43 protein-coding genes, 4 pseudogenes and 1 riboswitch (2 of these 48 cut by a window edge) are annotated in these 57,671 nt (G+C 71.5%); of the genes and pseudogenes, 18 read left to right on the top strand and 29 right to left on the bottom strand.

Going from position 1 to position 57,671, the window contains the following annotated elements; all coding sequences use genetic code 11:
• Positions 1-553, top strand: partial view of a D-arabinono-1,4-lactone oxidase gene (locus ACQEV8_RS32880; protein WP_432967426.1) — the 3' end only. Its footprint begins 767 nt before the window's first position; the window shows 553 of its 1,320 coding nt (coding positions 768-1,320); its start codon lies beyond the left edge, outside the window; its stop codon occupies positions 551-553.
• 943 nt (positions 554-1,496) lie between these two features.
• The gene (gene sepH / locus ACQEV8_RS32875; protein WP_432967423.1) at positions 1,497-2,546 is read left to right on the top strand and encodes a septation protein SepH; all 1,050 of its coding nucleotides are present in this window, start codon (positions 1,497-1,499) and stop codon (positions 2,544-2,546) included.
• Between the two features lie 79 nt (positions 2,547-2,625).
• On the opposite strand, the gene ACQEV8_RS32870 is transcribed toward sepH, so the two are convergent.
• Positions 2,626-3,477, bottom strand: a complete 852-nt coding sequence (locus ACQEV8_RS32870) for a sulfurtransferase (RefSeq protein ID WP_432967420.1) — start codon at positions 3,475-3,477, stop codon at positions 2,626-2,628.
• Positions 3,478-3,729: 252 nt separating this feature from the next.
• On the opposite strand from ACQEV8_RS32870, the gene ACQEV8_RS32865 reads away from it, so the two are divergent.
• Positions 3,730-4,527, top strand: coding sequence for a VOC family protein (locus ACQEV8_RS32865; RefSeq protein ID WP_432967417.1), 798 nt, complete (start codon positions 3,730-3,732; stop codon positions 4,525-4,527).
• 35 nt (positions 4,528-4,562) lie between these two features.
• On the opposite strand, the gene ACQEV8_RS32860 is transcribed toward ACQEV8_RS32865, so the two are convergent.
• From ACQEV8_RS32860 to ACQEV8_RS32845, 4 genes are read right to left on the bottom strand one after another with little or no spacing between them, the layout of a single operon-like run.
• Positions 4,563-5,213 carry a thymidine kinase gene (locus tag ACQEV8_RS32860; protein WP_432967414.1) on the bottom strand — a complete coding sequence of 217 codons (651 nt, stop codon included), beginning with the start codon at positions 5,211-5,213 and terminating at the stop codon, positions 4,563-4,565.
• A 44-nt stretch (positions 5,214-5,257) separates the two neighbouring features.
• Entirely contained in the window at positions 5,258-6,454 is a 1,197-nt protein-coding gene (locus ACQEV8_RS32855; protein ID WP_432967411.1) for an alkaline phosphatase family protein, read from the bottom strand.
• Entirely contained in the window at positions 6,454-7,041 is a 588-nt protein-coding gene (locus tag ACQEV8_RS32850) for a DUF5998 family protein (protein ID WP_382591913.1), read from the bottom strand. The genes ACQEV8_RS32855 and ACQEV8_RS32850 overlap by 1 nt, the downstream gene beginning before the upstream one ends.
• A gap of 51 nt (positions 7,042-7,092) precedes the next feature.
• Positions 7,093-9,915: a GNAT family N-acetyltransferase gene (locus tag ACQEV8_RS32845; RefSeq protein ID WP_432967407.1), complete on the bottom strand. Its 2,823-nt coding sequence runs from the start codon at positions 9,913-9,915 to the stop codon at positions 7,093-7,095.
• A gap of 179 nt (positions 9,916-10,094) precedes the next feature.
• Between ACQEV8_RS32845 and ACQEV8_RS32840 the strand changes: the two genes are divergently transcribed.
• The gene (locus ACQEV8_RS32840) at positions 10,095-10,376 is read left to right on the top strand and encodes an HPr family phosphocarrier protein (RefSeq protein ID WP_033308341.1); all 282 of its coding nucleotides are present in this window, start codon (positions 10,095-10,097) and stop codon (positions 10,374-10,376) included.
• 168 nt (positions 10,377-10,544) lie between these two features.
• Here the strand turns inward: ACQEV8_RS32840 and ACQEV8_RS32835 are convergent, their stop codons facing one another.
• The 4 genes and pseudogenes from ACQEV8_RS32835 to ACQEV8_RS32820 all read right to left on the bottom strand — a co-directional run bounded on the left by ACQEV8_RS32835 (position 10,545) and on the right by ACQEV8_RS32820 (position 15,354).
• Positions 10,545-11,240, bottom strand: a complete 696-nt coding sequence (locus ACQEV8_RS32835; RefSeq protein WP_432967403.1) for a GntR family transcriptional regulator — start codon at positions 11,238-11,240, stop codon at positions 10,545-10,547.
• A gap of 190 nt (positions 11,241-11,430) precedes the next feature.
• Positions 11,431-12,216, bottom strand: a complete 786-nt coding sequence (locus tag ACQEV8_RS32830) for a M23 family metallopeptidase (RefSeq protein ID WP_432967400.1) — start codon at positions 12,214-12,216, stop codon at positions 11,431-11,433.
• Positions 12,217-12,228: 12 nt separating this feature from the next.
• Positions 12,229-12,392: riboswitch (cyclic di-AMP (ydaO/yuaA leader) on the bottom strand.
• Between the two features lie 201 nt (positions 12,393-12,593).
• Positions 12,594-13,981 (bottom strand): annotated as a pseudogene (locus ACQEV8_RS32825) (M16 family metallopeptidase).
• Positions 13,978-15,354 carry a M16 family metallopeptidase gene (locus ACQEV8_RS32820; RefSeq protein WP_432973168.1) on the bottom strand — a complete coding sequence of 459 codons (1,377 nt, stop codon included), beginning with the start codon at positions 15,352-15,354 and terminating at the stop codon, positions 13,978-13,980. Before ACQEV8_RS32820 ends, ACQEV8_RS32825 begins: the two are co-directional and overlap by 4 nt.
• Before the next feature lie 311 nt (positions 15,355-15,665).
• Here ACQEV8_RS32820 and ACQEV8_RS32815 point away from each other — a divergent pair, with 311 nt between their 5' ends.
• Complete coding sequence (locus ACQEV8_RS32815; protein ID WP_432967397.1) at positions 15,666-18,122, top strand: DNA gyrase/topoisomerase IV subunit A; 2,457 nt, start codon at positions 15,666-15,668, stop codon at positions 18,120-18,122.
• A 29-nt stretch (positions 18,123-18,151) separates the two neighbouring features.
• Here the strand turns inward: ACQEV8_RS32815 and ACQEV8_RS32810 are convergent, their stop codons facing one another.
• Entirely contained in the window at positions 18,152-19,216 is a 1,065-nt protein-coding gene (locus ACQEV8_RS32810) for a CobW family GTP-binding protein (protein WP_432967394.1), read from the bottom strand.
• 322 nt (positions 19,217-19,538) lie between these two features.
• On the opposite strand from ACQEV8_RS32810, the gene ACQEV8_RS32805 reads away from it, so the two are divergent.
• A complete protein-coding gene (locus ACQEV8_RS32805; RefSeq protein ID WP_432967391.1) occupies positions 19,539-20,096 on the top strand; it encodes a DUF6082 family protein in 558 nt (185 codons plus the stop codon).
• 65 nt (positions 20,097-20,161) lie between these two features.
• Here ACQEV8_RS32805 and ACQEV8_RS32800 read toward each other — a convergent pair whose 3' ends face one another.
• Positions 20,162-20,401: a hypothetical protein gene (locus tag ACQEV8_RS32800; protein WP_031105624.1), complete on the bottom strand. Its 240-nt coding sequence runs from the start codon at positions 20,399-20,401 to the stop codon at positions 20,162-20,164.
• Between the two features lie 278 nt (positions 20,402-20,679).
• Complete coding sequence (locus ACQEV8_RS32795; RefSeq protein ID WP_432967387.1) at positions 20,680-21,843, bottom strand: citrate synthase/methylcitrate synthase; 1,164 nt, start codon at positions 21,841-21,843, stop codon at positions 20,680-20,682.
• A 110-nt stretch (positions 21,844-21,953) separates the two neighbouring features.
• Here ACQEV8_RS32795 and ACQEV8_RS32790 point away from each other — a divergent pair, with 110 nt between their 5' ends.
• From ACQEV8_RS32790 to ACQEV8_RS32775, 4 genes are all read left to right on the top strand, one after another.
• Positions 21,954-23,210: a citrate synthase gene (locus ACQEV8_RS32790; protein ID WP_432967384.1), complete on the top strand. Its 1,257-nt coding sequence runs from the start codon at positions 21,954-21,956 to the stop codon at positions 23,208-23,210.
• Positions 23,211-23,263: 53 nt separating this feature from the next.
• Entirely contained in the window at positions 23,264-24,208 is a 945-nt protein-coding gene (locus ACQEV8_RS32785) for a sucrase ferredoxin (RefSeq protein ID WP_432967381.1), read from the top strand.
• Positions 24,209-24,347: 139 nt separating this feature from the next.
• Entirely contained in the window at positions 24,348-26,018 is a 1,671-nt protein-coding gene (locus ACQEV8_RS32780; protein WP_432967378.1) for a sensor histidine kinase, read from the top strand.
• The gene (locus ACQEV8_RS32775) at positions 26,018-26,698 is read left to right on the top strand and encodes a response regulator (RefSeq protein ID WP_432967375.1); all 681 of its coding nucleotides are present in this window, start codon (positions 26,018-26,020) and stop codon (positions 26,696-26,698) included. Before ACQEV8_RS32780 ends, ACQEV8_RS32775 begins: the two co-directional genes overlap by 1 nt.
• 36 nt (positions 26,699-26,734) lie before the next feature.
• Here the strand turns inward: ACQEV8_RS32775 and ACQEV8_RS32770 are convergent, their stop codons facing one another.
• The 4 genes and pseudogenes from ACQEV8_RS32770 to ACQEV8_RS32755 all read right to left on the bottom strand — a co-directional run bounded on the left by ACQEV8_RS32770 (position 26,735) and on the right by ACQEV8_RS32755 (position 31,235).
• On the bottom strand, positions 26,735-28,327 hold the full coding sequence (locus ACQEV8_RS32770) for a solute symporter family protein (protein WP_432967372.1): 1,593 nt from the start codon (positions 28,325-28,327) through the stop codon (positions 26,735-26,737).
• Positions 28,324-28,884, bottom strand: coding sequence for a DUF485 domain-containing protein (locus ACQEV8_RS32765; RefSeq protein WP_432967369.1), 561 nt, complete (start codon positions 28,882-28,884; stop codon positions 28,324-28,326). Before ACQEV8_RS32765 ends, ACQEV8_RS32770 begins: the two co-directional genes overlap by 4 nt.
• A 69-nt stretch (positions 28,885-28,953) precedes the next feature.
• A pseudogene (locus tag ACQEV8_RS32760) lies at positions 28,954-29,043 on the bottom strand (DNA-binding response regulator); the annotation flags it as partial.
• Between the two features lie 68 nt (positions 29,044-29,111).
• Positions 29,112-31,235 (bottom strand): DNA gyrase/topoisomerase IV subunit B, encoded by a 2,124-nt coding sequence (locus ACQEV8_RS32755; protein WP_432967366.1) that lies wholly within the window; start codon positions 31,233-31,235, stop codon positions 29,112-29,114.
• 440 nt (positions 31,236-31,675) lie between these two features.
• Here ACQEV8_RS32755 and ACQEV8_RS32750 point away from each other — a divergent pair, with 440 nt between their 5' ends.
• Entirely contained in the window at positions 31,676-31,906 is a 231-nt protein-coding gene (locus ACQEV8_RS32750) for a DUF7455 domain-containing protein (RefSeq protein ID WP_215118116.1), read from the top strand.
• A gap of 133 nt (positions 31,907-32,039) precedes the next feature.
• Here ACQEV8_RS32750 and ACQEV8_RS32745 read toward each other — a convergent pair whose 3' ends face one another.
• From ACQEV8_RS32745 to ACQEV8_RS32715, 7 genes are all read right to left on the bottom strand, one after another.
• A complete protein-coding gene (locus tag ACQEV8_RS32745) occupies positions 32,040-32,876 on the bottom strand; it encodes a S1 family serine peptidase (RefSeq protein WP_432967362.1) in 837 nt (278 codons plus the stop codon).
• A 149-nt stretch (positions 32,877-33,025) separates the two neighbouring features.
• Entirely contained in the window at positions 33,026-34,567 is a 1,542-nt protein-coding gene (locus ACQEV8_RS32740) for an RNA polymerase sigma factor (protein WP_432967359.1), read from the bottom strand.
• 428 nt (positions 34,568-34,995) lie between these two features.
• A complete protein-coding gene (locus ACQEV8_RS32735) occupies positions 34,996-35,883 on the bottom strand; it encodes a FadR/GntR family transcriptional regulator (protein ID WP_432967356.1) in 888 nt (295 codons plus the stop codon).
• A gap of 161 nt (positions 35,884-36,044) precedes the next feature.
• Positions 36,045-38,456 carry an ATP-binding cassette domain-containing protein gene (locus ACQEV8_RS32730; RefSeq protein WP_432967353.1) on the bottom strand — a complete coding sequence of 804 codons (2,412 nt, stop codon included), beginning with the start codon at positions 38,454-38,456 and terminating at the stop codon, positions 36,045-36,047.
• 110 nt (positions 38,457-38,566) lie between these two features.
• Positions 38,567-39,325, bottom strand: coding sequence for an NUDIX hydrolase (locus ACQEV8_RS32725; protein ID WP_184589838.1), 759 nt, complete (start codon positions 39,323-39,325; stop codon positions 38,567-38,569).
• 131 nt (positions 39,326-39,456) lie between these two features.
• Positions 39,457-41,376: a glycogen debranching N-terminal domain-containing protein gene (locus ACQEV8_RS32720; RefSeq protein ID WP_432967349.1), complete on the bottom strand. Its 1,920-nt coding sequence runs from the start codon at positions 41,374-41,376 to the stop codon at positions 39,457-39,459.
• Positions 41,377-42,008: 632 nt separating this feature from the next.
• On the bottom strand, positions 42,009-43,685 hold the full coding sequence (locus ACQEV8_RS32715; RefSeq protein WP_432967346.1) for a DUF4192 domain-containing protein: 1,677 nt from the start codon (positions 43,683-43,685) through the stop codon (positions 42,009-42,011).
• A gap of 143 nt (positions 43,686-43,828) precedes the next feature.
• Here ACQEV8_RS32715 and ACQEV8_RS32710 point away from each other — a divergent pair.
• The 3 genes and pseudogenes from ACQEV8_RS32710 to ACQEV8_RS32700 all read left to right on the top strand — a co-directional run.
• A pseudogene (locus tag ACQEV8_RS32710) lies at positions 43,829-44,241 on the top strand (DEAD/DEAH box helicase); the annotation flags it as partial.
• Between the two features lie 278 nt (positions 44,242-44,519).
• Positions 44,520-44,829: pseudogene (locus ACQEV8_RS32705) on the top strand (alpha-L-arabinofuranosidase); the annotation flags it as partial.
• Between the two features lie 205 nt (positions 44,830-45,034).
• Positions 45,035-46,972 carry an SMI1/KNR4 family protein gene (locus tag ACQEV8_RS32700; protein WP_432967343.1) on the top strand — a complete coding sequence of 646 codons (1,938 nt, stop codon included), beginning with the start codon at positions 45,035-45,037 and terminating at the stop codon, positions 46,970-46,972.
• Between the two features lie 9 nt (positions 46,973-46,981).
• Here the strand turns inward: ACQEV8_RS32700 and ACQEV8_RS32695 are convergent, their stop codons facing one another.
• The gene (locus ACQEV8_RS32695) at positions 46,982-47,977 is read right to left on the bottom strand and encodes a LuxR C-terminal-related transcriptional regulator (protein WP_432967340.1); all 996 of its coding nucleotides are present in this window, start codon (positions 47,975-47,977) and stop codon (positions 46,982-46,984) included.
• Positions 47,978-48,181: 204 nt separating this feature from the next.
• Here ACQEV8_RS32695 and ACQEV8_RS32690 point away from each other — a divergent pair, with 204 nt between their 5' ends.
• The 3 genes from ACQEV8_RS32690 (at position 48,182) to ACQEV8_RS32680 (ending at position 49,392) form a co-directional block, all read left to right on the top strand.
• Positions 48,182-48,508, top strand: a complete 327-nt coding sequence (locus tag ACQEV8_RS32690; protein ID WP_432967337.1) for a hypothetical protein — start codon at positions 48,182-48,184, stop codon at positions 48,506-48,508.
• A gap of 166 nt (positions 48,509-48,674) precedes the next feature.
• Positions 48,675-48,848 (top strand): hypothetical protein, encoded by a 174-nt coding sequence (locus ACQEV8_RS32685; protein WP_432967334.1) that lies wholly within the window; start codon positions 48,675-48,677, stop codon positions 48,846-48,848.
• 4 nt (positions 48,849-48,852) lie between these two features.
• On the top strand, positions 48,853-49,392 hold the full coding sequence (locus ACQEV8_RS32680; RefSeq protein ID WP_432967331.1) for a response regulator transcription factor: 540 nt from the start codon (positions 48,853-48,855) through the stop codon (positions 49,390-49,392).
• A 5-nt stretch (positions 49,393-49,397) separates the two neighbouring features.
• On the opposite strand, the gene ACQEV8_RS32675 is transcribed toward ACQEV8_RS32680, so the two are convergent.
• Together ACQEV8_RS32675 and ACQEV8_RS32670 are read right to left on the bottom strand one after the other, a co-directional pair.
• On the bottom strand, positions 49,398-50,180 hold the full coding sequence (locus tag ACQEV8_RS32675) for a class I SAM-dependent methyltransferase (protein ID WP_432967328.1): 783 nt from the start codon (positions 50,178-50,180) through the stop codon (positions 49,398-49,400).
• 45 nt (positions 50,181-50,225) lie between these two features.
• Positions 50,226-51,455 carry an MFS transporter gene (locus tag ACQEV8_RS32670; protein WP_432967325.1) on the bottom strand — a complete coding sequence of 410 codons (1,230 nt, stop codon included), beginning with the start codon at positions 51,453-51,455 and terminating at the stop codon, positions 50,226-50,228.
• A 59-nt stretch (positions 51,456-51,514) separates the two neighbouring features.
• Here ACQEV8_RS32670 and ACQEV8_RS32665 point away from each other — a divergent pair, with 59 nt between their 5' ends.
• Positions 51,515-52,747, top strand: coding sequence for an ATP-grasp domain-containing protein (locus ACQEV8_RS32665; RefSeq protein WP_432967322.1), 1,233 nt, complete (start codon positions 51,515-51,517; stop codon positions 52,745-52,747).
• Positions 52,748-52,761: 14 nt separating this feature from the next.
• Here ACQEV8_RS32665 and acnA read toward each other — a convergent pair whose 3' ends face one another.
• The 3 genes in view from acnA to ACQEV8_RS32650 are tightly spaced (at most 3 nt apart) and all read right to left on the bottom strand, a layout consistent with a single transcriptional unit that may run on beyond the window.
• Positions 52,762-55,386: an aconitate hydratase AcnA gene (gene acnA / locus ACQEV8_RS32660; protein WP_432967319.1), complete on the bottom strand. Its 2,625-nt coding sequence runs from the start codon at positions 55,384-55,386 to the stop codon at positions 52,762-52,764.
• On the bottom strand, positions 55,383-56,894 hold the full coding sequence (locus ACQEV8_RS32655; RefSeq protein ID WP_432967316.1) for an amino acid adenylation domain-containing protein: 1,512 nt from the start codon (positions 56,892-56,894) through the stop codon (positions 55,383-55,385). Before ACQEV8_RS32655 ends, acnA begins: the two co-directional genes overlap by 4 nt.
• Positions 56,895-56,897: 3 nt before the next feature.
• Positions 56,898-57,671 carry the 3' end of an asparagine synthetase B family protein gene (locus tag ACQEV8_RS32650; RefSeq protein WP_432967314.1) on the bottom strand. It continues 915 nt past the right edge of the window, so the window shows 774 of its 1,689 coding nt (coding positions 916-1,689); its start codon lies beyond the right edge, outside the window — the gene reads right to left on this strand; its stop codon occupies positions 56,898-56,900.

Here is a 57,671-nt window from a genome sequence, read left to right as displayed (position 1 = left end):
CTCCAACGGCGTCTTCCAGGTGGCCAACTGGGTCGGCCGCGCGGTGCCCGCCACGATCCCCGCGATCGCACAGATCTCCAGCAAGGCCCTGTCCGCGCGGAGCTACACCGACATCCCCTACAAGGTCTTCACGTCTCCGCGCCGGGTGCGCTTCGTGGAGATGGAGTACGCCGTTCCGCGCGCGGCCGTCGCGGACGCGCTGCGTGAGCTGAAAGCCATGGTCGACCGCTCAGGCCTGAGGGTGAGCTTCCCCGTAGAGGTGCGCACCGCTCCCGCCGACGACATCACGCTGTCCACCGCCTCCGGCCGCGACACCGCGTACATCGCCGTCCACATGTTCCAGGGCACGCCCTACCAGCGGTACTTCACCGCGGCCGAGCGCGTCTTCACCGCCCACGAGGGCCGTCCGCACTGGGGCAAGGTCCACACGAGGGACGCCGAGTACTTCTCCCGGGTGTATCCGCGCTTCGGCGAGTTCACGGCGCTGCGGGACCGTCTCGACCCTGATCGGCGGTTCCAGAACGACTACTTGCGGCGGGTTCTGGGGGCGTAGGCGACGCGCTGGGGGTTGTGCTATCGGGGCCCTCACTCCCCCCGTCGCTCGGCGTGGGCGCCGGGCCGGTCGCCGTGCCGGTGTCCTCGCCAGGAGAGGGCGAGGTTCTCTCCCCACCTCGCGGTGCGCCGGTGCCGGTGGCCTCGCCCGTGCCGGACGGCCTGGGCGTCGTGGTGTCGGCACCGGGCTCGGAGCCCCCGGGATCGCCGGCGGTCCCGGAGCCCTTCGAACCCCTGCCGCCCGAACCTCCGGAGCCCGACCCGGCCTTGCCGCCACCGGAGAAGCCGTCACCGACGGTCGTGCTGCGTCCGCCGCTGAGGCTGTGGCCCGAGGCCAGCTCGTAGGTAGTGATTCCGGCCATCGTGACACCGAAGACCGCGGCCGCCGCGAGCACCGGCCGCTTCCATCCCCTGACCCGGGCGCGGCAGACGGTGCCCTCTGCGAACTCGCCGGGCTCCGGAGGAGCTTGCCCCGCGGGCCCGGCCGGCGGCCTGGCAGGCACGGTCGTTCAACTGCACAAGAAGGGGACGGGCGGCCGAAACCGATAGTTCCGTTTCTGGTGATTACGTGAACTTCCCCACGTTCAAGATCACGAATTGGGGGCATGGGGCGACCAAGTCCCCCCTCTTGTCAGAAGTTGGGCGGCGCGCCAATCCACGCACGTGGCCCAAATGGAGTACTGTGGCGAGCCCTGGGTCCGGTCTCCCACCAGGGTGTACGGGGCCTTTAAGGACCGCCGGGAGGGGGCTAGTTGCACAGGGTGACAGAGTTCGTCACTTAGCGTTGCGAATAGGTAACCGTGCCATAACGGCGATCCAGGGCCCCCGCCCGACACGCCGGGCAACTCGGCAAGGTTGTGGCAGGCTGCACCCGGGCAGGCCACACTCGACTAGCGGAAGCAGCGACGCACGTGACGTCGGCAGGCACCACCCGGGAGGTCCCCATGCCCGAACTGCGTGTCGTGGCCGTCTCGAATGACGGCACACGGCTGGTGCTGAAGGCTGCGGACAGCACGGAGTACACGCTTCCGATCGACGAACGACTGCGTGCCGCCGTGCGTGGCGACCGTCCCCGCCTCGGCCAGATCGAGATCGAGGTGGAGAGCCACCTCCGCCCCCGCGACATCCAGGCGCGTATACGAGCCGGCGCGACCGCGGAAGAGGTCGCGCAAATGGCAGGCATCCCCGTCGACCGGGTACGCCGCTTCGAGGGCCCGGTGCTCGCCGAGCGTGCGTTCATGGCCGAGCGGGCCCGCAAGACCCCGGTCCGCCGCCCCGGCGAGAACTCCGGTCCGCCACTCGGCGAGGCCGTGCAGGAGCGGCTGATGGTGCGCGGTGTCGACAAGGACACCGTCCAGTGGGACTCGTGGCGTCGTGACGACGGCACGTGGGAGGTCCTGCTGGTCTACCGCGTCGCGAGCGAGCCGCATTCGGCGAGCTGGACCTACGACCCGCCCCGGCGGCTCGTCCAGGCCGTCGACGACGAGGCGCGCATGCTCATCGGCGAGACCGACGACCTGGCCGCGCCCGAGCCCAGCTTCCCGTTCGTCCCGCGGATCGCCCGGCTCCCGCGCGACCGGCCGCTGGACCGGCCCGCCGACCGTGAGCGGCCGGCCTTGCCCGCGCAGGCGTCCGAACCGCCCGAGGAGAGCACGACCGCCACGGGCGAGCGGGACTCGCTGACCAGCCTGCTGGAGGCGGTGCCGAGCTTCCGCGGTGACCTGGTGGTGCCGGAGCGCCCGACGCCGGAGCCCGAGGACGAGGAGCCCCTCATCGTCGAGCCCGAGGAGGAGGAGCCCCCGGCCCCCGCCGCCTCGGCCGGTTCCGCCTACGCGGACGTCCTCATGCCGCGCTCCGTCGGCAGCCACCGCGACCGGCTCATCGGTTCCACCGACCGCCAGGCCGAGGCCGACGGCGTCCGCCCGGGTCGCAGAGCCGCCGTCCCGAGCTGGGACGAGATCGTGTTCGGGACGCGGCGCAAGAAGCAGGAGTAGCCAGGACACCCGGCGTTGACGCCGACCGTACGGGCATGAGGGCCGCGCCTTCCGGACGCGGCCCTCTGTGCACGCCGAGTTACTGGGGATCCGGCCCCACCGCGACCGGCCGGTCCGGGTCCGAGGACCACTCCGACCACGACCCCACGTACAGCTTTGCCGGAATGCCCGCGACCGCCAGTGCCAGGACCTCATGGGCCGCGGACACCCCCGACCCGCAGTACACGCCGACCCGCGAACCTTCGGACACCCCGAGCCCCTTGAAGCGTTCCCGCAGCTCCTGGGCGGGGAGGTAGCGCCCGTCCGCCCCCACGTTCTCGGTGGTGGGCGCCGAAACCGCGCCCGGAATGTGCCCGGCCACCGGGTCGATCGGCTCCACCTCGCCCCGGTACCGCTCCCCCGCCCGCGCGTCCAGCAGCACCCCGGACCGCGCCAACTCCGCGGCGGCGTCGGCGTCGAGCAGACCCGTCGCGCCGGGCTCGGGCACGAAGTCACCCTCCACCGGCGCGGGCACCGACTTCTCCAACGCCCCCTCCCAGGCCGGCAACCCGCCGTCGAGGACCCGCACGTCCGGGTGACCCGTCCAGCGCAGCATCCACCACGCCCGGGCGGCCGCCCAGCCTTGGCCGCCGTCGTAGACGACCACCGGCGTCCCGGACGACACGCCCGCCCGGCGCATCGCGGCGCCGAAGTGCGCGAGGCCGGGCAGCGGATGCCGGCCGCCCTCGCCCGGCGCGGAGGCCAACTCCCGGTCCAGGTCGACGAAGACGGCCCCGGGCAGGTGCCCCCTCTCGTAGTCGGCCCGGCCGTCGTACGGCGGCTCACCCGCGGCCCTGGCCGCGGTGAGCTGCCAGCGGACATCGAGCAGGACCGGCGGGGCGGCGCCCGTCAGATCGTTCGCGAGGTCGGATGCGGAGATGATGGCGTTCATGGCCCCATCCTCGCGCACGGGGGTGGCCGAGCCGTCCGTGTCCGGCTACTCTGCTCGGCCGGACCGGGACGATCACGTGACGTACAGGGACGAGCACATGCTGTACAGCTGAACGACACGTGCCGACAAGCGCGCCGCCAGGGACAGTGCCCCGCACATCGGGCATTCTCCCGGACACGGGTCGCCCCACCGGGCGGGCCCCACAAGGGCTGCGGAGAGCACGGCCACCGCGAGGCCGAGAAGAGAGTGACGATGACCGACGCACGGGATTCCACCGGCCCGAACGGCGATGCGCCCGCCCGGCACACGCCCGGCACGCCCTGCTGGGTGAGCCTGATGGTGCACGGCCTGGCCGCGACCGAGGAGTTCTACGGGGCCCTGTTCGGCTGGGAGTTCCGCCCCGGCCCCCAGCAACTCGGCCCGTATGTACGTGCGCTGCTCGACGGACGCGAGGTCGCGGGCCTCGGCCGGCTGCCACCCGACCGTCAGCTGCCCATCGCGTGGACCCCCTACTTCGCCTCCCGGAACGCGGACTTGACGGCCGCGACGGTGCGCAGCCGAGGCGGCACGATCGGCGTCGGCCCACTCGACGCCTCCGACGCCGGCCGCCTCGCGATCGGCTCCGACCCCTCGGGCGCGGTCTTCGGCATCTGGCAGGCCGCCGCGCACCTCGGCACGGCCGTCTCGGGCATCCCCGGGACGCCCGCCTGGAACGAGCTGCTGACCTTCGAGTCGGCGAGCGTCGCCAAGTTCTACCAGACGGTGTTCGGCTACGAGGAGGAGCCGGTGGTCTCCGCCGGCTTCGACTACGTGACCCTGCTCCGCGACGGCGAGCCCGTCGCCGGCATCCACGGCCTGGGCCAGGCCCTGCCCCGCGACCGGGGGCCGCACTGGGTGACGTACTTCCAGGTCGCCGACGTCGGCGACACGCTGGACCATCTCGTCCACCTGGGCGGGCACGTCCTCAGGCCGGCCCACGACACCGCACACGGCCGGGTGGCGACCGTGGCGGATCCGGAGGGGGCTCGGTTCGCGCTGCTGCAGCGGTAGTGGCAGGGCTGACTTGTTGCCGGGCGAGTGGGCGGTCAGGCCGACGACATCGGCAGCACATCCGGTGACAGGGCCGCCGCGTGGGCCGCCGCCGCGGTCATCCGACGGCGGTGGTGGCGACGGCACAGAACCTCGTACCCGACCTCGTCGGCGGAGTGGGTGACGTCGCCGACGACCACCTGGGCGCCCTCGACGACCATGGCGCCGCCTATCGTGCGGGCGTTGTGCGTGGCGCGGGCGCCGCACCAGCACAGGGCCTCGACCTGGAGCACCTCGACCCGGTCGGCCAGTTCGACCAGCCGCTGGGTGCCGGGGAACAGCTTGGAGCGGAAGTCCGTCGTGATGCCGAAGGCGTAGACGTCGAGGCCCAGGTCGTCGACCACGCGCGCGAGTTGGTCGATCTGCTCCGGCGCGAGGAACTGCGCCTCGTCGGCGATCACATAGTCCGCGCGGCCGCCCTGCGAGAGGTGGTCGACGAGGTAGGCGTACAGGTCCTGCCCGTCCCCGACCTCCACCGCGTCCGTGACGAGGCCGAGGCGCGAGGACAGCTTGCCCTCGCCGGCGCGGTCGTCGCGCGAGAAGATCATGCCCGCCAGGCCGCGCGCCGAGCGGTTGTGCTCGATCTGGAGAGCCAGGGTCGACTTCCCGCAGTCCATCGTTCCGGAGAAGAACACCAGCTCGGGCATGGGAAGGTGAGCGCCTTTCGGTGAAGCGGGGATGTGGCGGGACGTCAGGAGCGTACTTCGAGCAGGGGTACCAACTGCTCGGCAGGGGTCATCGAACCGTGGTTGCCGACCATCGCCGACTCGTTGGGCTCCCGCTCGGAGGCGATGATCAGGACATCGTCCCGGGCGGCGGCGACCACGTCGCCGATACGGCCGTACACCCGCTCGTCGATCCGCGGGCCGAACCAGCCCGCCGCGATGGCCTCGTCGCGTGAGGCGATCCAGAACTGCTCGCCGAGCACCTCGCGCCAGCAGGTCAGGACGTCGTTCGCGGCACCGGGTACCGCGTAGACGTGCCGGGCGCGGCCCTCGCCGCCGAGCAAGGCGACTCCGGCGCTCAGTTCCCAGTCCTCGTCGAAGTCGAGGCGGTGCTCCTCGTCGAAGGGCACGTCGATCATTCCGTGGTCGGCGGTGACGTAGAGGGCGCTGCGGGGCGGCAGTTGCTCCGCGAGGCGCTGGACCAGGCGGTCGGCGTACATGAGCTGGCCGCGCCAGGCGTCGGAGTCGACGCCGTAGCGGTGGCCGGCGCCGTCGACCTCGGCGAAGTACGTGTACACCAGGGAGCGGTCGCCCGCGGCCAGTTGCTCGGCCGCCAGGTCGACCCGGTCTTCGCCGGGCAACCGCCCGAGGAACCTTCCGCCGCTGAGCGCGACCTTGGTCAGCGGAGTGTTCTCGAAGGTTGGGGACGAGACCTGCGCGGCGTGCACACCCGCCTCGTGCGCCAGCTGGAACACCGTCGGGTACGGCTGCCAGGGACCGGGCGGGGCCCACGGCTGCCAGCGCAGCTGGTTCATCAGCTCGCCGGTGTCCGGATTGCGCACGGTGTAACCGGGCAGGCCGTGCGCGCCGGGCGGCAGGCCGGTGCCGACGGAGGCGAGGGAGGTCGCGGTGGTCGCCGGGTAGCCGGCGGTGAGCGGGCGCCCGGTGCCGCCGCGCGAGGTGGCGAGCAGGGATGTCATGAACGGGGCGTCCTCGGGGTGCGCCCTCAGCTGCTCCCAGCCGAGGCCGTCGATCAGGAACACGCAGTTCCGGTCGGCGGGGGTCAGCTCGGAGATCGCGGCGCTCATCCCCGGCACGCCGAGGCCGGCGGCCAGGGTGGGCAGCAGGTCGGCGAGGGAGCCGCTGCCGTACTCGGGGACCGGTGCGGAGGCGACGGCGAGCGGTTCGGGGTAGTGGTCCCAGACCGTGTCGGGCTGCGCCATCAGCGGGTGGCGTCCGCGGTCGCCTCGGAGAGGGCCTGCGCGAAGGCGAGTGCCTGGCGCACAGTCTCCGGTCCGTCCCCCGCCTCGCTGACGCGCAGGCTGAGGTCGTCCGCCGTCGAGTTGCCGGTGTAGCCGTGGTCCGCCTCGCAGTTGGGGTCGCCGCAGGCGGCCGGCTCCAGATCGATGCGGGAGACGGCGCCCCAGCCGATGGTGAGGACGACCTCGCGGGGCAGAGTGCCCGGCTTGTACGACTCCGGGTTGGCGACAACCCGGCTGACCACGATCGACGAGATGCGGCCGATCTTCACGGACTCCGTCGACGTCGTGGCGTACGGCGTCGGGGAGGTGCTGTCGGCGGCCTGCTCGTCGGTGTGGCTGACGATGAAGCGGTTGTCGGTGAGGACGAGCACCGTCACGTGCCGCCGCACCTCGTTCTGGTCGAACGTCGTTTCCTGGTGGACCAGGTACGACCGCATGGGCTCGCCGCCCACGGCGGCCTCCACCGCCTCGGCCACGAGGGCCGGGTAGTAGCCGCTGCGCTCGATCGCCGCCCGCAGCCCCTGGGTCGTCGTACTGGTCTTGGCCATGACGCCCATCCTACGGGGGCCCACTGACTGCGAGGCACCGCTCGCCCCCTGTCAGTACGCGGGGAGGGTCCGCGGGCCGAGGTCGTCACGGGCGGGCGGGGTCGCCAGGCGGACGGAGGCGCCCAGGACGCTCAGGCCGTGCGAGGCGACGACGACCGGCTCCAGGGTGACCGCGACGACCTCGGGGTGGTCGTCCACCAGCCGGGACACCCGCAGCAGCAGCTCCTCCAGGGCGCGGGTGTCGGCCGGTGCGGAGCCGCGCCAGCCGAACAGCAGGGGTGCGGTGCGGATCGACCGCACCAACGAGCCCGCCTCCCGGTCGGTGACCGGGATCAGCCGGTGCGCCGTGTCCCCGAGCAGCTGTGAGGCGGCGCCGGCCAGCCCGAAGGAGAGCACGGCTCCGGCAGCGGGATCGATGACGGCCCGCACGACGACGTCCACGCCGCGCGGCGCCATCCGCTGCACCACGGGGCGCAGCTCGTCCGGTGCGCCGAACAGCTCGGTCAACTCGGTGTACGAACGTCGCAGTTGTTCCTCGTCCGCGAGGTCGAGCCGGACGCCACCCAGGTCGGCGCGGTGCCGCAGGTGCGGGGCGGTGGCCTTGAGGGCCACGGGGTAGCCGAGGGTGCGGGCGGCCTCGGCCGCGGCGTCGGGGGTCGGGGCGGGCAGGGCGCGGTGGACGTGGACGCCGTAGTGGCCGAGCAGGTCGCAGGTCTCCTCCGTGCCGAGCGTGAGTCCCTGCCCGCGCGCGAGCAGCCCGTCGATCAGCGCGGCGGCGCCCCTCTCGTCTATGTCCTCGTACTCGGGCACCTTGCCGGGGTCGGCGGCGTCGCGTCGCCATTGCGCGTAGGTGACGGCCTGGGCGAGGGCGCGGACGGCACGCTCGGCCGCGGGGTAGGCGGGGATGAGATGGGCGCCTTCGGGGGCCTCGACGGCGGGGGGCCGCTCTTCGGTGAGCGACGGACGAGGGGTGGTTTGCGGCGGTATGCCCGACTCTGTTTGTGGTGCCGTGCTCGCCGCCGCCGAGAGGGCCTCGGCCAGGCCGCCGAGCTCCACGTGCACGACCAGGACGGGCTTGGCCGGGGCGGCGGCCGATGCCGACCTCAGGGCCTCGGCGAGGGCCGCGTCCGCTACCGAGACCTCCCCCACCGCCGGTATGGCCGTGACGACGACAGCGTCGCACCGGTCGTCGGCCAGTGCGCGCGAGAGGGCCGCGTGGAAGTCCGCCGCGGAAGCCGCCGTGGTCAGGTCCTGCGGAGGGTGCGGCCTGAGACCCTCGGCGAGGCACGCGTCGTACGTGAGCAGGCCGAGCGACTCGGAGTTGCCGAGGATCGCCACCCGGGGCCCGGCGGGCAGGGGCTGTCGGGCGAGGAGGAGGCCCGCGTCCACCAGGTCGGTGATGGTGTCGACGCGGATGACTCCGGCCTGCCGCAGCAGGGCCGAGACGGTTTCGTGCGGCAGCCGGGTCGCCCGGACTGCGTGCCCCTGGGGAGCGGCCGCGTGTCGCGCGCCCTGGACCACGACCAGGGGTTTCGCCGCTGCCGTCCGGCGGGCGAGGCGGGTGAACTTGCGGGGGTTGCCGATGGACTCCAGGTACATGAGGACGACATCGGTGTCGGGGTCCTCGTACCAGTACTGGAGCACGTCGTTGCCGGAGACGTCGGCCCGGTTGCCGGAGGAGACGAAGGTGGAGACGCCGGTCACGCCCGTGACGCCGCCGCCGCGGCGGTGCAGCCGGGACAGCAGGGCGATGCCGATCGCGCCGGACTGGGCGAACAGGCCGATCCGGCCCGGGCGGGGCGTCTCGGGGGCGAGGGAGGCGTTGAGCCGTACCCGCGGGGAGGTGTTGATGACGCCGAAGGCGTTCGGCCCGATGATCCGCATGCCGTACGTGCGTGCGTGCCGCACGAGTGCGCGCTGGTTCTCGCGCCCTTCGAGGCCGCTCTCGGCATACCCGGCGGAGACCACGACGAGCCCCTGCACGCCGTGCTCGCCGCACTCGGTGACGACTTCGGGGACGTGCTCGGCCGGTACGGCGACGACCGCGACGTCGACCGGGCCGTCGATGTCGCGCACCGATCGGAGCGCGGGCACCCCGTCGAGCTCCTTCTGATCCTCGGGGAGGGCCTTGTTCACGGCGTACAGCCGGCCGGTGAACCCGGCGTCGCGAATGTTGCCCAGAACACTGCGGCCCACGCCGCCCGGTGTGCGGCCCGCGCCGATGACGGCGACCGAGCCGGGCGCGAGCAGCCGCTGCACCGACCGGGCCTCGGCGCGGTGTTCACGCGCGTACTGCACGGCGAGGGAGCGGTCGGTGGGTTCGAGGTCGAACTCCAGACGGACCACACCGTCCTCGAAGCTGCGCTTCTGGGTGTACCCGGCGTCCGTGAACACCTTGATCATCTTGCTGTTGGCGGGCAGCACCTCGGCGGCGAAGCGGCGGATGCCGCGCTCCCTGGCGACCGCGCCGATGTGCTCCAGCAGGGCGGAGGCGACGCCCCGGCCCTGGTGGGCGTCCTGGACCAGGAAGGCCACCTCGGCCTCGTCGGCCGGTGCCGACGCGGGCGTTCCGTCGGCGCCGATCCGGTCGTAGCGTACGGTGGCGATGAACTCGCCGCCGACCGTGGCCGCGAGTCCCACCCGGTCCACAAAGTCGTGGTGCGTGAAGCGGTGGACGTCCTTGGCGGACAGGCGAGGGTACGGCGCGAAGAAGCGGTAGTACTTCGACTCGTCGGAGACCTGCTCGTAGAAGCTGACCAGGCGATCGGCGTCATCAACGGTGATGGGCCGGATGCGCGCGGTACCCCCGTCGCGCAGCACCACGTCGGCTTCCCAGTGGGCGGGATACTCGTGCCGGTCCGGCGAGGTCTGCATGGGCCCCAGAGTACGGCTAGCGTCCGACAGCGGGCGCGAGGCAGTCTGTGGAGGGCGTCAGTCGGGTCGAGGCCGCGATCCGACGGCACCCCGGGGCGGTTCATCAGGACCGCTCCGGCACAGCTTCACGTTATGGGAAACTGGTCTAGACAACCCTGAACACCGAAGGGCAGCAACACATGGCTGAGCGCCGCGTCAACGTCGGCTGGGCCGAGGGCCTCCACGCCCGCCCCGCTTCCATCTTCGTCCGAGCCGCCACGGCCGCAGGCGTCCCGGTGACGATCGCCAAGGCCGACGGCAAGCCCGTCAACGCGGCCTCCATGCTGGCCGTCCTCGGCCTGGGCGCCCAGGGCGGCGAGGAGATCGTCCTCGCCTCCGACGCCGAGGGCGCGGACGCCGCCCTGGACCGGCTGGCCAAGCTGGTCTCCGAGGGCCTGGAGGAACTGCCCGAGACCGTCTGAGTATTTCCCCGCGCCCGAACCGGCGCACACTGAAGAGCTCGTCCGAATTCCTCGGGCGAGCTCTTCGCCTTTCCGGCGCATTTCCTGTCGACGAACAGCCGGCGGACAGTCGGCGGGCAGCAGAAATAATCCCCCGCGATTTCCCGCTCTTTGTATACGGCTCCCGTGTTAATGCCGCAGGCTTGCCGTGTTTACGGCATGTTGCGAGTTCCTCACACGCTCGGCGCGCTCCCCGGCGGAGCCGAAACGCAGCCGGTGCGCGCCCGTCGCACGCTCGGTGTGCAGCGCCGTGACCGCCCGCGCGCGCTCACTGTCCCCGCGCGCCACCGCGTCCACGATCGCGCCGTGCTCGGCCCAGCACTCCACAGGTCCGGCCGGGGCCTCCACGGCGTACATCCAGGCGATCTTGTGCCGGAGCTGGGTGAGCATCGAGGTCAGCGCGGGGCTGCCCGAGGCCTGGGCCAGCGTCTCGTGGAACCAGCCGCCCAGAGAGCGCAGGTCGTCGCTGTTGCCCCGGCGGGCGCGCTCCTGGCCGAGCCTGACCAGACCGCGCAGCACCTTCAGATGGGCCTCTGTGCGGCGCTGGGCGGCGCGGGCGGCACCCAGCGGCTCCAGCAGCACGCGCATCTCCAGCAGGTCGGCGGCCTCCTGCTCGGTGGGTTCGGCGACACACGCGCCCGCGTGCCGCCGGGTGACCACGAAGCCCTCGGCCTCCAGGGTGCGCAGGGCCTCCCGGACAGGGACGCGCGAGACGCCGTAGCGGCGCGCGAGGAGCTCCTCGGTGAGCCGGCTGCCGCGCTCGTAGACACCCGCGACGATGTCGTCCCGGATGGCCGTGCACACCGAGTGCGCGGGAATACGCATACCGACCTCCGCTTAATCCCCGTGAAACGTCTACTGGTGACGCGTGTTCCGTGACTCTATTGCAATGAGCCGGAATTTCCGACGGCGAGCAGGAAATGAGGGATATTTTTTGGACAGTCGGCCGTGACGAACGCCGAAAGCCCCGGCTCGGGGAGCCGGGGCTTTCGGGAAGTACAGTCGCCTCAGATGTTCAGACGTTCACGCCGTGCGAGCGGAGGTAGGCGACGGGGTCGATGTCGGACCCGTACTCGGGGCCGGTGCGGGCCTCGAAGTGCAGATGCGGGCCGGTCACGTTGCCGGTCGCGCCGGACAGGCCGATCTGCTGGCCGGGGGTGACCTTCTGGCCCACCGACACGCTGCTGGACGACAGGTGGCCGTACTGGGTGTACGTCCCGTCGTTCATCTTGATCACGACCTGGTTGCCGTAGGAACCGCCCCAGCCGGCCTCGACGACCTCACCCATGCCGACCGAGTGGACGGCCGTGCCGCTGGCGGCGTGGAAGTCGACGCCGGTGTGACTGCCGGAGGACCAGACGGCGCCGCCGGACTTGTAGCCGGTGGAGACGTACGAGCCGGAGATCGGCGACACGAAGGTGTTGAGACGCTTGCGCTCGGCCTCGCGGGCGGCGCGTTCCTTGGCCTCGCGGGCCTTCTCGGCCGCTTCCTTGGCCTCCTTGGCCACCTCGGCGGCCCGCTCGCGGGCGGCCTCCTCGGCCTTCTTCTTGGCGGCGGCCTGTTCGGCCGCCTGCTTCTGGGCGACGGCCTGGGCGTCGATCTTCTGGGCCACGGTGTCGCCCATGGTGACGACCGGGGTGAGGCCCGTCTGCTCGGCAGCGGGCTCCGCGGCGAAGGCCGGGGCGGCCACGGTGCCGACGACACCGGTGGTGGCGAGGGCCGCGACACCCGCGGCGCGGGCCGTGCGGCGCTGGATCCGGCTGGGACGACGGTGCTTCCCGGTGGCGCGCGTGAACGCCATGTGGTGGCTGGTCCTTTCCTTCCCTCTCGCCTACCGGGTTAGCTGACGGGTTCGGAGCAGGAAGGTCTCCTACGGACCCCCTCGCGACTCGCGCGGGCGTCCGATTCACCCCAGGGACTGCGTGGGTCCCCGGCTCCCCTGGCTCGCGCCGTACGGGGACTCGGCGATGACTGTCCGGTGCCGCGGGTGCGGCGCACTGCCTGACGAACAGCCCGGACGACGCTAAGCGGCGCCACTTTCAATTCCCAAACGAATCCCGGTTTTTGTAGCGCATCCCACAGGGCAGACGGGAAACTCCCGCCCCAATTCGGGCATAAAGGAGCCCTGGTGCCTTAGAAGACAACCAGGGCCCCTACGCGCGCGCCGCTCTCCTCCCGCTACTCGGCGGCGACGACGGCGACTTCGCCGATGCCGAGGGCCTCCACGGGGCCCTTGATCTGCGCCGCGTCACCGACGAGGACGGTCACCAGACGGTCCCCGGGAAGGCGCTGACGGCCGCCGCGGTGGCCTCCACCGTGCCGGTCGCGGCGAGTTGCCGGTACAGCGCGGCCTGGAAGTCGTCGGGCAGGTGCTGCTCGACCTGGTCCGCCAGCGTGCTCGCGACGGCCGCCGCCGTCTCGTACTTCAGCGGCGCCACGCCGACCAGGTTCTGCACGGCGACGTCCCGCTCGGCGTCGGTCAGCCCCTCGGCGGCGAGGGTGCGCAGCACCGTCCAGAGGTCATCGAGCGCGGGGCCGGTGTTGGGGGTGTCCACGGAGCCGCTGATGGCGAGCATCGCGGCACCGGTCCCGTCCGGGGCGGACCTGAGGACCTGGGCGAACGCCCGCACGCCGTAGGTGTAGCCCTTCTCCTCGCGCAGGACGCGGTCCAGGCGGGAGGTGAGGGTGCCACCGAGGCAGTACGTGCCGAGCACCTGGGCGGGCCAGACGCGGTCGTGCCGGTCCGAGCCGATCCGGCCGATCAGCAGCTGCGTCTGGACGGCGCCCGGACGGTCCACGATGACGACCCGGCCCGTGTCGTCGGCGGTCACCGGCGGCACCGGCCGCGGCTCGGCCGAGGAGCCGGTCCAGGCGCCCAGCGTGTCGCCGAGCAGCGCGTCGAGGTCGATGCCGGTGAGGTCGCCGACGACCACGGCGGTGGCCGTCGCGGGGCGGACGTGCTTCTCGTAGTAGCCGCGTACGGCCGCGGAGTCGATCGCGGCGACCGTCTCCTCGGTGCCCTGCCGGGGCCGCGACATGCGCGAGCCCGCCGGGAACAGCTCCTTGGAGAGCTCCTTGGCGGCACGGCGGGCGGGGTTGGCCAGCTCGTGCGGGATCTCGTCGAGGCGGTTGTTGACCAGCCGCTCGACCTCGCTGTCCGCGAACGCGGGCGCCCTGAGGGCGTCAGCGATCAGGTGGAGTCCCTTGGCGAGCCGGGAGGCCGGCACCTCCAGGCTCAGCCGGACGCCCGGGTGGTCGGCGTGCGCGTCGAGGGTGGCGCCGGCACGCTCCAGCTCGGCGGCGAAGTCCTCGGCGGAGTGCTTGTCGGTGCCCTCGGAGAAGGCCCGGGCCATGATCGTGGCGACCCCGTCGAGGCCGGCCGGCTCGGCGTCCAGGGGGGCGTCCAGCAGCACCTCCACGGCGACGACCTGCTGGCCGGGGCGGTGGCAGCGCAGCACCGTGAGGCCGTTGTCGAGCGTGCCGCGCTCGGGGGCCGGGAAGGCCCACGGCTTGGCGTCGCCCGCCTGCGGCTGCGGGTGGAAGTCCATCGTGGCGAGCTCGGTCACTTGGCCGCCTCCTCGTTCTCGTCCGTGGCCGCGGCCGCGGTGTCCTCGATGCTGTCGGCGTCCTCGCCGGTCTCGTCGGCGACGGGCTCGTAGACGAGCACCGCGCGGTTGTCGGGCCGCAGACGGGCCTTGGCGACCTCCTTGACCTCCTCCGCCGTGACCTCCAGGACGCGCTGCACGGCGGTCAGGGCGAGCTGCGGGTCGCCGAACAGCACGGCGTACCGGCACAGTTCGTCGGCCCGTCCGGAGACCGTGCCGAGCCGGTCCAGCCACTCGCGCTCCAACTGGGCCTGGGCGCGCTCCATCTCCTCGGCCGTGGGGCCCTCCTCGGCGAACCGGGCGAGCTCCTCGTCGATGGCGGTCTCGATGACCGGCACCTCCACGTCACCGGACGTCTTCACGTCCAGCCAGCCCAGGGAGGGTGCCCCGGCGAGCCGCAGCAGGCCGAAGCCGGCGGCCACGGCCGTACGGTCCCGTCGTACGAGGCGGTTGTAGAGACGAGAGGACTCGCCGCCGCCGAGGACGGTGAGGGCCAGGTCGGCCGCGTCGCACGCGCGTGTGCCGTCGTGCGGCAGCCGGTAGGCGGCCATCAGGGCGCGCGCCGGGACCTCCTCCTCGACGACCTCGCGCAGCTGCTCGCCGATGGTCTCCGGCAGCGAGCCGTCCCGGGGCGGGTGCTTGCCGTCGTGGCCGGGGATGGAGCCGAAGTACTTCTCGATCCAGGCCAGGGTCTGCTCCGGGTCGATGTCGCCGACCACGGAGAGCACGGCGTTGTTCGGCGCGTAGTAGGTCCGGAAGAACGCGCGCGCGTCCTCCAGGGTCGCCGCGTCCAGGTCGGCCATCGAGCCGATCGGGGTGTGGTGGTAGGGGTGGCCCTCCGGGTAGGCGAGGGCGGTCAGCTTCTCGAAGGCGGTGCCGTAGGGCACGTTGTCGTAGCGCTGGCGGCGCTCGTTCTTGACGACGTCGCGCTGGTTCTCCATCGACTCGTCGTCGAGGGCGGTCAGCAGGGAGCCCATGCGGTCGGCCTCCAGCCAGAGGGCGAGCTCCAGCTGGTGGGTGGGCATGGTCTCGAAATAGTTGGTGCGCTCGAAGCTGGTGGTGCCGTTCAGCGAGCCGCCCGCGCCCTGGACGAACTCGAAGTGGCCGTTGCCCTTCACCTGGGCGGAGCCCTGGAACATCAGATGCTCGAAAAGGTGAGCCAGGCCGGTACGCCCCTTGACTTCGTGGCGCGAGCCGACGTCGTACCAGAGGCACACCGCCGCGACCGGGGTCAGGTGGTCCTCGGAGAGCACCACGCGCAGGCCGTTGGCCAGGCGGTGCTCGGTCGCTGTCAGGCCCCCGGAGCCTGCCTGGGCTGTGGCCGTGTGACCCATGGGCATGTACGTCCCTTCGATCGCGGTGCGGTCGTTCCGACCGCGGATTCCTGCCGGTCCTGCCACTGTATGCAAGCGTGCGGAGCGCTGGTGAAGTTCCCGGCCGCGTACGCGGAGAGCGAGATCGAGTGACCCGCTGTGCCGGCCCGGACGGCGTGACGGACGTCAGAGACCGGGTCCTGGTCCCGGTTGTCAGTGCGGCGGTCCACAATGGTCGGCGTCAGATCCGGATCGCAGAGGCAAGAGCGAGCCGAAGGGCCGAATGAACGCCCCGCAGGCGAGCGACCAGCAAACAGGAGGAGCCGGCAGCGATGGCCCGCCGCAGCACGAAGACCCCGCCGCCCGAGGACTCGTACGAGGAGAGGATCCTCGACATCGACGTCGTCGACGAGATGCAGGGCTCCTTCCTCGAGTACGCGTACTCGGTCATCTACTCCCGCGCCCTGCCGGACGCACGCGACGGCCTCAAGCCGGTGCACCGCCGCATCGTCTACCAGATGAGCGAGATGGGCCTGCGTCCCGAGCGCGGGTACGTCAAGTGCGCCCGGGTCGTCGGCGAGGTGATGGGTAAGCTGCACCCGCACGGCGACGCGTCGATCTACGACGCCCTCGTGCGCATGGCCCAGCCCTTCTCGATGCGCGTCCCCCTGGTCGACGGCCACGGCAACTTCGGCTCGCTGGGCAACGACGACCCGCCGGCCGCCATGCGGTACACCGAGTGCCGGATGGCCGAGGCGACGAGCCTGATGACGGACTCCATCGACGAGGACACCGTCGACTTCAACCCCAACTACGACGGCCAGGAGCAGGAGCCGGTGGCCCTGCCCGCCGCCTTCCCGAACCTCCTGGTCAACGGCGCCTCGGGCATCGCGGTCGGCATGGCCACGAACATGCCGCCGCACAATCTGCGCGAGGTCATCTCGGCCGCCCGCCACCTGATCCGGTACCCGAACGCGGATCTCGACGCCCTGATGAAGCACGTCCCGGGCCCGGACCTGCCCACCGGCGGCCGCATCGTCGGACTGCCCGGCATCCGGGACGCGTACGAGACGGGCCGCGGCACGTTCAAGATGCGGGCGACCGTCGCCGTGGAGCCCGTGACGGCCCGCCGCAAGGGCCTCGTCGTCACCCAGCTGCCCTTCACGGTCGGCCCGGAGAAGGTGATCGCCAAGATCAAGGACCTGGTCGGCTCGAAGAAGCTCCAGGGCATCGCCGACGTCAAGGACCTCACCGACCGCCAGCACGGCCTGCGCCTGGTCATCGAGATCAAGAACGGCTTCGTGCCGGAGGCGGTCCTGGAGCAGCTGTACAAGCTGACGCCGATGGAGGAGTCCTTCGGCATCAACAACGTGGCCCTGGTCGACGGCCAGCCGCTCACACTGGGCCTCAAGGAGCTCCTGGAGGTCTACCTCGACCACCGCTTCACCGTCGTACGGCGGCGTTCGGAGTTCCGCCGCGGCAAGAAGCGCGACCGGCTGCACCTGGTCGAGGGCCTGCTGACGGCCCTGCTGGACATCGACGAGGTCATCCGCCTCATCCGCTCCAGCGAGAACTCCGCGCAGGCGAAGCAGCGCCTGATGGAGCAGTTCTCGCTGAGCGAGGTGCAGACGCAGTACATCCTCGACACACCGCTGCGCCGTCTCACCAAGTTCGACCGCATCGAGCTGGAGGCGGAGAAGGACCGGCTCAACGCGGAGATCGAGGAACTGACCCGGATCCTCGACTCGGACGCCGAGCTGCGCAAGCTGGTCTCCTCCGAACTGGCGACCGTCGCCAAGAAGTTCGGAACCGACCGGCGCACGGACCTGCTGGAGTCGAACGGTGCTCCGGTCGCGACCGTACCGCTCCAGGTGGCCGACGACCCGTGCCAGGTGCTGCTGTCCTCCACGGGTCTGCTGGCCCGTACGGCGAACGGCGAGCCGTTCGAAGAGGGCACCGGCGCCGCGCGCGTGAAGCACGACGTGATCGTCTCGGCGGTGCCGGCCACCGCCCGTGGCGAGGTGGGCGCGGTCACCTCGACGGGCCGGCTGCTGCGGCTGAACGTGATCGACCTGCCCCAGCTCCCCGAGTCGATGTCGACGCCGAACCTCGCGGGGGGCGCCCCGCTGGCGGAGTTCGTCTCCCTGGAGGACGACGAGACGGTGATCTGTCTGACGACCCTGGACGAGTCGTCGCCGGGCCTGGCGATCGGCACCGCGCAGGGCGTGGTCAAGCGCGTGGTGCCGGACTATCCGTCCCACAAGGAAGAGCTCGAGGTGATCACCCTCAAGGAGGGCGACCGGATCGTCGGCGCGGTGGAACTGCGGACCGGCGACGAGGATCTGATCTTCATCTCCGACGACGCCCAGCTGCTGCGCTACCCGGCCGCGCAGGTCCGCGCCCAGGGCCGCGCGGCGGGCGGCATGGCGGGCATCAAGCTCACGGAGGGCGCGAAGGTCATTTCCTTCACCGCGGTGGATCCGGCGACGGACGCCGTCGTCTTCACCGTCGCGGGCTCGCGCGGCACGCTGGACGACTCCGTCCAGACGACGGCCAAGCTGACCCCGTTCGACCAGTACCCGCGCAAGGGCCGCGCCACGGGCGGCGTCCGCTGCCAGCGGTTCCTGAAGGGCGAGGACTGCCTGTCCCTGGCCTGGGCGGGCCCGGTCCCTGCCCTCGCGGCACAGAAGAACGGCACTCCGGTCGACCTTCCGGAGATCGACCCGCGGCGGGACGGCTCGGGGGTTTCCCTGGCGAAGACCGTGTGGGTGGTGGCGGGGCCGGTCTAGGCGGACTCCGGAAGGTCCGGACAGCTCACCTAGGCAGGCTCCGCGAGATCCTCCTCGGTGCCCGGTACGTATCGCAGTACGCCCCACATGCCGTGCTCATCGGCGTGTGGGGCCTCACTCCGGCACGCATCGAGCTGCTTGCCGAGGGCGGCGGTGTCGATGCCGGAGCCGATGAGGACCAGCTGGGAGAGGTGTTCGTCGCCGGCCGGCCAGGGCTCCGGGTAGAAGCGCAGGAACCGCCCGACGGCGTGGACGGCGTAGCGGTTCTGGACGTCGTGGGGCCCGAAGTCGACGTACCCCTTGATCCGGTACAGCCCCTCGGGCCTGCTGTCGAGGAACTTCATCAACCGGCGTGGGTCGAGGGGCTCCCGGGAGACGAACGGCAGGCTGTCGTACGCACTGTGCAGATGCCCGGCATGGCCGTCCGCGCCGGTCTCGTGCAGGTCGTCGAAGGACAGCTGCCCGATACGTTCCTCGCTCGGCCGGCAGTCGAAGAGGAACTCGGGGTCGATCCGGCCGTAGGTGGCCGGGACGACGGCCGCGCGGTCGGCCAGGGACCGGACCAGCCTGAGGACGCGCTCACCGTCGGCCACCCGGTCGGCCTTGTTGACCACGACGAGGTCGGCCAGCGCGAGATGCCGGTCGATCTCGGGATGCCTGGCCCGGGTGTCGTCGAACTCGGCGGCGTCGACGACCTCGACGAGCCCGCCGTACACGATCCCCGGATCCTCGCTCGCGAGCACCATCCGCACGAGTTCCTGCGGCTCGGCGAGACCGCTGGCCTCGATGACGATGACGTCGATGCCCAGGGACGGCTCCGTGAGCCGCTCGAGATAGAGATCCAGTTCGCCGGCGTCGACGGCGCAGCACAGGCATCCGTTGCCGAGCGAGACGGTCGAATCGCCGAGCGCGCCCGCGACGGCCATCGCGTCGATCTCAATGGCCCCGAAGTCATTGACGACCGCGCCGATCCGGCTGCCTCCGCTGCGGTGGAGGAGATGATTGAGCAGCGTGGTCTTTCCGGATCCGAGGAATCCGGCCAGGATCACGACCGGGATCTGCCGCTGACTCGGGCTCGGGCTCGGCTGGCTCACCGTGCGACCTCTCTCACGCCGACGCGTGCACCGGCTCGCGTTCTCGGCACAGGGACGAAGAATGAATGCCGAACCAGGATACGAGCCGCAGGAATCACGCCGAAGTGAACGATTGTTAGCTGCACTTGCGGGGCAGACGTTCGGCAAGGCGCCGGATCGTGCGACCCTCGCTTCCCTCCGTGCGCCGCCTCTCCGCCTCCCCGCCGATCAGAGCCGCTCGGCACTCTGGGGAGACGGCAAGCGCCGCCCACTGCTCGCCGGTCCCCTCCAGTCGACCCGCATCCCGACGACCGGCGGACGGCCGCCTGACTCGGGGGTTGACATGGCCACACGGAATATTGGCATACAGGGACTGCGCTCAGCCGCCGCGGCCGGACTCGGCATGGTGGCCGGCGCTCTCGTCGCCATGGCGGCACAGAAGCAGGCGATGGACACGCTGCACGAACGCCTGGACCAGCTGGAACGGCACGCCCGTACACAGCAGCGCTCCAATCTGGCCAGGCAGCAGCGGCAGCACTGGGAGCTGCTGAGCAAGGCGATCGACGATCCCGAACTCGCCGAGGTCCTGGACATCTTCGAGCGGCCCGTCACCCCTGAGCGGCGCCGGCAGTACCTCTTCGCCAACGCGCTGTACACCAACCTGCTCTGCTACTACCGCATCGGCAACATGGGAAGGGACGAGTTCTTCAAGCACGTCCGGGGCATCTTCCAGAACCCGATCGTCAGGGAATACTGGTACGCGACCCAGCAACAGCGCGCGAGTCTCACGGGCACCGAGGAGGCGGAACTCGGCCGGCTCGTCGACGACCTGCTCCTGCAACTCGATGAAGCGGACACCGATGAGTGGTGGGTGGTCGGTGAGCCTCCCACCGGCCCATGACGGGAGGAGCCGACCCGCACGGCACCGCGCCGAGCCGGGCCGGCTCCTTCACGACCACGACATCGTCAGGCGTCGGGGATGTCCTTCTTCGCCTTGACCAGGGTCTCCCGGGTGATGACGACGATGCGTTCGTAGTCGGCGCGTCCGGCGTCGTCGGGCAGTTGAGTGTCGAGGGAGTCAGTGACATCCGTGCCGATGACCGCGAAGTTCCCGTCGGCCAATTCGAAGATGTCGGGACATGTCCCGCCACCGGTACTGCCTCGATAGCGGGGAGCGACACCAAGGCGGCGGATGATCTGACTCACTGTTGCATTCCTCTGTTCTCAAGGCACAAGCGCATGCGCCCGCGGCCGCGCGAGCGGTGGCATCCTCGCAGGCCCAAGCCTTGATCGCCGTGCGGCACGCGCACAGTCCGCCCCCGCGCCCCAAGGACGCAAGGCATCTTTGCGGCCCTGTTTTATCACCCGCGAGGGTGGGGCCACTCACGTTCCCGGAGAACATCCGCAAGAGTGATGGAAGGCAGTGAAGAATCGATCATCAGCCCGTTTGAGGCATTTATGACTGTTTATGCAGTCGGCACCGATCAGACAGTCGGCACCGACTCGGGCGCCGTTGGCCCCACATACCGCGCCACCGGCCTGATGATCTTCGTGTCCTCCGCCTGTTCCAGGATGTTGGCGCTCCAGCCCACCGCTCGCGCCGCGGCGAAGGTCGGAGTGAACATCTCCCGGGGCAGACCGCACAGTTCCATGACGACCCCCGCGTAGTACTCGACGTTGGTGTGGAGCTCACGGCCGGGCTTCAGCTCCGCCAGGATCGCCTCGACGTGACGCTCGACCTCCACGGCGAAGTCCACGCGCGGCCCGCCGAACGCCTGGGCGACCTCGCGCAGCATCCGGGACCGCGGGTCCTCCGTGCGGTAGATCGCGTGCCCGAAGCCCATGATGCGATCCCCGGCGAGCACCCGCTGACGCACCCAGGGGTCGATCCGGTCCGGGGTGCCGATCGCGTCCAGGGTGTCCAGCGCACGGCTGGGCGCACCTCCGTGCAGCGGCCCGGACAGCGCCGCCACCGCACCGGCGAGGCACGCGGCCACATCCGCACCGGTCGACGCGATGACCCGGGCCGTGAAGGTTGACGCATTGAATCCGTGATCAATGGTTGAGATCAGATATTGCTCGATCGCCCGCGCATGCTGCTCGGTCGGTACCGAGCCGGTCAGCATGTAGAGGTAGTTCGCCGCGTACGACAGGTCCTCGCGCGGCTCCACGGGCTCGAGCCCCTGCTCCAGCCGGTGCAGCGCGGTGAGCAGCGTGGGTACGGCGGCGGCCGCCTCGAGCGTGTCCCGCAGGCGCTGCTCGGCGTCGACGTCGTACACGGGACGGAACCCCTTCGCCGCACCCAGCAGCGACAGCGCCGTACGCATCCCGGCGAGCGGGCCGGAGCGCCCGCCGGCCGCCGCTATGGCCGGCAGGGCGGCCCACACCTCGTCGGGGAGCCGCCGCAGCGCGGCGGTCTCGGCCGCGAAGGCCGCCCTCCGCCCGGCGTCCGGCAGTTCGCCGTGCACGAGCAGGTGCCAGACGTCCTCGAAGCCGCGGGTCCGCGCGAGGTCGACGGCCGAATACTGCCGGTAGTGGTAGAAGCCCTCGAGGCCGCGGACGTCACCGATCCGGGTGTCGGTGACAACGACCCCGGCGAGCCCCCGTGGCACGTCGAGAAGAGTGGTTGCGGACCTGTTGACGGACATGTCTTCCTCCCTGGACTTGATTCGACTGTCCATGATTGACTCAAGCCATGTCAATATTGATCCAATCAATACATCACTCAATGGACCGCTAGGCGGATACGGTGACCCCCATGCGCGATCAAGAACCCGCTCCCCGCGACGCGGACAGGCGGCTGAGCACCAAGGAGGCCGCCGAGCTGCTCGGCGTGAAGCCGGAGACCGTGTACGCGTACGTGAGCCGAGGTCAGCTCAGCAGCCGACGGGTGACCGGCGGCCGGGGCAGCACCTTCGACGCCGGGGAGGTCGAGGCGCTCGCCCGGCGCAACAGGCGGGAGGGCGCGGGCAGTTCCGGATCCGGCGGCGAGCTGTCCGTGCGGACCCGCATCACGCTCATCGAGAGCGACCGCTACTGCTTCCGCGGTGTCGACGCGGTGGACCTGGCCGCACGGCACACCTACGAGGAGGTCGCCGAGTGGCTGTGGACGGGCCGGATGCACCGGGGCGGCACGTTCACCGCGCCCCCCGCCTCCGTCGCCGTGGCCCGCCGCGCCGTCGACGCACTGCCCGAACACGCCGCGCCCACCGATCTGCTGCGCGTAGCGACGATCGCCGCCGCGACCGCCGACCCGCTGCGGTTCGACCTGTCCGAGGAGGCCGTGCTCGGCACGGCGCGCACGCTCATTCCCACGCTCGTCGCCGCGCTGCCACCCGTGAGACACGACCGCCGCGACGAGGGCCCCCTGGCACACCGCCTGTGGACCCGGCTGACCGGGCGGGACGCCGACGAGGCGTCGCTGCGCGCCCTGGACGCCGCTCTCGCCCTGCTCGTCGACCACGACCTTGCCGCCTCCACGCTCGCCGTGCGTGTCGCCGCGTCGGCCCGTGCCCACGCCTACGCGGCTGTCTCCGCGGGACTGGGCGTGATCGAGGGCCCGCTGCACGGCGCGGCCAGCGGGCTCGCCCACCGGCTGCTCCTCGACGTGCTCGACCAGGGCGACGCGGCGCCCGTGATCGCGGACGAACTGCGCGCCGGCCGCCGTATCCCGGGACTCGGCCACCGGCTCTACCCCGGCGAGGACCCACGCGCGCGTGCCCTGTTCACCTTCCTGGAACAGATCCCGTGCGCGGAGCCCGCCCTGCTCGCGGCCCGCGACATCGTCGACACCACGGCCCGCCATGCCCCGCTGCACGCCAACGTCGACCTGGCGCTCGCCGTGCTCACCGCGTCCTGCGGCATGCCCTCGACAGCCGGCGAGACGATCTTCGCCGTGGCCCGTACGGCGGGCTGGATCGCTCACGCGCTGGAGGAGTACGGCGAACGCCCCCTGCGCATGCGTCCGAGCGGTCTCTACGCGGGTCCGAAGCCGCCTCAGCCACTGCCGGAGTAGGGCAGGGCGGGCCCGGCCGCCGCCGCGCGCCAACTCAGGTTAGGCTCACCTGTGTGAGTACGTGCACGAGCGTCTCCCGGGACTTCGACGAGCCCGTTTCGGCAACCGCCGCCACCGCGAGGACCTGGCTGTTGCTGGAACAGCCCGGTCCGTGGGGTGCCAAGGCGCTCACCTCGAGCCACCTGGACCCCGCGCTGGGCCGTGCCCTGGAGACGGCCGCGAAGGACACGGGCCTACGGATCGCCCTCATCCGCCGCCCCGGGCGCCACGCGGACCGCCGTATGCCCGCCTCGCGCCGGGTGTACGCGGCCCACACCGTGCCCGGAAACGTGTGGCTGCACGGCGCCACGACCTCGGACCCCGAGTCACTGCTCGATCTCGACTTCGCCGCGCTGGGCCGGGGCGAGCACCACACGTTCGACGCGGCGCTCGGCGGCCGGCCCCACGACGGTGATCCGCTCGCCCTCGTCTGCACCAACGGCAAGCGGGACCGCTGCTGCGCCCTCCTGGGCCGGCCCCTCGCGGCCGAGCTCGCCACGTCAGGGGCCAAGGGCGTCTGGGAGGTCACCCATCTGGGTGGTCACCGCTTCTCCCCGACCGTGCTCGTGCTGCCGTACGGATACGCGTACGGCCGGGCCGAGGCCCACACCCTCAAGGAGGTCCTGCACAGCGCCAGGGAGGGGCGGATCGTCGTGGAGGGCTGCCGTGGCAGCTCGGCCTGGGAACGGCCCGGTCAGGCAGCGGAGCTCGCTGTACGCACCCGGACAGGCGAGTACGCGGCGGAGGCGCTGAGCGTCGTACGGACGTCCGGCGCGGCCCCGCGCTGGGAGGTGACCGTCGCCCACACCGACGGGCGCCGCTGGCAGGTCGAGGTGGCCCAGGGTGCGGCCCTGCCGCCCCGCCCGGAGAGCTGCGGGGCGTCCGTCCTCGGTTCGCCCGCGCGGATGGACGTCGTGGCGGTTAGCGAGATGAGGGTGACGACGGCACTGGCGAGCTGACCGGTCGGTGTCCATGGCGGCGCCGTCCTCGTCAACCATTGATGTCGCCTTCGCTCGCCGTCGCCTTCGCAAGCATTGATCAAGAGATCCACGCCACACCCGTTACGGCAGGTAGCCAGCCGCACGTACCGTCTTGGGTATGAGCCCCACTCCCCCCGCCCGCCGCCTGCGCCTCGGCCTCCCACGGCGGGTGTTCTCGCAGGTGCTGCTGATGCAGGTGGCGATCGCCGCGGGAGTCGCGGTCCTCGCGACCGGGCTGTTCCTCGCGCCTCTGAGCAACCAGCTGGACGACCAGGCGATGCGCCGCGCCCTCGCGATCGCGCAGACGACAGCCCAGCAGCCGGATCTCGCACAGGACCTGAGGGACACCCCGCCCTCCCCGAACGGGCCGGTGCAGCGGGAGGCGGAGCGGATCCGCAAGGCCACCCAGGCCGAGTACGTCGTGGTCATGGACTGGCGCGGTGTGCGCTGGTCGCACACCGACAAGAAGCAGATCGGCGGCATCGTCTCGACCGACCCCGGCCAGGCCCTGGCCGGCAAGGAGGTCATGGAGATCGACAGCGGCACCCTGGGCCGCTCCGCCCGGGGCAAGGTGCCGCTGCGCGACAGCGACGGCTCCGTCGTCGGTGCCGTCTCGGTCGGCATCGCCTACGACAGCGTCCGGGCCCGGCTGATCCATGCGATCCCGGGGCTGCTCGCGTACGCCGGCGGCGCGCTGGCCGTCGGTGCGCTGGCCGCGTGGCTCATCTCCCGGCGGGTCCACAGGCAGACCCGGGACCTGGCCTTCTCCGACATCGCGGCGCTCCTGTCGGAACGCGAGGCGATGCTGCACGGCATCCGGGAGGGCGTCGTCGCCCTGGACCGCACCGGCCGCATCCGGCTCCTCAACGACGAGGCGCAGCGGCTGCTGAGCATCGGTGACGCGGCGGTGGGGAGTTCCCCCGACGAGGCGCTGGGCGGGGGCCGCACGGCCGATGTACTGGCCGGGCGCGTGACCGGCACGGACCTGCTCACCGTGCGCGGCCAGCGCGTGCTGGTCGCCAACCGCATGCCCACCGACGACGGCGGCGCCGTGGCCACCCTGCGCGACCGCACCGAGCTGGAGCAACTGGGCCGCGAACTCGACTCCACCCGTGGCCTGATCGACGCCCTGCGCGCCCAGGACCACGAACACGCCAACCGTATGCACACGCTCCTGGGGCTGCTCGAACTGGAGATGTACGACGACGCCGTCGAGTTCGTCGGCGAGGTCGTCGGTGACCACCGGGCCACCGCGGAGCAGGTCACCGAGCGGATCGCAGACCCGCTGCTCGCCGCGCTGCTGGTGGGCAAGGCGACAGTGGCGGCCGAGCGTGGCGTCGCCCTTGGCGTGTCGGACCGGACCCGGCTGCCCGACCGGCTGATCGACCCCCAGGGGCTTGTGACCGTCGTCGGCAACCTGGTGGACAACGCCCTCGACGCCGTGGCGGGCAAGCCGCACGCGCGCGTGGAGGTCGAGCTGCGCGCCGAAGGGCGTACGGCAATTCTCCGGGTGCGCGACACCGGCCCGGGAATCCCACCGGAGCACCGGGAGTTGATCTTCACCGCCGGATGGTCCACGAAGAAGCCGCCGGCGCACCGCGAGCGGGGCATCGGCCTCTCCCTGGTGCGTAGGCTCGCCGAGCGGCAGGGGGGCAGCGCGACCGTCGACGAGTCCTACGGCGGGGGTGCGGAGTTCACCGTCGTCCTGCCCGAGGCGCTAACCGAGCCGGGCCCCGCACCGGCCCTGACCGCGCCGTCAGCTCCGCAGACCGCCAAGAAGGAGTCGTGATGATCGAGGTCCTGGTCGTGGACGACGACACCAGAGTCGCGCGGGTCAACGCCGCCTATGTCGAGAAGGTGCCGGGCTTCCATGTAGCCGGCGAGGCCCACAGCGCCGCCGAGGCGCTGCTCCAGCTGGAGGCGCTGCCCCGGCTGGACCTGGTGCTCCTGGACCACTACCTGCCTGACGAGACGGGGCTGGCGGTCGTCCAGGAGATGCGGCGGCGCGGCCACCAGACCGACGTGATCATGGTGACGGCGGCCCGGGACGTGTCCACCGTGCAGGCGGCGATGCGGCAGGGCGCGCTGCAGTACCTGGTCAAGCCGTTCGCCTTCGCCGGCCTGCGCGCCAAGCTGGAGGCGTACGCGGAGCTGCGCCGCACCCTCGACGGCGGCGGGGAGGCCGAGCAGGCGGAGGTGGACCGCATCTTCGGGGCGCTGTCGACCCCCTCGGAGCCCGATCTGCCCAAGGGGCACTCCCCCACCACCGCGGAGCTGGTCCGGCAGTCCCTGATGCACGCCGACGGGCCCCTGTCCGCCCAGGAGATCGCCGAGCGCACCGGAGTGAGCCGCCAGACCGCCCAGCGCTATCTGAAGCTCCTGGAGCGCACGGGACGGGCCAGACTGACCCTCAAGTACGGGGACGCGGGCCGCCCGGAACACCGTTACGTGTGGGCGACCCGCGCCTAGCAGAGCAGTGAGCAGCACCGCGGGAAGGCTGCTGCCCTACGCTGCTCCCGCCCCGGTCAGCGACCGCACCTCGGTCTCGGCGTGCTTGGCCTCGTCCGGGGCGTCCGCCGAGGTGACCGTGCCCAGCCAGCCCGCGAGGAAGCCCAGCGGGATCGAGACCAGGCCCGGGTTCTGCAACGGGAAGTACTGGAGGTCGACGCCCGGCAACAGCGAGTCCGGACTGCCCGAGACCACAGGTGACAGCACCACGAGCACCACGGCCGGAACGAGGCCGCCGTAGACGGCCCACACGGCGCCGCGTGTCGTGAAGCCGCGCCAGAACAGGGAGTAGAGCAGCACCGGGAGGTTCGCCGACGCGGCGACGGCGAAGGCGAGACCCACAAGGAACGCCACGTTGAGGTCCCGCGCCAGCAAGCCGAGGGCGATCGCCAGCACGCCCACTCCGACGGCCGCGACGCGGGCCACCGCCACCTCGCTGCGCGGCTTGCCGCCCCGGCGCCGCAAGGACGCGTACAGGTCGTGGGCCACCGAGGCCGAGGACGCGAGCGTGATCCCGGCGACCACGGCGAGGATGGTGGCGAACGCGACCGCGGCGACGATCGCGAAGAGCACCGTTCCTCCCGTGGATCCGGCACCGCCGCCCAGATCGAGCGCGAGCAGCGGAACCGCCGTGTTCCCGGCCGCGTTCGACCCGCGTACGGCGTCCGGCCCGACGATGGCGGCGGCGCCGAAGCCGAGCACGATCGTCATCAGGTAGAAGCCGCCGATCAGTCCGACGGCCCAGACGACGGAGCGGCGCGCGGCGCGCGCGGTGGGCACCGTGTAGAAGCGGGACAGGATGTGCGGCAGCCCGGCCGTACCCAGCACCAGGGCCAGTCCCAGACTGATGAAGTCGAAGCGAGCGGTCCAGTCCCCGCCGTACTTCAGCCCGGGCGCCAGGAACGCCGCCCCGTGACCGCTGCGCTCGGCCGCCGTGAGCAGCAGCCGGTCCAGGTCGCCGTGGAAGCGCATCAGGACGAGCACCGTCAGCGCGATGGTGCCGCCGAGCAGCAGAACGGCCTTGACGATCTGGATCCACGTGGTCGCCCGCATTCCTCCCAACGACACATAGATCACCATGAGAGCCCCGACACCGATGACGGTCCAGGACCGCGCCGCCTCGCTCGTGCCTCCCAGCAACAGCGCCACCAGGCTGCCCGCGCCGACAATCTGCGCCACCAGGTACAGAACGGACACGGTGACCGAGGAGGTTCCCGCCGCGATCCGCACCGGCCGCTCCCTCATCCGCGCCGCCACGACGTCGGCGAGCGTGAACCGGCCGCAGTTGCGCACCAGTTCGGCGACAAGGAACAGCACCACCAGCCAGGCCACGAGGAACCCGACGACATAGAGCAGCCCGTCGTAGCCGAACAGCGCGATGAGCCCGGTGACCCCCAGGAAGGAGGCAGCCGACATGTAGTCACCGGCGAGGGCAAAACCATTCTCCATCGGTGAGAAGAGCCGCCCGCCCGCGTAGAACTCCTCCGCCGAACCACGCCGTTTACGGCTCACCCACGTCGTGATCGCCAGCGTGACCGCGACGAACGCGCTGAACAGCAGCAGCGCCAGCGTCTGGTGTGCTCCCGTCACGAGACACCGCCGTTCGCGCCGCGCGTCAGTTCCTGTGTGTCCCAGCGCAGTTCGAGCGCCGCCCGGTCCCTGCGCAGCCGCGCGTGCCGGGCGTACGCCCAGGTGAGCAGGAACGTGGTCAGGAACTGCCCGAGCCCCGCGGCCATCGCCACGTTCACCGCTCCCGCCACCGGCCGGGCCATCAGCTCCGGCGCGGTCGTGGCGGCCACGACGTAGCCCACGTACCAGGCGAAGAAGGCCACGAAGGCCGGCACCACGAACCTCCGGTACCGCCGCCGCACCTCCCGAAACGCGGCGCTGCGCTGCACCTCCAGGTACACCTCGGCCGGCGCGGCCCCGGTCTCGCCCTCCCCTCGCGCGGACGGCACCACCGCCGGAGCGGGCACCCCGGCACCGGCCGACTCGCCCCAGCCTGAGGCGAGGGCGTCGTACCAGGGGTCGTCATACCTGAGATGCCCGGCCTCCTCGGCCGGGCCCGGGTCATGAGCGTCGAGAGACTCGACCCAACTGTCCTGACCGGCCCCGCTGTCACGGGGACGGCCCTTGCTTGGCTGCATGCCCAAGGATGGACAGAACGGGAAGATCCCCGACTCTTCTTCCTCGCTCTCTTCACCCCTTCAGGTGACTCAACCCGCTGGTGGCCGCACGAGGCCCCTTCCATGGGCGTACCGCACCGCCTGGGCACGGTCCTTGACCGCCGCCTCGGCGAAGAGGCTGCCGGCCGGGCGCCGCCGACGCCCGGCCGGCGACACCCCGCCTGCCCGGCTACAGCCCGGCGCAGCGGCTACGCATCGATCCGCGACCGGTCCAGCGTCGCCGCCGAGTTGGAGATGAACTCCTTGCGCGGTGCCACGTCGTTGCCCATCAGCAGATCGAAGACCTGCTCGGCCGACTCCAGGTCGGTGAGATTGATACGGCGCAGGGTGCGGTGGCGCGGGTCCATGGTCGTCTCGGCCAGCTGGTCGGCATCCATCTCGCCGAGACCCTTGTAGCGCTGGATCGAGTCCTTGTAGCGGATGCCCTTGCTCTGGAACTCCATGAGCTTGTCGCGCAGTTCCCGGTCCGAGTACGTGTAGACGTACTTGTCCTGGCCCTTCTTCGGCTGGACGATCTCGATGCGGTGCAACGGCGGCACCGCCGCGAAGACCCGGCCGGCCTCGACCATGGGCCGCATGTAGCGGTGGAACAAGGTCAGGAGCAGGGTGCGGATGTGCGAGCCGTCGACGTCGGCGTCGGTCATCATGATGATCTTGCCGTAGCGAGCCGTGTCGATGTCGAAGGTCCGGCCCGATCCGGCTCCTATGACCTGGATGATCGCACCGCACTCGGCGTTCTTCAGCATGTCCGTCACGGATGACTTCTGGACGTTGAGGATCTTGCCCCGGATCGGCAGCAGCGCCTGGAACTCGGAGTTCCGCGCGAGCTTCGCCGTACCGAGCGCGGAGTCGCCCTCGACGATGAACAGTTCACTGCGGTCGACGTCGTCGCTGCGGCAGTCGGCGAGCTTGGCCGGCAGCGAGGAGGACTCCAGGGCCGTCTTGCGCCGCTGCGCGTCCTTGTGCTGGCGCGCGGCGATGCGCGTACGGGCCGCGGCGACGGCCTTCTCCAGCACGACCCTGGCCTGCTGTGCGGCGTCCCGCTTCGTGGAGGTCAGGAACGCCTTGAGCTCCTTGGTGACCACGTTGTTCACGATCCGGCGGGCCGCCGAGGTGCCGAGCACCTCCTTGGTCTGGCCCTCGAACTGGGGCTCGGCGAGGCGCACGGTGACGACTGCCGTGAGGCCCTCCAGGGCGTCGTCCTTGACGACGTCGTCCTCGGCGACGCGCAGGAGCTTCTTGGTGCGCAGCACCTCGTTCATCGTCTTGGCGACGGCCTGCTCGAAACCGGCGACGTGGGTACCGCCCTTGGGCGTGGCAATGATGTTCACGAACGACTTGAGCGTCGTGTCATAGCCCGTGCCCCAGCGCAGCGCGACGTCGACGCCGAGTTCGCGAGTGACCTCGGTGGGCGTCATCTGGCCGTGGTCGTCCAGGACGGGGACCGTCTCCTTGAAGGAGCCCTGTCCGGAGAAGCGGAGGATGTCGCAGACCGGCTTGTCGTTCGCCAGGTACTCGCAGAACTCGCTGATTCCGCCGTCGAAGCGGAAGGACTCCTCACCCTTGCTTCCGCCCTCGCCGAGCCCGTACTCGTCGCGTACGACGATGGTCAGGCCGGGCACCAGGAACGCGGTCTGGCGGGCGCGCTGGTGCAGCGTCTCCAGGGCTAGCTTGGCGTCCTTGAGGAAGATCTGGCGGTCGACCCAGTACCGCACGCGCGTGCCGGTGCGGCTCTTCGGGATCTTCCTGGCCTTGCGCAGCCCGCCCTTGGCCTCGAATTTGGCGTCCGGGCCGTTCCCGGCGAAAGCGCCCGGGACGCCGCGCCGGAAGCTGATGGCGTGGGTGTGCCCGCCGCGGTCCACCTCGATGTCCAGGCGGGCGGAGAGGGCGTTCACCACGGAGGCGCCGACGCCGTGCAGGCCGCCGGAGGCGGCGTACGAGCCGCCGCCGAACTTGCCGCCGGCGTGCAGCTTGGTCATGACGACCTCGACACCGGAGAGGCCGGTCTTGGGCTCGACGTCGACCGGGATACCTCGGCCGTTGTCCCGGACCTCGACGGATCCGTCGTCCTGGAGGATGACCTCGATGTGGTCACAGTAGTTGCCCAGGGCCTCGTCGACGGAGTTGTCGATGATCTCCCAGAGGCAATGCATGAGACCGCGGCTGTCGGTCGACCCGATATACATGCCCGGGCGCTTGCGCACGGCCTCGAGCCCCTCAAGGACGAGCAGGTGCCGCGCGGTGTAGTTGGAACCGTCCCGGTCTGCTCCTGCCAGCAGAGCTGTGGACGGCACGGACGTTTCGGCGGTCACGCGGTTCGCTCCTCGCTGAATTTCAGATGGGGCCCTCATGGGTAAGGGCGCGGCTTCAGTCACCGGTGAGAGGGTACCGAGGCCTGGTAGAGCCGTTGTAACGCCACCCTCGTCAGAGACTCAGACTAGTCCAGGCTCGCATGCGTGTTCGATCCCTCGATGGAGTGAAGTACACATCACGTTCCCTTACAGGCATGAACCATTTAGGCTCCGGGCACGTCCTCATGAACAACCGGCAACCCAGCCGGGAGGACCGACCACCGACACAACGCGAAGCCCCGTAAGCACATAGACACGCAATACGGCACATTCGCCGCCAACCGGCAGCAGACAGCCGCCTCGCAAGATTTTTTCGAGGAAAAGCCACGAGCGGGAACGTTTTATGGCTGGTTGGATGTTGACCCAGGTACGACAGCTCGTCGAGCTAGAGAAGAGGCGACGTGACTACTGTTCTGACCCCCGCGAGCCACCTGACGGCCGCTGATCGCTGCGACCGCTGCGGCGCCCAGGCGTACCTGCGCGTCGTGCTGCTCAGCGGCGGAGAACTGCTCTTCTGCGCCCACCACGGCCGCAAGTTCGAGCCGGAACTCAAGAAGATCGCCGCTGAGATACAGGACGAGACGGAGCGGCTCACGACCGTTCCCGCGACCGCCTCCGAAGAAGAGCGCTGAGACCTCGCGTCCGACGACGAGCCAGCACGGCACAGGCCGGTGAACGGGCGGCTGCCTCTGAAGAGCAGAGGCAGCCGCCCGTCCTCGTCCCCGCAAGCCCGCCCAGGCCCCGCCGAACGCCCTTCGAGTCATCTCACCCCCGTGCCCAGCCGAGCGTCCGCATGATCTCGGACACACGCATGTACACGCCGGGGCTGCCGGCCCGCCCGCAGCCGATCCCCCAGGACACCAGCCCGATCACCCGCCCTCGGGCCACCAGCGGCCCCCCGCTGTCGCCCTGGCAGGCGTCCCGGCCCCCTTCCTTCTCCCCCGCGCACAGCATGCTCTCCGCTTCGTACGTGCCGTCGGATCCGCCCGGATAGGCGTCCTCGCACAGCTCGTCGGAGAACACGCGCACACGCGCGGCACGCAGACTGTTCGGGTACTCGCCGGCGCCGGAGGTGTCGCCCCACCCGTACACCGTCGCAACCCCGCCCACCGCGTACGCGGGATCACCGTCGGCCGCCATACCGATGACCGAGCCCGCGGGCAGAGGATCGGCCAGAGTGAGTACGGCGTAGTCCCCGAAGTTGCTGACACCGTCGTACGCCGGGTTCACCCAGGACCGCCGGACGGCGATCTCCCGGCCGCTGCGGTCCGAGAGCAGGTCCGTGCGTCCCGCTATGACCTTGAGGTCACGTACGCGCTCCGGCGCCACGCCCAAGACCTCCTTGTCCAGGCAATGGGCCGCGGTGAGCACCGTGCTGCGCCCCACCGCCACACCGCCACAGAACTGCCCCGCACGCGTACCCCCGAACCGGTCACGGCTGGACAGGGCGACCGTCCACGGACTCTCGGACACATCGACCGGGAAACCACCTATGACCACGCTGTCGGCGGCCACAGGGGCGCTGGAGGCCACTGATATGGCGGATGCCGCGGCCGCCAGGACCAGCGGTCGGATCAGAGCCCGGGCAAGGCGACGACGCATACACACTCCTCACTCCGTGGTATTCACTGAGCACCCAGAGTGATTCACCCGGCGCCGCGCCGCACCCGCGGAGAGACACGGAGAGACACGGCAAGGCGAAGGCCCGGTCCCCTGAGGGAACCGGGCCTTCCGCGTCGTACGACCGGCGACTAGTCGAGGTAGTCGCGCAGCACCTGCGAACGGGACGGGTGACGCAGCTTCGACATGGTCTTGGACTCGATCTGACGGATCCGCTCGCGCGTGACGCCGTAGACCTTGCCGATCTCGTCGAGGGTCTTCGGCTGACCGTCGGTGAGACCGAAGCGCATGGAGACGACGCCCGCCTCTCGCTCGGACAGCGTGTCCAGGACGGAGTGCAGCTGCTCCTGGAGGAGGGTGAAGCTGACCGCGTCGGCCGGGACGACCGCCTCGGAGTCCTCGATGAGGTCACCGAACTCGCTGTCGCCGTCCTCGCCCAGCGGGGTGTGCAGCGAGATGGGCTCGCGGCCGTACTTCTGGACCTCGATGACCTTCTCGGGGGTCATGTCGAGTTCCTTGGCCAGTTCCTCCGGGGTGGGCTCGCGGCCCAGGTCCTGGAGCATCTGGCGCTGCACGCGCGCGAGCTTGTTGATGACCTCGACCATGTGCACCGGGATACGGATGGTGCGGGCCTGGTCGGCCATGGCACGGGTGATCGCCTGACGGATCCACCAGGTGGCGTACGTGGAGAACTTGTAGCCCTTGGTGTAGTCGAACTTCTCGACCGCGCGGATCAGACCGAGGTTGCCCTCCTGGATCAGGTCCAGGAAGAGCATGCCGCGGCCGGTGTAGCGCTTGGCCAGAGAGACCACCAGACGGAGGTTGGCCTCCAGGAGGTGGTTCTTGGCGCGGCGGCCGTCCTCGGCGATGATCTCCAGCTCGCGCTTGAGCTTGGGGGCGAGCTTGTCGGCGTTGGCCAGCTTGTCCTCGGCGAACAGACCGGCCTCGATGCGCTTGGCGAGCTCGACCTCCTGCTCGGCGTTGAGCAGCGGGACCTTGCCGATCTGCTTGAGGTAGTCCTTGACCGGGTCGGCGGTGGCGCCGGCGGCGGCGACCTGCTGGGCGGGCGCGTCGTCCTCGTCCTCGTCGGACAGCACGAAGCCCGCGTTCTCCGGCGTGCCCTCGGGCTCCTCGCCGGGCTTGCCGGGGGCTGCTTCCTCGAGCACCTCCTCTTCGAGGAGTTCGGCGTCGTCCTTCTTGGCGCTGGTCTTCTTGGCCGCCGTCTTCTTGGCGACGGTCTTCTTCGCGGCCGCCTTCTTGGCGGTCGTCTTCTTGGCTGCTGCCTTCTTGGCGGGCGCCTCTTCGTCAGCGGCGGGCTCGGCTGCGGGCGCCGCCGGCGTGGCGGTGGCAGTGGCCTTCCTGGTGGTCACCGCCTTGGCCGCGACCGTCTTGGTGGCGGTGCGCTTGGCGGGACTCTTCGCTGCGACGCTCTTTCGGGTGCGCTTGGGCTCTGCGGCACTGACCATCAGCGTCACACCCTCTTCCTCGAGGATCTGGTTGAGGCTGCGCAGTACGTTCTTCCACTGAGTGGCCGGAATCTGGTCAGCTTCGAAGGCCCGACGCACGTCATCGCCGGCGATCTGCCCCTCAGCCTTTCCCCGCTCAATGAGCGCCATGACAGAGACGGACTCGGCGATCTCCGGCGGGAGCGTACGGGATGTGCTGGCCGACACGAACAACCTCTCGGAACGTTGGAAAACGGCTTCCGGCCCCGTCCACAGTGGACAGGAGCCGACCGCCGGCTTGGGGATGGGCCGACGGCGCGGGCGGGGGCCGGGAAGATGCACAGCGCCGTGAACGGCGTCCGTATTCCCTCCGCGGCTGTCACCTCTTAGGTCATCGCGTTCTTCCCGCGAGCGTTACGCCCAATCCGCGTGGCCCGAGTCACACCCCGTAAGCGAATAAAAACGGTCAGATACGGATAGAGACTGTCACTCCTGGACGCGACTTTACCGCCGCGGCGGATGGGCGACCCCCTTCGCGCCGTCGGGCCCCGCGGGATCGCGAAGATCCCGCGGGGCCCGACGGGAGGCGGTTCGCCGATCGGGCGCTGCCACAGGAGGGGGGTGGCACACCCGGCCGCGCCGCCCGCAGAACGCGGTCAGTGCTCGCGCGGGGCGGGCACTACCCGTTCCACCTCGGGGTGGACCGTGAGGAGTTGCCGCATCGCCGTCTCAGCCGCGGCTCCGTCACCGGCGGCGAGGGCGTCACAGATGCGGCCGTGGTGCGCCAGCGACGCTTCGTTCGGCCGGTCACAGCCCGTGACCGGACCGCCCGAGACCTGGAGGGCCGCGGAGACGATCCCCGACAGGTGCTCCAGCATGCGGTTGCCCGCGACCTGGATGAGCAGCGAGTGGAACTCGGAGTCGGCGCGGGAGAAGGTGAGCGCATCACCCTGGGCCATCGCGTGCCCCATGATCTCGACCATGTCCACGAGGCGCTGCTGGACGTCCTCGCGCCCGTGGCCGGCGGCCAGGCGGGCGGCGAGCGGCTCGATCGTCCAGCGCAGCTCGCTCAGCTCGCGGCGCTGGTCGTCACGCTGCGGCCCGAAGGCCCGCCACTCGATGATGTCCGGGTCGAGGAGGTTCCAGTCGCTGACCGGGCGCACGCGCGTGCCGACGTTCGGGCGGGCGCTCACCAGGCCCTTGGCCTCCAGAACGCGGAGCGACTCGCGGACGACGGTGCGGGAGACCTCGAAGCGCTGGCCGATCTCCTCGGGCACCAGCGGGCGGTCGGCACCCAGGTCGCCGGAGACGATCATCTGACCCAGCTGCTGGACGAGTTGGCCGTGCAGCCCGCGCCCGCGGCTGCCCGCGGCACGTCGGCCCACACGGCCCAGCTCGGGGTCCGCGACGTCCCAGGCAGAGGCCCCGACGCGGTCGACGGCGGGCGTCTCGGCGTACGGGTAGCGGTCGAGTTCGCCCGGGCTCGCGAGGCCGGAGTCAGCGGAGCGGGCGGCGGTCATCATGGTGTGCGCAAGGGTACTCACGCATCCTTTGTCGGCGCCGTCTCCAACTCCCTTGAGGTCTTTGGTGAAAAGCACACGAAAGGGTGATCGCTCACCCCGTCGCAATTGACGCCTTATCGGAAAGAAATGGGCGTTGTGCGGGGAGTTGTGCGCATGGCTGGACGGGGGGTTACGGACAGTCGTCACCGGAATCTGCTCCGGAGGGTGGTGAGCAGGTACGCGCAGAGCAGCGTGGCCAGCGACAACGTCATTGCGCCGCCGACAGGTTGGGACAGCACACCGAGCGCGGCTTCCAGGTAGCGCTCTCCCCCGAAGGGCCATCGCGGTACGAGGACCTCTCGCAGTCGCAGGGGCAGTCCGGCCGCGGTTCGAACGGACGGCCCGTCCAGGACCTTGTGCACGACAGGTACGACGAGGAGGGGTACGGCGGCCACCGCGGCGAGGCCGGCCGTGGTGGACCGGAAGACTCCGGCGGCCAGTACGCCGGCCCAGGCACAGCCGATGACGAGACCGACCCAACTCGCACTCAGCGGCAGCCAGTCAGCGGGAACCTGCGCGAGCTCCCGTCCGTAGACGAGATAGAGCACCTCGGCGTCGCAGCCGACGGTGAGAACGGCCAGCGCCAGCGCGGCGGCCGAGGAGACGAGCAGTTTCGCGACCAGCAGCCCCAGGCGGCGGGGCACGGTGCCGCGGTCCGCGGCCAGGGCGGGGTGACGGAACTCGTCACCGAAGGCCAGCGCGCCGAGCAGTCCCGCACCGAGCGCAGCGGGCGGCAGGGGCAGCTCCCGCGGCCAGGCGGCCAGCAGGCGCGGCTGCGGGGTGTGCCCGATGCGTGCGAGCACGACGGCGGTCACGGCGGACACGACGAGCACGACGGCCCCGGTGAGAAAGCCGGTGCCGATCCCGGCGGCACGGCGGATCTCGTAGCGGAGGGGGCGGAGAGGACTGGGGGCGGGGCGGACGGAGATGGGAGGCGGCAGCGGGGGCAGCGCGTCGAGGGTACGAGCCGCGCCGTGGGCTTCGACGGGGTGCGGCGCGGGGGCTGAGGAGGAGGCGGCCTGAGGAGGGGCCGTGGCATCGCCCGAGTGGTCGGTTGCGGGCACGTCCGAGCACTCGTGAGGCCCGACGAGCTGCGCATCGCCGACGGCTGGCAGCGGCTCGCCGGCGGCTGGTTCCGGAGGGCCAGCCGCCGGCCGCGACTCGAGGGTGGGTCGCAGCTCAGGGGAAGGCTCGGCTTGGGGAGATGCGGCGGTATCGCCCGAGTGGTCGGTTGCGGGCACGTCCGAGCACTCGTGAGGCCCGACGAGCTGCGCATCGCCGACGGCTGGCAGCGGCTCGCCGGCGGCTGGTTCCGGAGGGCCAGCCGCCGGCCGCGACTCGAGGGTGGGGCGCAGCTCAGGGGCGGCGGCCGTGAGGTCCGCCGTTGTCGGTGCCGACACATCGAGCGAGGACTCCGGCTCACCGGCCCGGGGCGCGGCGGTGGGCCAGAGAGCGTTGGCGATGTGCCTCGGCTGAGCCGGGACTCGCTCCGGCTCGGCACTGGCTTGCACCTGCTCGACGCTGCTGTTGTCCGGCCCGCTGCTGTCGCGATCCGGCTTGTCGGCGGAGGTGCGCGCCGTGTCAGCCCGCTGCCGCTCCTCTTCCGCCGGTTGCCTCCATCCGGCCAGGCCCGCGTCAAGGTCGCCGTGCGGATCACCTGACTGCGCGGCTCCTGCTCCAGGCCCCATGTCGCCGATCTCGTCGGCGAGTTGGTGGACGACGATGCCGTGACGGAACGCGGTCTCCCCGACGTCCGCGCAGGTACTGCCGTACACGGAGAGACGGTTGTCGCCCTCTCGTACGACTTCGACGGAGCGCTGGGCGGTGCGGGCCTGCTTGGCCAGGAGAGCCCTGAGACGGGCCGCATGGGGGCTGCGTACGGCCACACGGGGACGCAGGCGGGTGCGTGAGAACTCCACGGCCTCCTGGTCGGCCACGAGCCTGCCCTGCTCCAGCGTGACGACACGGTCGGCGGTGCGCGCGGCCTCCTTGGGGTCGGCCGTGGTGAACAGGACCGTGCCGCCGTGGCCGGCGTGCGCGCGAAGTATGCCGTGCAGCCAGCCGCCCTCGCGGACGGAGAGCCCGTCGGCCGGGTCGTCGAGGACGAGGGTGTGCGGGTCGGCCAGGAGAACGCAGGCCAGGCCGAGACGGCGGTCCATGCCGCGCGAGAGGGCACCGAGGCGTTCGTCTTGCAGACTCACGAGCCCGACCGCCTCGAGGACTTCGTCCGCACGCCGGACCGGAACCCCCGCGGCGGCACACAGCATGCGCAGATGGCCACGGACCGTGCGGGCCGGGTGCCCCGGCACGTCGCCCAGCAGCACACCGACCTCGCGTGAGGGATGGGCGATGCGATGCAGGGGGCGGCCCCGGAAGTAGGTGATGCCACGACCTTGTTGAAGCTCGAGCATGAGCCTGAGGACTGTCGTCTTACCGGCGCCCGGGGCTCCGAGCAGCGCGGTGACGCGGCCCGCTCGCGCCTCGAAGGAGACGTCGTCGGCCGCGGGCGGAAGCTCTTTGCGAGGGTTGCTGGTCAGTCCGAAGGCCTGGATCACTCACAGCAAGATAGCGCGCTATGTCCGTTTTTTCGGGCAGCGCAAGGCCGTCTCGGGTGGGGCAATCACCCTTGTCCGGGCTGCGGGCGGATCGCGTTCCGGGCCCGGCCTCACACCTCGGGGCGCAGCATCGGAGGGTTGAGCAGCGTCGCGCCACCCGCCCGGAAGAGCTGTGCCGGGCGGCCGCCCTGGCGGGTGGTCGTCCCACCGGTGGGCACCAGGAAGCCCGGGGTCCCCGTGACCTTGCGGTGGAAGTTGCGCGGGTCGAGCGCCACGCCCCACACCGCCTCGTAGACACGACGCAGTTCTCCGACCGTGAACTCGGGCGGGCAGAAGGCTGTGGCCAGTGACGAGTACTCGATCTTGGAGCGGGCTCGTTCCACTCCGTCCGCCAGAATCTGCGCGTGGTCGAAGGCGAGCGGGGCGACCGGCTCGGCGTCACGCCCGTACCCGCCCTGCTGCAGCAGTTCCTCGACCGGAGCCCAGCGTGCGTTGCTGGCGTCGCCGCCCGCTCTGGGCGCGGGCAGGTCGGGAGCGAGGGCGAGGTGGGCGACACTGACGACCCGCATCCTGGGGTCCCGCTTGGGGTCGCCGTAGGTGGCGAGCTGCTCCAGATGTGCGCCGTTGTCCTGAGCGGGGACGGCCGGGTCGTGGACGCGCAGCCCCGTCTCCTCGGCCAACTCGCGCGCCGCGGCCTGAGCCAGGTCCTCGTCGGCCCGTACGAAACCGCCGGGGAGTGCCCAACGCCCCTGGAACGGTGGTTCGCCCCTCCGTACCGCCAGCGCGCACAGGGCATGGCGACGCACGGTCAGTACGACCAGGTCCACGGTGACGGCGAAGGGCGGAAACGCTGACGGGTCGTAGGGCATGCGGCGATCATAGTCGTCTGCCTGACGATAAACACTCCCTTCGCGGCTCGCTTCGCGGATTGATCCACTTCGGTCGGGTATCGGCTTCACTGTAGATCCCCAGTGATCCGGCGGTGATCTGTCTTGGCAGGTCAAGCCCCCAGCTGCAGTCCGTCGGCCGCCTCCTCGACCATGACGAGTCCGAGTCTGCTGACCCGCACGGAGAACGGGGCTCCCACCACGCGCAGTCCCGTGAAGCCGACCTCGCCCAGGGGTGCGCTGCGCACAGGGCGCAGGGTGACGGTCCCGGCAGGGGCGTCAGGGCGGATGCCGGCGAGCGTGGTGAGCAGCAGGATTCCGGCCGCCGCCGGGGTGGCTGCGGGGCGGCAGGCCGCCGGGTGCGGGAGGGGAGCGCTTCCCTCCGTACGCTGTTCTCCCGCGTACATCTCGGGCAGCCGATGGGCGAATGTCTCGGCGGCCTCGAGTACGCCGCGCAGCAGCGAGCTCGCCTCCTTCTCGTAGCCCGCGGCGGCCAGACCGGCGACGGCGAGTGCCGTCTCCTGGATCCGTACGGCGCCGGCACGGTGGCCGAACGGATTGAATCCCGGTTCCTTCGTGCCCAGTCCACGCAGGCCCCAGCCCGAGTCCATGGCCGGGCTGCCGAGCAACCGGGCGAGCTTCTCGGTCTGAACCTTGTCGAGCAGACCGGGTGCCACCGCGCCCCCTCCCAGCAGCCCGGTGTCGAGGAGGTGGACGGCGGCCGCGCCCAGATGAGGCACGGGCCTGCCGTCCGGGGCACGGGCCGCCGCGGGCCTGCCGCCCCCGCGGTCGTCGAGCCAGAAGTCCTCCCGGAACGCGGGCCGTAAGGCCTGCGCCCACTCCCGGAGTGCCGCTCCGCCGGCACGGCCGCAGGCGTCGAGCAGATCTGCACCGAGCAGTGCGGCACGGTGGGCGTGGGCCTGTGTCTCGCAGCGGATGGGGCCGCCCGGGTGCGGGTCGCGCAGGTAGGCGTCGTCGCCCACGGTGGTCCGCAGCCAGGTCAGGCAGCGCTCGGCGGCGGGCAGGAGTTCCTCCGTCTCCTGCTCGCCGAGCCCCCAGCGTCGGGCTTCGGCGAGCAGTACGGGGAAGAGCAGCGTCGCCTCCGTACCGGTGCACTGCGGCGGAAGGTACGGCCCGGCGTCCCGTCTCGGGCCGGGGATCATCCCGGACTGCGGTCCCGGGCCTGTGAGTTGGGTCCGGGCGAGGATCCGGAGCGTTCCCGCTGCCAGGCCGGTGCCGAGTGGCAGGGCCATCCGGGCGGCGACGAGTGCGTCAGCGGGTGCCAGACCGCAGCGCCAGGGTGCTCCGGCGGCGAGGTGGGTGTCGGTGGGGTTCGCGGAGTCGCGCAGCAGCAGGGCCTGGAGATCCTCGATGCTTGTCCGCAAGAAGGCGGCGACTCTGGGGTCGTCGCCTTCCGCGCATGCCGCTGCCAGAGGACTGGTCGCGGTGCGGCCCACGGTTCGGAGGGGACCCGCACCGTCCGGCCGCACCCGCAGTTCCACGCTTCTGCTTCCGCCCGGCGGCAGATCGAGCTCCCACCGCAGCAGCCCGGCCGAGGCCAGGGCGTCCGTGGGTGGCGGTTCGGCCGTCACGGACGCGTTGCCGGTGGGGCCGGACCAGCGCAGGCCGGAGCCGTGAACGCTGGCGGGCAGTTCGGGTCCCGCGGTGCCCGAGGCGATCGAGCCGAGGTCGGCCAGGTCCGTGCCCAGGACCACCTCGACCGGCAGGCGCATCGGGCGGGGAGACGCATTGTGCAGGGTGATCCGCTCCGTGCCGTCCGCGAAGCGGTTGCGTTCCACGACCACGTCCGGGTCCGGACCGGCCTGCGGGGACGTGCGGAGCGTGCCCACGAACCTGGCGCGGTCGGCCGAGGCCATGCGGGCCTGCACCGCGAGGGGTTCCCGTCCGCCCACGCGGATCTCACACCGGGAGAGCACGCGCCGGCCGCCGCGGTAGAAGCCCTCCAGCCCCTGGCCGGTCAGCTGCCCCTCCTCCGTCGAAATGGCCAGACCGGGAAGGGCGACACAGATCATCGCAGTGTGGGCGGGCGGCAGGTCCGCGGACCAGCGCAGTCCGGGGATCGTGGCGCCCCGGGGCGGGGGCGGGTGTCCGACGGGCGCTGCTGCTCTGCCGTGAGCCGAGGGCGGTGCGGCTGAGCCGTACCCCGACGTGGGTGGGGGACGGCGGCTCTGGCCCGCCCATCGGGGCGACGAACGGCCCGGGCCCTGCGGCGAGGGGGAGCGGGAGTCCGGGCCGTTGGGCGACGAGGCATGTGAGGCACCTCCAGGGAACCTGGGCCCGTAACCGTCGACCCGCGCAACTGGTCGCGGAGGGGCATCCTGGTCCCCCGACCCCGGAGCGCCGGCCCCGGACAGGCCGAAGCCCGGCACGAAGGGCGGAAGCGGCCCGTCTGCGGGACGGCGGTCGCCGGTGGCGGAGGAGGGCGGAGTCGGCTGATGCATAGGGAGGCTTCCTCTGCGCTCTGTGCGCCTCGATCGGGTTCGGCGCGGTTGCCGGAGGGCTCCGACGGGACAGGGGCAGTGCGGCGTCACACCCCGTTCGGGCGTTCCGCCACTCAGGTGAACGCCGCGGGCGTCCTCCGGGTCACGCCCGCGCCCCGGCCCTTGTGCGTCAAGGCCACCCGGCGACAGGGGGTGGCGGCGAGTCACTTTTCCTTCTCCGTTTCGTGGCCGGGCTGCACGCCTTCCTGCCCCGCGTCCCGGCAGGGCATGGCCGCCTTCCGTGAGGCATGCGCACGCGTGCTCCCCGTGCGCGCACTGCCGGACCGCGCGGGCCCCGTCGTCGCACGCTGGGGGCGTGTGCCGGCTTCCGCGGCACCCGCAGGGCGCCTGGCACCTGACTGCTTACGCCCGAGCGAGGTAGGCCCGCTCGCGTCGCGGTCGGCACGGGTACGGCCGGAGGCGGGGTCGGGAGCAAGGGCGGAACGGGAGCGTCGGCGACGGCGTGAAGGAGCCGCTGTGGACGTGGGTCCGGGGTCGGTCTGCGGCACCACTGTCTCTCGCCCGGCAGCCTCGGCAACGTGCGCACGAATCATGGCGTGGTCGACCACCGCTCGCCCACGGCCTTCGCGCTCCGCTCGCAGACAGGTGCGGATCGACTCCGGGTCGAGGCCTTCGTTGCAAGCCTGGTGCAGGAGATGGGCGAAGAGGTAGTCGGGATCCGCACCCAGGGCCATGGCGAGGGCTTCCCGGGCCTCGAGTTCGTCACCGGTCGACCATGCGGCCCAGCCCGCGAGAGTGAGCGGCGCGGCGGCATGTTCGCCGTAGGGGCCGACGCAGCGGCGGGCCAGCGTCCGCCAGAGACGAAGGGCACGCGCGGCCTCGTCGCCCTCCATCCACTCGGCCGCGCGGTCGCGGGTCGCGCGGTCCTGGATGCCGAGGATCAGCCGGGCGGCCTCGTCGTGCCCGAGAAGTTCGTCGTCGCGTAGGTCGGCCAGGAGCATGCCGGAGACGGGCCTCGCCTCGGCGAAGCGGTCCAGGATCCTCCCGGCCAGTTCCAGCGTCTCGTCGGCCACGCAGGCGCGGCCCACCTCGTCAAGGAGCCTCGGGACCAGCGTCATGCTGGCGGTGTCGAGGGCGGCCTCCTGTTCGAGGGCGGCGGCGTTCTCCCAGGGCAGCAGCCGCGCCCGTAGCTCCCGCAGCGTGCCGCGCACCTGGATCCCCGCGTAGGTGGCCGCGGCGGCCAGCACGGAGGTGCCGGGCAGGCCCATGGGAGCTCCCTCGGGTGAGCAGCATGCCGCGTTGTCACAGCAGTACGACCAGTAACGACCCTCCGAGATGCACAGAGCCTCGACCACCACCACGTCGCGGGAACCGCACTCGACGCGCAGCCTCTGGGCCAGTGGCCTCAGCCGCTCCATGACCTGCTGTCCGGACTCGCCCTTCCGCGGCTCCTGACAGAGGAAGGCGACCATCGACTGGGGCCTGGCCCCTCGGCGCTCGCTGCCCGTCACCAGGCCATGGGCGAGTTGTCCGGCCGCGGACGGCCAGTCGTCCGCGTTGGCGGGGATACCGAGCCTGGCCCGCCCTCCGAACCGTCCGCGGCCGTCCCTGTCGTGCAGGGCGACCAGGACGATGCTGTCCTCGGGGCGGTACCCGAGCAGATACGGCAGGGCGTCGGCCAGTTCGGCCGGGGTGCGCAGGGTGACCTGATGCTCGCCGCCGTGACTGTCGTGCGCGGGGCCGGGAACCTGCAGTCCGGGCGTGTCACCCGCGTTCGGCTCCCGCTTCTGCCGCCCACCGTCCTTGTGCCCACCCGGCGCATCGGGTCCGGTGATGTCGCCGTTCTCAGGGGATCCAGTCGCTTCGCTGTGGTTCGTCATGCGGAGACGATCTCGCGGAATCCGCAGCTCCGGTTTGCCCTGTGGATAACTTCAATCAGGGACATGTCACCAGAAATCTCCCGGCTCTCGCGTCTCCCCGGGCACCGCTCCCGTTGTCACCGCCGTCCTGTTTCATGGAACCCATGGAGCACACGAGCAACGCGGATCTCCGGGCGGCGCCGACACGGTCCTCGCCCGTCTCGTCGGGGACGTCCCAGGGGCGGCCCGGCTGCGCGAGGACCAGTGGCGGGCGATCGAGGCACTGGTCGCCGACAGACGACGGGCCCTGGTCGTCCAGCGCACGGGCTGGGGCAAGTCCGCGGTCTACTTCGCGGCGACCTCGCTCCTGCGGGCGCGGGGCAGCGGCCCGACGGTGATCGTCTCCCCGCTGCTCGCCCTCATGCGTAACCAGGTCGAGGCGGCGGCCCGGGCCGGCATCCACGCCCGGACCATCAACTCCTCGAACACCGAGGAGTGGGATGCCGTTCAGGACGAGATCGCCGCGGGAGAGGTGGACGTCCTGCTGGTCAGTCCGGAACCACTGACTTCTCCAAATGCAAACGGCAACGGCACATGCGACTCACTGCTCACGTCTATGGATGCCTGCCCGCGGACTTCCTGACCCGCGCGTCTGATGGGACCGACGGTCACAGTGAGCGGATGGGCCGAATGAGAGCCTGGTTGTCGTGGAGATTCGCGGCGGAGACACTGATCGACAGAGAGACTGCGGCGGTCGACGATGAGATGGCTGAACTGGACACCGCTGAACTGGACACCGCCCCTATCTGCTGCGCACGCAGGACGACACCTGCGCCCCACATGCTGGCCACCGATCTCAAGGGCACCGACATGACCACCCACATCTGGGCGCCCGAGGCCGTCTGGGACGCGGCCGGGGCCAGTACGCGGTCATCTACTCCTCGGCCAACAGCAGCAGCCATAACCTGATCATGGTGAACTCAACAACCGCCTTCGCTCCGCAGATGTTCTTCGACCCCGAGCTTCAGCGAGTTCGCACCGGTGTCGCGCACGGCGGCACCGAGGCCCCGACCCGGTCTTCTGCGCCTGGCAGACCGAGAACCTCGCCTCCGGCATCTGGAGCGCGCTCGACCAGAAGACCTACACCCAGCCGGTCAGCTCCAAGCTCAAGCCGTAGAAGGACTCCGTGCGTCCGGTGCATCGACCCGATCTCCACCAGCACCGACCGCCAGGACGCGGCCTTCCGCGTCGGCTGCTGACCGAGGAGAGGGGCACCCTCATCCAAAACCGGAGGAGCGGCTGACGGGCCGTCAAACTCGAGGCCGCTGAGGTCCGGAGCGTTGTCAGTGGTGGGTGGCAGCATCGGACGCATGACCAACACCACGGCATTCGACTGGCGGTCCTTCCTGCTCCGGTGGAGCGGGGAGTGGGCGGACTCCCCGCCGGACGACGAGACGCGGAACGAGGACGACGAGGCCGCGCGGCAGGCACGGTGGCTGGGGTTTCCGCCCGCGTCCGAGGAACGGATCGCCGCTCTGGAGCAGCGCCTCGGCCGGCGGATGCCCCCCTCGTACCGGGAGTTCCTCGGGGTCAGCAACGGATGGCGGCACGCGGGCGGGTTCGTGTGGCTGCTGGCGGGGACCGAGGACGCGCACTGGCACGACAACGAGTCAGGGCTCGCAGACACGTTCGAGGAGTACCTGGACGAGGACGCCGGCCTAGAGGAGCGGCAGGAGGTGGACGTCTGGCGGCGCGGACTGCGGCTCGACGTCGAGGCCGACGCCATCTACGTCCTGATGGATCCCGAGGAGGTGGACGAGGACGGCGAGTGGGCCGTGTACACGTGGGCGAGCTGGCGTGCCGCGCCTCCCGAGCGGAAGGCGAACTTCCTCGCGTTCATGCGGGACATGCACCGAGAGTTCCACAGCCTGCGGGCGCGCCCGAGCGACGGGGAGCCGATGTTCGTCAACGACACGACGCGCACCCTGGACGCGCGGTTGGAGGAGGCCCGGCTGGAGGCGCTGCGCGGCGGCTGGGAGCGAGCCGTGGAAGTACTGGACGAGGCCAAGGAGTACGGCAGACCGCGGGCGGCCGGGCTGGGGGACCAGATACGGCGCCTGCTTGGACAGACCTCCATGGTGTACTTCGACGACCTGGCGGCGGACCCGCGGTATGCGCGCGAGCTCCTGCCGCCGCTGGTCGCCGAGCACGCGGAGCACTCGTACCGGGGTGACTCCTCACTGAGGTTCCATCTGCGGGGCGCTGACGGCGACTTGGTGTCACTGGCGTACACGATGCTGGACCAGATGCGGAACGGCACCTACCGTTACACGGCGGCGGGCCCGTTCGGGCAATCGGTCGAGGGGGCACGGGAGCTTGCGCGGTGGGGAGACACCGACGGGGCGTGGCGGACACTGGTCGATGCGCTGCCCCTGTGGGAGGCGCTGGGGCCCGACCATCAGGCGTCGTTGGGCTGGGTGGCGGATCCCGTGCTCGGGCCGCTGCTGACCCCGGAGCGGGGCCGGGAGCTGCTCTCCACACCGAGGGGCGGGCAGTTCGGTGAGGTACCGGGTGCGACTGCCGGTCTCGACCCGGGTGGTCTGGCGTGGCTCGCGGAGCCGGACCCGGGCAACAACCGTACGTCCTACCGGTTCGTCCTGGTGGAGGGCGTGGAGCCGGAAGAACTGGCCGGACGCCTCGCGGAAGAGGAAGGCGACGGTGACGGGAACGCCACCGTGCTGAACGAACCCATGACCTTCTGGGAGGCGCGCCACGGAGCGCTGCGCGTCCGCGAGGAACTCTCGCCCTACGACGACAGGGCTCTCATGGCGGTCGGCCGGGCCGGCGCCGGCTGGAGCTTCGCCTTCGACGGCCGGCCGGCCCCGTTCGACCGGCGGCGGTTCGTCTCGCCCGCCGCGTCCGCCGCCGCGGGCACCCGCGCGGTGGTGGTGTGGAACGGCTTGAGGGCAGCGCACCGGGAACCGTTCTTCCACCTGTCGGTGGCGCGGGACGGTACCGAGGAGTACGCATTCACCTACGTGGACGGAGAGGTCCGGCAGAGCGGGGAGACACCACGGGCGCTGGACCCGAGCCTGTTCTTCGGCGCCGCGGGCCACGGCGTCGGGACGGAACGGTCACTGCTGGAAGCGGTGGCCGGGGAGTTCGGTGTCCGGCTGCCCCGTCATGCCCTGGTGAACGGACGGCTGCACACCTTCACCAGCCGTTCCTGGACGCGACCGCCCAGGGACGGCGAGATCTTCATGGTGATGAGGGTGAGCCGGCAGGACGAACCCCTGGCGGAGGGCTGAGAGTTCGCTTCAGAGCGTCGAGGGCAGCCAGCCGTACTGGACGGCGCGGACGCCGGCTTCGAAGCGGCTGCGGGCGCTGAGGCGCTCCATGAGCTCGCCGGCGATACGGCGGGCCGTGCGCGGTGAGACGCCCAAGCGCTTGGCGATGCTCTCGTCGGTGTGGCCGTTGGAGAGCAGCTGGATGACGCTGGCCTCCTGCGGGGTGAGGCCCTGACTGTCGCGGCGATGGGTCTCGCCGAGCGGGGCGGCGGTCTGCCAGATGCTCTCGAACAGCGCACACAGGGCGGCGAGTGTGCCGTTGCCGGTGAGGACGACGGCGCCCGCCGAGGTGTCGTCGCTGCTGACCGGGAGGACCGCCCGGGACCGGTCCATGATGATCATGCGAGTGGGCAGTGACGGCGCGGTACGGACCTCGCCGCCGTGTTCGGCCAGCCAGGTGGCGTGCTGCACGGTGGCGGTGCTGTTGCGCGCACTGTCGAGATAGACGGTGCGCATCCGGACCCCGCGTCCGAGCAGCGCCTCGTTCAGGGGGCGGGAGGCGCGCATGTTGTCGTCGGTCTGCGCACCGTCGGGTGCCAGGGTGAGGACCTCGGTGCGCACCTCGGCGGTGAGGGTGGCGAGCCGGTCGCGGACCCGGTCGAGGCCGACGAGCTGCTCGACCTCGGGATGGGCGGCGTCAGGACGCAGATCGGCGTACTGGGCGATGAGTTGGGCGGCCGCGGCGCGGGACGCCTCCACGCGTTGCTGCTGGGCGGCAAGTTCGGCCTGCTGACGGGCGAGCAGGATCTCCATGCCGATGTCCGGCGAGACCGCCCGCAGTTCGCCCCGCCGGTCGTAGGAGGGGCGGACCAGGGCGAGTTCACTGAGCGCGTCCAGCGCCGAACGGACCGCCTCCTCGGTCAGGCCCAGCCGCTCCACCAGTCCGGCCACTCCGGCCTGCGGCCCCGACAACATGGCCCGGTAGACCTGTTCCGTCTTGTCGTCGAATCCCAGCAGCTCGAGCACGTCGCCCCCTGTTCGTGAAGCGTACGAACCCGACACGTACGCCACTCAACGTGCGCCGCATTATTCCGGACAGGGCCGGAGACGGCTGTGACTGGATTCACGGGAGGAAGGGGGAGAGATGCCGGTCAGGACGGATGTGTCCATGGCCGGAACCGTCCTAGTGGATCAGTGGTGCGGGTCGTGGCGGATTGCCAGAGTCGGCGCGTGTATCTCATCCACGTCCATTTCAAGGGCCCGCCGAGTGCCACGCTGCCCGAAGGTGTCGAGTGCCTGGTCCGGTCGTCCGCCCGGGTGGCGGACCGGCTCGAGCACGTGGTGGCGCACGGGCGGGCCCGGCCGTATCCGGTTCTAGGGCTGTACCTGGTCGCGGAGCGGGCGGAGGACGCCCGGTCCAGGGCCCACGACATGTGCATCCGGATGCTGAGGGGGTCCCCGTCGCTGCATCCGGACTGGGAGGTGGTCGGCGCGGAGTTGCCGGCCGCCCCGCCGCCGGGCCGGTGGCATGGACGGGGACCGCTCCCACCTGGCTGACCCGGTCCGCGTGGACGGAACGGGCCACTGCATTTTCCGTCCAGCGAGGGTGCCTTCCGCCCTTCCGGCGGCGGGGCCAAAGTGCTGATCACGAACCGAGCGCGTCCGTGTCAGGACGCTTCGTTCCGTGACTCCCGTGAGGGATTTCCTGAGAGGGGCTACCACCATGAACCTGATCCGCGACCACATCACCCGGGCGGTGGCCGTCACCGCCCTCGTCCTGGGCACGGTGCTCGCCGGCCTGTCCGTCCCGACCGCGGCCGACTCCCCCCGGAACACCACAGGCACCACCGTCACGGCGAGTGCCGAAGCCGGCGCCTCCGACGTGGGCTGGCAGTGAGCCCGTGTATCAGATCGGCTTGCTGTACGACCGTCAGTTCACCGCCTGGGCGGTGCGCACGGCCTTGAAGGCGGTGCCCGAGCTCCAGGTGCACAGTGTCCCCGAGGACGGCGGCGAGAGCGCGCCCCGCCACCTGGACGTCCTGGTCACCGACCACCCGCCGCGCGACCCGGCGATCGGCGCGCGGGCCACCCGGATCCTGCTGATGTCACCGAACGACCCGCCGCCGGACCTGGACATGGCCGCGTCCGGTTTCGCGGGTCACCTCTCCGAGCGGTGCACCGCCGCCGAACTGGCCGCCGCGATCCGGGACGCGGCGGCACGGGACACTCCCGGGACGCCGGACGGCGGCGGCTTCGCCCTGTCCGCGCGGGAGCGTCAGGTGCTGCGGCTGATCGCGGACGGCTACACCCACGACCAGACCGCCCGCCGGCTGGGCCTGAGTCCGCACACCGTCCACACGTACGTCAAACGCGCCAAGGGCAAGCTCGGCCTCGGCAACAAGGCCGAACTCACCCGGGCCGTCCTGACGGACGCCTGGTGAGCGTGTCAGTCGTCGCTCCGCGTCGCCACGACGGCCCAGGTGCGGTGAGGGACAGGGATCACCTCGCCGGGGAACCGGTCGCGCAGCACCTGCCCGAGGGCGTCGTCGAATCGTTCCACCTCGTCCGGCGGCAGGCTGGCGCCGACCCCGGCGCTGGCCCGGATCCGGCCCCGCCACGCCTCGGGCGGGTAGGGCACGGCCAGGTCGAAGGAGAAAGTCTCGATGCCGGTGAAACCCGCGGTGGCCAGGTCGGTCAGCCAGCGCGGGTACAGACCGGTGCCGCCGCCCATCGTCCAGGCCGGGTTGAAGGAGAGGATCAGTTCCTCGGTCGCCTCGACCACGTTGCCCGGCAGGGGCAGCCAGTCGAAGTGGGCGATGACCGCGCGGCCACCGGGCCGCAACAGCCGCCGCACCTCGGCCGCGGCCTTGGGCGCGTCGAACCAGTGCCAGCACTGGCCGGCCGCCACCACGTCGTACGACCCGTCCGGCAGTCCCGTCGATTCCGCCGTACCCACCCGGTAGTCGGTCTCCACGCCGGCTTCCCTGTCGAGCTCCCGGGCCTGCTCGAGCAGCGGCGCCGCCGGGTCCAAGCCGGTCACCCGCGCCCCTGCCTGCGCGAACAGCCGGGCCAGGGTGCCGGTGCCGGTCCCGACGTCGAGCACGTCCTTGCCGGGGAAGGCGATGCCGTGCCGGTACAGGTGCGTGACGATCTGCGGGGGGAAACCGGCCCGGTGGCGGCCGTAGTCCTGCGCGGTGAGCCCGAAGTCGGGGCGGAACGTGCTGCTCATGGCGGTTCTCCTGGAAGTGGGACAAGAAAAGGGACGCAAGGGTGGCTACGCGTCGGCCGGCAGCGGCGTCGCCGGGTGGGGACGGGTCCGTTCCGCCCACCGGGCCAAGGCCGGAGCGGCCAGCCCCGCGGCGGCCAGCAGGGCGGCCAGCACGGCCCACCCTGCCATACCGTGACCGATGATCAACAAGGTTGTGACGGCGGGGGTGACCGCCGTGCCCAGCTGCGTGGTCAGCCCGAACAGCCCCTGGTACTGCCCATGGGCGTGCTCCGGCGCCAGCTCGTACGACAGGGCCCACGAACCCGCGCTGTACAGCAACTCCCCCATGGTGTGGACGACGACGCCCGCGGCGAGCACACCCACGGCGAACCACGACGGGCGCCCGGCGGCGAACGCGAAGAGCACACAGCACCCGGCGAGCCACAGCCCCGACCGGCGCATCGCCCTGGCTCCGCCCCTGACGTCCTCGGCGCCCCGGCTCACCGGAACCTGCCCGAACACGACCAGCACGGTGTTGATCAGCAGCAGGCCCGCGAAGACGGACGTCGGGGCCTCGGTGCGCTCGGCGATCCACAGGGGAAGGGCCACGTTGAGGATGCCGGAGTTTGTGATCAGCACCGCGTTGAGCAGCCCCACCGCTACGTACGGCCGGTCGCGCAGCACCGCCCACCGGGGTTCGCCCCGGTCCACGGCCACCGGCGGCAACTCGGGAATGGCGAGCAGGGTCACCCCGGCTACTGCGAACACCGCCCCGCCTGCCAGGAGTTCGGCGATGTACACGGTCCGGGACCCCGCGTCGAGGGCGAGACCACCGGCCACCGTGCCGACGGAGAAGCCCACGTTGGTCACGGAGCGCAGATAGGCCCGGGTGCGCAGCCGGTCCGTCCCCGGCACCGCCCTGGCGACCAACGCGCCCCGGGCCGCGGTGGATCCGGACTCCGCGACCGCGACCACGCTCGCCGCCAGCAGGAAGCCTCCGAAGCCGCCGACGAGGGCGTAGCCCCACAGCGCAACCGCCTGCAGGAGCACATAACCGACCGAGGCGCCCCGGGCGCCGACGACGTCCGCGAGGCGGCCCGCCGGGATGCTCGCCAGCATGCCCGCGATCGCCGCGAGCGTCAGGCCGAGACCGACCTGGCCCGCCTCGATGCCCACGGAACGGGTGAAGTACAGCACGGAGATGGTCACCACGATGCCGTGGCCGACGCTGCGCGCGAGGGTGCTGAGGCTGAGCACCCACACCGTCCGGGACCACGGCAATACCTTCCGGATCATCCTTCTTCTTCCTGATTCTTTTCTTTTGGGATCCTTCTCGTCCTTCTCGGAGAGCTGATATGCAGCAAGCGCCCACCGTCCTCCACGTCGGCTGGATGTCTCGTGCCGTCGACGCACTGGTCCGTTCCGGTGCGGAGGTGACCTGCGCCGTGAAACCCGCCGACGCCCCGGCCGCCCGCACCGTCTGCGCGCGCACGATCGTGGTGCCCGACCCGACCCGTAGCACCGACGTGCTGGCCGGACTGGCACGGGCGGGGCTGGCCGCTGACGCCTTCGACGCCGTGTGCAGCGGGCTGGAGTTCTGCCTCCTGGACGCGGCAGCGATCGCGGGCGACCAGGCGGGGGTCAGCCGGGCTCTGGCGATGCGGGACAAGTTCGTGCAGAAGCGTGGCGTCCGGGACGCCGGGGTGCGGACCGCCGACTGCGCCGTGCTGGACGAGACCGGCGCCGCCGCGACCGCGCTGCCGTCGTTCCCGCAGGTGCTCAAGCCGCTGGACGGCGGCGGGGCCCGGAACACGTTCCTGGTCGCCGACGAACGGGAGCTGACCGCCGCCCTCGGACAGCCGGAGTTCACCGCGGGGGGCGGGCCCTGGCTTCTGGAGGAGTACATACCCGGTGTCGAGTTCCAGGTAGACGGGTTCGTCGAGGGCGGGGAGCTGCGGCTGATGTCGATCTCCCGGTATGTGCAGAACCTGATCGAGGTGCACAGCGGCGGGCTGGTGGCGCACATCGTGCTGCCGCCCCGCACCCACCCAGAGCTGTACGCGAAGGTGCGGGCGCTGGCCGAGACGGCCTTCAAGGCGCTCGGGCACCACGACGGCGTCTTCCACTTGGAGGTGTTCCAGCACGCCGAGGACGGGGAGATCGTGTTCGGGGAATGCGGGGCACGGGTGGGCGGAGGCCGGACCGACGAGGTCGTCGAGCGCGCCTTCGGCGTCCGGCTGCACGACGTGTGGGCCCGGCTGGCGACCGGCCGCCCCTCCGGTGTCACCAGTTCCCCCGGCCACGCGGACGACAAGGTCTTCGGCGGCATGAACCTGTCCGCACGGCCGGGCCCGGTACGCGCCGTTCCCTCGGCCGGCGAGGTCCTGGACCGGCCCGGGGTGGTGTACGCCGAAGTCAGCGCGGGTCCCGGCACGGTCCTGCCCGACACCACCGAGGCCACGAACCTGCGGGCCGGCCTCGCGGTCGTCTCCGGGGCGGACGAGCGGGAGGTCGAGGACCGCATGCGGCGGCTCGCCGACTGGTTCGCCGCACAGGTCGCCCAAGAGACGTCCGACACGGCGGGCTGAGCGGGCGGTGCCCGTCACCGTGCTGTCTCCGCGGCGAACCGGGACGTCACGTACGGGAGGATCCCGCCCAGGCGCAGGTAATCGGCTTCGCGGGCGGTCTCCACGGCGGCGGTGGCCTCGAACTCCGTGACGGAGCCGTCGGCTCGGCACACCCGGACGCGGACCGGGCCGTGGGGGCGGAGGACCGCCAGTCCCACGAGGTCGATGCGTTCGGAGCCGTCCAGCCGGTACGTGCCGCTGCCCTCCCCCGCCGGGAAGCACAGCGGCAGCACGCCCATGCCGACCAGGTTGCCCCGGTGGATCCGCTCGAAGCTCTCCGCCAGCACCGCGCGGACCCCCAGCAGCGCGGTGCCCTTGGCCGCCCAGTCGCGGGCACTTCCGGCGCCGTACTCGCGCCCGGCGACGACGATGACGGGCACGTCTTCGGACCGGTAACGCTCGGCCGCCGCGTAAATCGTGGCGGGTTCGCCGGAGGGCTGGTGCCGGGTCCAGGGGCCTTGTCGGCCGTCTGCGGCCAGGGCGTTGCGCAGCCTGGGGTTGGCGAAGGCGCCGCGGACCATGACGTGGTGATTGCCCCGGCGGGTGCCGAAGCTGCCCAGCCGGTCCGGCGGCACCCCGGCACCAGTCAGGTACGCGCCGGCCTCGCTGTCCGGCGCGATCGGGCCGACCGGCGAGATGTGGTCGGTGGTGACGCGGTCGCCGAGCAGTACGAGGATCCGCGTCCCGCTCAGTTCGTCCGGGACGGGCCCGTGGCTCCCGTGGGTCTCGAGGTACGGCGGCCGGAGGATGTACTGAGAGTCGGGTGGCCAGGCGTACAGCTCGTCGCCCTGCACCTCGATCGATCGCCAGCGCTCGTCGCCCTCGAACAGGTCGTCGTAGACGTCCGTGAAGAGACCGGGACCGGTGGCTGCCCGTACCGCCTCGGCGACTTCGGCCGGGTCGGGCCACAGATCACGCAGGTGGACGGGCCGTCCGTCCGGGTCGACGGTGACGGGCTCGCGGGTGAGGTCGCGGTCGACGGTGCCGGCCAGGGCGTACGCGACCACGAGCCCGGGGGAGGCCAGGTAGGCGGCGCGGATCTGCGGGTGGATCCGGCCCTCGAAGTTCCGGTTGCCACTGAGGACGGCGGCGCCGAGGACGCCGTCCTCCGTCACCGCCCGGGCTCCTTCCTCGGTGAGCGGGCCGCTGTTGCCGTGGCAGGTGGTGCAGCCGAAGGCCACCACTGAGAAGCCCAGCTTCTCCAGTGGGGCCAGCAGCCCGGCCTCGTCCAGGTAGGCCGGGACGGTACGGCTGCCCGGGGCCAGGCTGGTCTTGGTCCACGGCGGGACGGTGAGGCCCAGTTCGACCGCGCGCCGCGCCACCAGACCGGCCGTGATCATCGAGGCGGGGTGGGAGGTGTTGGTGCAGCTCGTCAGGGCGGCGATGAGCACGGCGCCGTCCCGGGGCGTGCCCTCGTCGTCCGAGCGGGGCGCTTTCCCGCCGGCGGCCTCGGCCAGACTGCGGGGGACGGCGGAGAGCGGGAGCCGTTGGTCAGGGCGGTGCGGGCCGGCCACGCAGGGCTCCACTCCGCCGAGATCGACCGTCAGTTCCTCGGTGTAGCGCACCGTGGACCGGGTGCCCGCCTCGTGGAACAGCCCTTGGGCCCGGCAGTAGGACTCGACGAGCGCCACGTGTTCCGGGTCTCGACCGGTCGCCCGCAGGAAGCGGAGCGTCTCGTCGTCCACCGGGAAGAAGGACGTGGTGGCGCCGTGGTCCGGCGCCATGTTGGCGATGGTGGCGCGGTCCGGGACGGTGAGCTGCCGGGTGCCCTCGCCGTGGAACTCCAGGATCGCGCCGACCACGCCGTGTCGGCGCAGGAGTTGATTGAGCGTCAGCACGAGGTCGGTGGCGGTGGTGCCCGGGCGAGGGCGGCCGGTCAGCCGGACCCCGACCACCCGGGGCGGGGCGATCAGCACCGGCTCGCCGAGCAGCGCCGAGGTGGCCTCGATGCCGCCCACGCCCCAGCCGAGTACACCGAGGGCGCCCACCATGGAGGTGTGGGAGTCGGTGCCCAGGACCGTGTCGGGCCTGGCCAGGGGCCGTCCGTCGGGGCCGGGGCCGACGGCGACGACCTGGGCGAGCCGTTCGAGGTTGATCTGGTGGACGATCCCCTTGCCGGGCGGTACCACCCGCAGCCCCGGGAACGCCTGTTCCGCCCAGCGCAGCAGGGCGTAGCGCTCCTCGTTGCGGGCGAACTCCAGGTCGGTGTTGATCCGCAGCGCGTCCTGACGGCCCGTGACATCCGCGCGGACCGTGTGGTCGACGACCAGATGGGCCGGGATCACCGGGCTGACCCGCCCGGCGGGCAGGCCCTGGCGCACGGCCGCCGCGCGCAGTGCGGCGAGGTCCAGGATCACGGGGATGCCCGAGTAGTCCTGGAGGATCACCCGGGACGGCTGGAACGACAACTCGCCCGGCGTACCGTCACCGGCACTCCAACGCGCCACGGCCCGCACGAAGGCGGCCTCCGCCCGGCCGGTGGCGGCGAGATGCGCGGCGTTCTCCAGCAGGACCCGCGCCGTGTACGGCATCACCGTGAGGTCGGCACCTGCCGACTCGGCGATCAGATGCAGGTCGTGGTGAGTGGGCAGCGCGGTCACGGGGTGCCTCCGTGGGGTTCCTCGAGTGAGGCCGTCAGAGCGGCCTGGTCGAGCTTGCCGTGGGCGGTGCGCGGGAACGCCTCAGCGCGGTGGTGCACCCAGGCCGGTGTCAGGTAGTGCGGGAGCCGGTCGGCCAGAATGCGCTGGAGGGCATCCGGGGTCGGGTGGCCGGTGTCGCTCCGGTAGAACAGGGCGAGTCCCTCCCACGTGCCGTCGCCGCCGGGCACGGGGACCACCGAGCACTCCCTGACGCCCGGCACACCGAGTGCGGCGCGCTCCGTCTCGGCGGGTTCGACACGGTAGCCGGAGATCTTGATCTGGCGGTCGGCGCGGCCGAGGAAGTGCAGGACGCCGTCGGGGTCCCGGCGGCCGAGATCGCCGGTGCGGTACAGCCGGGTGGGGACGCCGTCGACGTCCAGGACGACGAACTTCTCGGCGGTCGCCTCCGGTCGGCCCAGGTAGCCGAGGGCGAGTCCGTCGCCCGCGACGCAGATCTCGCCCGGCCTGCCGTCGTCCAGCACCGTGTCGCCGTCGAGGAGGTGCACTGCGGTGCCGGGGACGGGGCGGCCGACAGGAATGCCGTCGGGCTGTTCGCAGTCGGCCGGACGGACCGCCCGGGTGGTGGCGAACACGCAGCTCTCCACCGGGCCGTAGCCGTTGAGGAGGGCGATGTGCGGATGGCGGGCGAGGAAGGCGCGCACATGCGGCACCGAAAGGCGTTCCCCGCCCGTCATCACCTGCCGGATCCCGGCGAAGGAGTCGACGTCCTCGTCGACGAACAGGTTGAACAGCGAGGCGGTGAGCCACAGCGAGTCCACGCCCGCCGACTTGACCAGGTCCCGCAGGTCGCCGGGGAAGAGGTACTCCCCCTCGGCGAGCACGGCGGTGCCGCCGGTCGTGAGCATGCCCCACAGCTCCAGGTGGAAGGCATCCCAGGACACCGGCGCCGCCTGGACCATCGCCCGGCCCCGGCCGAAGTCCGCGAAGGTCCGGCCGCTGAACAGGCGTGTGGTGGCCCGGTGCGGCGAGAGCACCCCCTTGGGCGTGCCGGTGGTGCCCGAGGTGAAGAACACCGCGGCCGGGGCGGCGGCGTCCACCTCGGCCGGTTCCGCCGCCCCGGCCGGATCGCCGTAGGGCAGCGGCCGCGCCGGAACGCCGAAGCCCTGCGAGGTCCTGTCCGTGAGGACGAACGGCGCTCCCAGCGCCTCCACCACGGCGGCGATGCGCGTGGCCGGCCACCGGTGGTCGAGCGCGGAGTACCCGGCCCCGCATTTGAGTACCGCCAGCAGTGCCACGACCAGTCCCGGTGAACGGGGAAGCAGCACCGGCACCAGGCTGCCCGGGCCGACACCGAGGGCGCGCAGCCCGGCCGCGACGGCGTCCGCGGCGATGTTCAGCTCCGCATAGCTGGTCCGGGTCCCCTTGTGCGCGAGGGCCGTGACGTCCGGTCGCATCAGTGCCTGGCGTGCGACCGCCGCATGCAGGGTGGGGAGTTCTCGATCTGACATGGGTCAATTCCTCGGGGATGCGCTCTGGTCGGCCCGCAGTTCCAGCCAGGCCCCCAACGTCAGTAGCGGGAAGGCGAGTTCGGCAGCAGTGGGGTCGCCCGCGCGTAGCCCGGCCACCAGGTGGTCGACGCCTTCCGGCCGGAGGCCGGGGCCGGTCAGGCGGTCCCGGTGGCCCTGGAGTCCGGCGACGGCCCGCTCGGCTGCCGGGCCGGTCAGCCAGTCGGCGACCGGCGCCCGGAAAGGCTTCTTGATCTCGTCGCGGTAGGCGGGCAGGTCCGCGGCGTACGCCTGCCGCAGGGGCAGTTTGGTCTGCCCGCCACCGACCAGACCGGCGAACGGCAGAGCCGCCGCGAGGGCGGGAAGACCACCGTGCAGGAACGGTGTGCGTCCTTCCACTCCCCGCGCCATCAGCAGATGGTCGGCCCGGCGCAGCAGCGGTTCAAGACTGTGCGTGTACTCGAACTCCCGCACTATCTCGGTGACTTGGCGATCCCCGGAGGTGGGAAGGGCGTCGTGGAGCGCGCCGTGTGCCGCCTCGTGGGCGTCCGGGTCCAGCAGCGAGCGCAGCAGGTCCGCGCGGGCGGTGGGGAGGTAGAAGGAGGCCGGGTCCGTGGTGTCCGGCAGACGGAGGTAGCTGCGGTAGCCGCCGAAGAGTTCGTCGGCTCCCTCACCGGCCAGCAAGACTACGATGCCGCTTTCCTGGGCCAGCCGGGCCAGCTCCGCGTACATGGGCACGCTCGTCATGGCGGTCGGTTCGCCCAGCGCGCGCACCGCGTC

The sequence above is a fragment of the Streptomyces sp. CA-179760 genome (assembly GCF_050937045.1).
Classification (GTDB): Bacteria; Actinomycetota; Actinomycetes; order Streptomycetales; family Streptomycetaceae; genus Streptomyces.
The sequence above is the reverse complement of the archived record's forward strand: the minus strand, read 5'-3'. Positions and strand labels throughout refer to the sequence as shown.

Bases quoted from the DNA above. Each gene is read 5' to 3' on its own strand.
- ACQEV8_RS32670 (WP_432967325.1), bottom strand. From the start codon at position 51,455: ATGATCCGGAAGGTATTGCCGTGGTCCCGGACGGTGTGGGTGCTCAGC.
- ACQEV8_RS32675 (WP_432967328.1), bottom strand. From the start codon at position 50,180: ATGAGCAGCACGTTCCGCCCCGACTTCGGGCTCACCGCGCAGGACTAC.
- ACQEV8_RS32685 (WP_432967334.1), top strand. From the start codon at position 48,675: ATGAACCTGATCCGCGACCACATCACCCGGGCGGTGGCCGTCACCGCC.
- ACQEV8_RS32865 (WP_432967417.1), top strand. From the start codon at position 3,730: ATGACCGACGCACGGGATTCCACCGGCCCGAACGGCGATGCGCCCGCC.
- ACQEV8_RS32790 (WP_432967384.1), top strand. From the start codon at position 21,954: ATGCGCGATCAAGAACCCGCTCCCCGCGACGCGGACAGGCGGCTGAGC.
- ACQEV8_RS32835 (WP_432967403.1), bottom strand. From the start codon at position 11,240: ATGCGTATTCCCGCGCACTCGGTGTGCACGGCCATCCGGGACGACATC.
- ACQEV8_RS32720 (WP_432967349.1), bottom strand. From the start codon at position 41,376: ATGATCTGTGTCGCCCTTCCCGGTCTGGCCATTTCGACGGAGGAGGGG.
- ACQEV8_RS32715 (WP_432967346.1), bottom strand. From the start codon at position 43,685: ATGACGAACCACAGCGAAGCGACTGGATCCCCTGAGAACGGCGACATC.
- ACQEV8_RS32795 (WP_432967387.1), bottom strand. From the start codon at position 21,843: ATGTCCGTCAACAGGTCCGCAACCACTCTTCTCGACGTGCCACGGGGG.
- ACQEV8_RS32840 (WP_033308341.1), top strand. From the start codon at position 10,095: ATGGCTGAGCGCCGCGTCAACGTCGGCTGGGCCGAGGGCCTCCACGCC.
- ACQEV8_RS32820 (WP_432973168.1), bottom strand. From the start codon at position 15,354: ATGGGTCACACGGCCACAGCCCAGGCAGGCTCCGGGGGCCTGACAGCG.
- ACQEV8_RS32815 (WP_432967397.1), top strand. From the start codon at position 15,666: ATGGCCCGCCGCAGCACGAAGACCCCGCCGCCCGAGGACTCGTACGAG.
- ACQEV8_RS32780 (WP_432967378.1), top strand. From the start codon at position 24,348: ATGAGCCCCACTCCCCCCGCCCGCCGCCTGCGCCTCGGCCTCCCACGG.
- ACQEV8_RS32745 (WP_432967362.1), bottom strand. From the start codon at position 32,876: ATGCGTCGTCGCCTTGCCCGGGCTCTGATCCGACCGCTGGTCCTGGCG.
- ACQEV8_RS32870 (WP_432967420.1), bottom strand. From the start codon at position 3,477: ATGAACGCCATCATCTCCGCATCCGACCTCGCGAACGATCTGACGGGC.
- ACQEV8_RS32845 (WP_432967407.1), bottom strand. From the start codon at position 9,915: ATGCAGACCTCGCCGGACCGGCACGAGTATCCCGCCCACTGGGAAGCC.
- ACQEV8_RS32765 (WP_432967369.1), bottom strand. From the start codon at position 28,884: ATGCAGCCAAGCAAGGGCCGTCCCCGTGACAGCGGGGCCGGTCAGGAC.
- ACQEV8_RS32855 (WP_432967411.1), bottom strand. From the start codon at position 6,454: ATGGCGCAGCCCGACACGGTCTGGGACCACTACCCCGAACCGCTCGCC.
- sepH (WP_432967423.1), top strand. From the start codon at position 1,497: ATGCCCGAACTGCGTGTCGTGGCCGTCTCGAATGACGGCACACGGCTG.
- ACQEV8_RS32665 (WP_432967322.1), top strand. From the start codon at position 51,515: ATGCAGCAAGCGCCCACCGTCCTCCACGTCGGCTGGATGTCTCGTGCC.
- ACQEV8_RS32830 (WP_432967400.1), bottom strand. From the start codon at position 12,216: ATGGCGTTCACGCGCGCCACCGGGAAGCACCGTCGTCCCAGCCGGATC.
- ACQEV8_RS32725 (WP_184589838.1), bottom strand. From the start codon at position 39,325: ATGCCCTACGACCCGTCAGCGTTTCCGCCCTTCGCCGTCACCGTGGAC.
- ACQEV8_RS32775 (WP_432967375.1), top strand. From the start codon at position 26,018: ATGATCGAGGTCCTGGTCGTGGACGACGACACCAGAGTCGCGCGGGTC.
- ACQEV8_RS32805 (WP_432967391.1), top strand. From the start codon at position 19,539: ATGGCCACACGGAATATTGGCATACAGGGACTGCGCTCAGCCGCCGCG.
- ACQEV8_RS32860 (WP_432967414.1), bottom strand. From the start codon at position 5,213: ATGCCCGAGCTGGTGTTCTTCTCCGGAACGATGGACTGCGGGAAGTCG.
- ACQEV8_RS32700 (WP_432967343.1), top strand. From the start codon at position 45,035: ATGACCAACACCACGGCATTCGACTGGCGGTCCTTCCTGCTCCGGTGG.
- ACQEV8_RS32655 (WP_432967316.1), bottom strand. From the start codon at position 56,894: ATGTCAGATCGAGAACTCCCCACCCTGCATGCGGCGGTCGCACGCCAG.
- ACQEV8_RS32850 (WP_382591913.1), bottom strand. From the start codon at position 7,041: ATGGCCAAGACCAGTACGACGACCCAGGGGCTGCGGGCGGCGATCGAG.